40 protein-coding genes (2 of these 40 only partly in view) are annotated in these 57,671 nt (G+C 69.3%); 16 read left to right on the top strand and 24 right to left on the bottom strand.

The features are described from left to right. Window positions 1-1,789 carry the 3' portion of an AAA family ATPase gene (locus tag DN771_RS10715; protein WP_227462314.1) on the top strand. The gene continues 920 nt to the left of window position 1, outside the view, so only the last 1,789 of its 2,709 coding nucleotides appear in the window; its start codon lies off the left edge, out of view; it ends in the stop codon at window positions 1,787-1,789. Between the two features lie 50 nt (window positions 1,790-1,839). Here the strand turns inward: DN771_RS10715 and DN771_RS10710 are convergent, their stop codons facing one another. Together DN771_RS10710 and DN771_RS10705 are read right to left on the bottom strand one after the other, a co-directional pair. Then, window positions 1,840-3,690, bottom strand: coding sequence for a hypothetical protein (locus DN771_RS10710; RefSeq protein WP_116997362.1), 1,851 nt, complete (start codon window positions 3,688-3,690; stop codon window positions 1,840-1,842). Between the two features lie 57 nt (window positions 3,691-3,747). After that, window positions 3,748-5,532, bottom strand: a complete 1,785-nt coding sequence (locus tag DN771_RS10705) for an SWIM zinc finger family protein (RefSeq protein WP_116997361.1) — start codon at window positions 5,530-5,532, stop codon at window positions 3,748-3,750. Between the two features lie 137 nt (window positions 5,533-5,669). Between DN771_RS10705 and DN771_RS10700 the strand changes: the two genes are divergently transcribed. The 3 genes from DN771_RS10700 (at window position 5,670) to DN771_RS10690 (ending at window position 9,118) form a co-directional block, all read left to right on the top strand. Further along, window positions 5,670-6,737, top strand: coding sequence for an SEC-C metal-binding domain-containing protein (locus DN771_RS10700; RefSeq protein ID WP_116997360.1), 1,068 nt, complete (start codon window positions 5,670-5,672; stop codon window positions 6,735-6,737). Further along, window positions 6,730-8,112, top strand: a complete 1,383-nt coding sequence (locus tag DN771_RS10695; RefSeq protein WP_116997359.1) for a hypothetical protein — start codon at window positions 6,730-6,732, stop codon at window positions 8,110-8,112. The genes DN771_RS10700 and DN771_RS10695 overlap by 8 nt, the downstream gene beginning before the upstream one ends. Before the next feature lie 475 nt (window positions 8,113-8,587). Continuing rightward, window positions 8,588-9,118 (top strand): hypothetical protein, encoded by a 531-nt coding sequence (locus DN771_RS10690; protein ID WP_116997358.1) that lies wholly within the window; start codon window positions 8,588-8,590, stop codon window positions 9,116-9,118. 52 nt (window positions 9,119-9,170) lie between these two features. On the opposite strand, the gene DN771_RS10685 is transcribed toward DN771_RS10690, so the two are convergent. Together DN771_RS10685 and DN771_RS10680 are read right to left on the bottom strand one after the other, a co-directional pair. After that, window positions 9,171-9,563 (bottom strand): type II toxin-antitoxin system VapC family toxin, encoded by a 393-nt coding sequence (locus DN771_RS10685; RefSeq protein WP_116997357.1) that lies wholly within the window; start codon window positions 9,561-9,563, stop codon window positions 9,171-9,173. Window positions 9,564-9,566: 3 nt separating this feature from the next. Continuing rightward, a complete protein-coding gene (locus DN771_RS10680; protein WP_116997356.1) occupies window positions 9,567-9,830 on the bottom strand; it encodes a type II toxin-antitoxin system Phd/YefM family antitoxin in 264 nt (87 codons plus the stop codon). Window positions 9,831-10,009: 179 nt separating this feature from the next. Between DN771_RS10680 and DN771_RS10675 the strand changes: the two genes are divergently transcribed. The 3 genes from DN771_RS10675 (at window position 10,010) to DN771_RS29455 (ending at window position 12,065) form a co-directional block, all read left to right on the top strand. Beyond that, window positions 10,010-11,248 (top strand): Fic family protein, encoded by a 1,239-nt coding sequence (locus tag DN771_RS10675; protein WP_205528531.1) that lies wholly within the window; start codon window positions 10,010-10,012, stop codon window positions 11,246-11,248. A gap of 66 nt (window positions 11,249-11,314) precedes the next feature. Then, entirely contained in the window at window positions 11,315-11,656 is a 342-nt protein-coding gene (locus DN771_RS10670; RefSeq protein WP_162941798.1) for a hypothetical protein, read from the top strand. Between the two features lie 247 nt (window positions 11,657-11,903). Continuing rightward, window positions 11,904-12,065: a hypothetical protein gene (locus DN771_RS29455; RefSeq protein WP_162941797.1), complete on the top strand. Its 162-nt coding sequence runs from the start codon at window positions 11,904-11,906 to the stop codon at window positions 12,063-12,065. 76 nt (window positions 12,066-12,141) lie between these two features. Here DN771_RS29455 and DN771_RS10665 read toward each other — a convergent pair whose 3' ends face one another. The 6 genes from DN771_RS10665 to DN771_RS10635 all read right to left on the bottom strand — a co-directional run bounded on the left by DN771_RS10665 (window position 12,142) and on the right by DN771_RS10635 (window position 20,206). Continuing rightward, complete coding sequence (locus DN771_RS10665) at window positions 12,142-12,816, bottom strand: response regulator (protein WP_116997353.1); 675 nt, start codon at window positions 12,814-12,816, stop codon at window positions 12,142-12,144. After that, window positions 12,813-14,024, bottom strand: coding sequence for a sensor histidine kinase (locus tag DN771_RS10660; protein WP_116997352.1), 1,212 nt, complete (start codon window positions 14,022-14,024; stop codon window positions 12,813-12,815). The genes DN771_RS10665 and DN771_RS10660 overlap by 4 nt, the downstream gene beginning before the upstream one ends. Window positions 14,025-14,101: 77 nt before the next feature. Next, window positions 14,102-14,956, bottom strand: a complete 855-nt coding sequence (locus tag DN771_RS10655) for an ABC transporter permease (RefSeq protein ID WP_116997351.1) — start codon at window positions 14,954-14,956, stop codon at window positions 14,102-14,104. Then, window positions 14,953-15,897, bottom strand: a complete 945-nt coding sequence (locus DN771_RS10650) for an ATP-binding cassette domain-containing protein (RefSeq protein WP_116997482.1) — start codon at window positions 15,895-15,897, stop codon at window positions 14,953-14,955. Before DN771_RS10650 ends, DN771_RS10655 begins: the two co-directional genes overlap by 4 nt. A 342-nt stretch (window positions 15,898-16,239) precedes the next feature. Then, complete coding sequence (locus DN771_RS30025) at window positions 16,240-17,544, bottom strand: LPXTG cell wall anchor domain-containing protein (protein ID WP_193615361.1); 1,305 nt, start codon at window positions 17,542-17,544, stop codon at window positions 16,240-16,242. Window positions 17,545-17,710: 166 nt separating this feature from the next. Continuing rightward, window positions 17,711-20,206 carry a tetratricopeptide repeat protein gene (locus DN771_RS10635; protein ID WP_162941795.1) on the bottom strand — a complete coding sequence of 832 codons (2,496 nt, stop codon included), beginning with the start codon at window positions 20,204-20,206 and terminating at the stop codon, window positions 17,711-17,713. Window positions 20,207-20,553: 347 nt separating this feature from the next. Here DN771_RS10635 and DN771_RS10630 point away from each other — a divergent pair, with 347 nt between their 5' ends. Next, the gene (locus tag DN771_RS10630) at window positions 20,554-21,096 is read left to right on the top strand and encodes an acyl-CoA dehydrogenase family protein (protein WP_162941794.1); all 543 of its coding nucleotides are present in this window, start codon (window positions 20,554-20,556) and stop codon (window positions 21,094-21,096) included. Beyond that, window positions 21,065-21,418 carry a hypothetical protein gene (locus tag DN771_RS10625; RefSeq protein ID WP_116997347.1) on the top strand — a complete coding sequence of 118 codons (354 nt, stop codon included), beginning with the start codon at window positions 21,065-21,067 and terminating at the stop codon, window positions 21,416-21,418. The genes DN771_RS10630 and DN771_RS10625 overlap by 32 nt, the downstream gene beginning before the upstream one ends. Before the next feature lie 130 nt (window positions 21,419-21,548). Here the strand turns inward: DN771_RS10625 and DN771_RS10620 are convergent, their stop codons facing one another. Further along, window positions 21,549-22,784, bottom strand: coding sequence for an ATP-binding protein (locus DN771_RS10620; RefSeq protein ID WP_205528530.1), 1,236 nt, complete (start codon window positions 22,782-22,784; stop codon window positions 21,549-21,551). Between the two features lie 302 nt (window positions 22,785-23,086). Between DN771_RS10620 and DN771_RS10615 the strand changes: the two genes are divergently transcribed. The 3 genes from DN771_RS10615 (at window position 23,087) to DN771_RS10605 (ending at window position 28,840) form a co-directional block, all read left to right on the top strand. Next, on the top strand, window positions 23,087-23,764 hold the full coding sequence (locus DN771_RS10615) for a hypothetical protein (RefSeq protein WP_116997346.1): 678 nt from the start codon (window positions 23,087-23,089) through the stop codon (window positions 23,762-23,764). Between the two features lie 204 nt (window positions 23,765-23,968). Next, window positions 23,969-27,817, top strand: coding sequence for a NucA/NucB deoxyribonuclease domain-containing protein (locus DN771_RS10610; RefSeq protein WP_162941793.1), 3,849 nt, complete (start codon window positions 23,969-23,971; stop codon window positions 27,815-27,817). A 354-nt stretch (window positions 27,818-28,171) separates the two neighbouring features. Then, a complete protein-coding gene (locus DN771_RS10605) occupies window positions 28,172-28,840 on the top strand; it encodes a hypothetical protein (RefSeq protein ID WP_116997344.1) in 669 nt (222 codons plus the stop codon). 100 nt (window positions 28,841-28,940) lie between these two features. Here DN771_RS10605 and DN771_RS29450 read toward each other — a convergent pair whose 3' ends face one another. From DN771_RS29450 to DN771_RS10540, 13 genes are all read right to left on the bottom strand, one after another. Next, complete coding sequence (locus tag DN771_RS29450; protein WP_162941792.1) at window positions 28,941-29,438, bottom strand: hypothetical protein; 498 nt, start codon at window positions 29,436-29,438, stop codon at window positions 28,941-28,943. Between the two features lie 221 nt (window positions 29,439-29,659). Then, complete coding sequence (locus DN771_RS10595; protein WP_116997342.1) at window positions 29,660-30,280, bottom strand: hypothetical protein; 621 nt, start codon at window positions 30,278-30,280, stop codon at window positions 29,660-29,662. Between the two features lie 591 nt (window positions 30,281-30,871). Then, window positions 30,872-31,375, bottom strand: a complete 504-nt coding sequence (locus DN771_RS10590; protein ID WP_116997341.1) for a hypothetical protein — start codon at window positions 31,373-31,375, stop codon at window positions 30,872-30,874. Between the two features lie 17 nt (window positions 31,376-31,392). Continuing rightward, window positions 31,393-33,534, bottom strand: coding sequence for a DEAD/DEAH box helicase (locus DN771_RS10585; protein ID WP_205528529.1), 2,142 nt, complete (start codon window positions 33,532-33,534; stop codon window positions 31,393-31,395). Continuing rightward, window positions 33,531-34,850 carry a BREX system ATP-binding protein BrxD gene (gene brxD, locus DN771_RS10580; protein ID WP_116997340.1) on the bottom strand — a complete coding sequence of 440 codons (1,320 nt, stop codon included), beginning with the start codon at window positions 34,848-34,850 and terminating at the stop codon, window positions 33,531-33,533. The genes DN771_RS10585 and brxD overlap by 4 nt, the downstream gene beginning before the upstream one ends. After that, window positions 34,847-37,483 (bottom strand): BREX-2 system phosphatase PglZ, encoded by a 2,637-nt coding sequence (gene pglZ, locus DN771_RS10575; protein WP_116997339.1) that lies wholly within the window; start codon window positions 37,481-37,483, stop codon window positions 34,847-34,849. The genes brxD and pglZ overlap by 4 nt, the downstream gene beginning before the upstream one ends. Beyond that, entirely contained in the window at window positions 37,473-41,159 is a 3,687-nt protein-coding gene (locus DN771_RS10570; RefSeq protein ID WP_116997338.1) for a BREX-2 system ATPase PglY family protein, read from the bottom strand. The genes pglZ and DN771_RS10570 overlap by 11 nt, the downstream gene beginning before the upstream one ends. Further along, window positions 41,156-42,319 (bottom strand): ATP-binding protein, encoded by a 1,164-nt coding sequence (locus DN771_RS10565; RefSeq protein WP_116997337.1) that lies wholly within the window; start codon window positions 42,317-42,319, stop codon window positions 41,156-41,158. The genes DN771_RS10570 and DN771_RS10565 overlap by 4 nt, the downstream gene beginning before the upstream one ends. A 93-nt stretch (window positions 42,320-42,412) precedes the next feature. Further along, a complete protein-coding gene (gene pglX, locus DN771_RS10560) occupies window positions 42,413-45,931 on the bottom strand; it encodes a BREX-2 system adenine-specific DNA-methyltransferase PglX (RefSeq protein ID WP_116997336.1) in 3,519 nt (1,172 codons plus the stop codon). Further along, window positions 45,928-50,226 (bottom strand): BREX system serine/threonine kinase PglW, encoded by a 4,299-nt coding sequence (gene pglW, locus DN771_RS10555; RefSeq protein WP_116997335.1) that lies wholly within the window; start codon window positions 50,224-50,226, stop codon window positions 45,928-45,930. Before pglW ends, pglX begins: the two co-directional genes overlap by 4 nt. An 81-nt stretch (window positions 50,227-50,307) precedes the next feature. Beyond that, on the bottom strand, window positions 50,308-50,952 hold the full coding sequence (locus tag DN771_RS10550) for an AbiU2 domain-containing protein (RefSeq protein WP_162941791.1): 645 nt from the start codon (window positions 50,950-50,952) through the stop codon (window positions 50,308-50,310). Between the two features lie 241 nt (window positions 50,953-51,193). Then, window positions 51,194-52,894: a PDDEXK-like family protein gene (locus DN771_RS10545; RefSeq protein WP_116997333.1), complete on the bottom strand. Its 1,701-nt coding sequence runs from the start codon at window positions 52,892-52,894 to the stop codon at window positions 51,194-51,196. Window positions 52,895-52,984: 90 nt separating this feature from the next. Then, entirely contained in the window at window positions 52,985-53,752 is a 768-nt protein-coding gene (locus tag DN771_RS10540; RefSeq protein ID WP_162941790.1) for a hypothetical protein, read from the bottom strand. 378 nt (window positions 53,753-54,130) lie between these two features. Here DN771_RS10540 and DN771_RS10535 point away from each other — a divergent pair, with 378 nt between their 5' ends. The 4 genes in view from DN771_RS10535 to DN771_RS10520 are tightly spaced (at most 47 nt apart) and all read left to right on the top strand, a layout consistent with a single transcriptional unit that may run on beyond the window. After that, window positions 54,131-55,495 carry an extracellular solute-binding protein gene (locus tag DN771_RS10535; RefSeq protein WP_116997331.1) on the top strand — a complete coding sequence of 455 codons (1,365 nt, stop codon included), beginning with the start codon at window positions 54,131-54,133 and terminating at the stop codon, window positions 55,493-55,495. A gap of 47 nt (window positions 55,496-55,542) precedes the next feature. Beyond that, window positions 55,543-56,373 (top strand): carbohydrate ABC transporter permease, encoded by an 831-nt coding sequence (locus DN771_RS10530; RefSeq protein WP_162941789.1) that lies wholly within the window; start codon window positions 55,543-55,545, stop codon window positions 56,371-56,373. Further along, window positions 56,370-57,224: a carbohydrate ABC transporter permease gene (locus DN771_RS10525; RefSeq protein WP_116997329.1), complete on the top strand. Its 855-nt coding sequence runs from the start codon at window positions 56,370-56,372 to the stop codon at window positions 57,222-57,224. Before DN771_RS10530 ends, DN771_RS10525 begins: the two co-directional genes overlap by 4 nt. A 10-nt stretch (window positions 57,225-57,234) precedes the next feature. After that, window positions 57,235-57,671: the 5' portion of an ABC transporter ATP-binding protein gene (locus tag DN771_RS10520; RefSeq protein ID WP_116997328.1), read on the top strand. The gene runs 742 nt beyond the window's last position; only the first 437 of its 1,179 coding nucleotides appear in the window; its start codon is at window positions 57,235-57,237; the stop codon falls past the right edge of the window.

Raw genomic sequence — 57,671 nt, 5'->3', positions numbered from 1 at the left:
GTCCGACGCGACGACGGTCCGCTTCCTGCACCCGACGTTCGCTGCCGCGGCGCTGGCACCGCTGACCACGGTCGAGCGCCGGCGCGCTCATGCCCGGCTCGCCGAGCTGGTGGGCGACGTCGAGAGTCGTGGGGCACATCTGGCCGCGGCGGTTCCACCGCCGAGTGACGACACCGCCGCCGCGCTCGAGACGGCCGGAGAGCTGGCCGATCGGCGGGGTGCGCCGGCGGCCGCCGCCCGCCTCTACCGAGCGAGCGTGGATGCCACCCCGGCCGGCCGGGACGCCGACCGACACCGGCGGTTGCTGGCGCTGGCCAAGGCGCAGCACGTCGCCCTGCAGCACCGCGAGCTGCTCTCGACCCTCGGCGAGATCGACGTGCCGGCCGGAGCTGCCGATTCCGAGCACGTCGCGATCATGCGCGTACTGCCGCTGGTGTACACCGAAGGACTCGAGGCTGCCCGCCGCCATCTGGTCCAGGCCATCGAGTCGATGACGTCCGCGCAGTGGCGGCCGTGGGCGTTGGCCCAGCTCGTCCGGCTCGAACGGCTGGACGATCTGCGGCGCGGGCTGCAAGCGGCCGCACGGGCCGTGGAGGACGCCGCGCGCCGTGAGGACCGTGACGCGCTCGCTGCGGCGACCGTGACGCTGGCGACGTCTCGCGTGTTGCTCGGCGAGCCGGTCGACGTCGACGCCATCGTCGACGACGCCGCCGGCTGGGACGAGGCGAGCCACCTCCGCTACGAGGTGGACGAGCTCGTGCAGCTGTTGTGGTTCGCGGGCGACCCGCGCGGCGTCGAGTGGGCGGAGCGGATGTGCGCGACGGCGATCGCTCGGGGCCATTGGGCTCGCGAGGTGACGGCGCGCTACCTCCTCGGCGAGGTGCTCGTCCCGCGCGGCGAGTGGGCTCAAGCCGAGCGTTCCCTGCGCTTCTCCTTCAACGGTGCCAGCGATGCCGCCGAGCGGGCCACCCTCGGCTTCCTCATGGCGTCGACGGGACGGACCGCGGCCGCCCGCCGGGTCTTCGACGACATCGCGGTGGCCGAGACGACCCGTGGTCGGACGAACGTCTTCACGGTGCAGGCTCGGCGGGCGATGGCCGCCTTCGTCATCGGTGACGACGATGCGGTCGACCAGTTGGAGCTCGCCCACCAGCTCGCCGCCGAGTTCGGGGTGCGAGCTCCCCGGCTCGTGCCGTATCGGCGCGACTACGTGGAGGCGCTCGTCGCGGCCGGTCGCCTCGACGAGGCTCGACACGTTGCCGAGGAGATGAACGCCCTGGCCGAACGGACCGAGCTGGACAGCGCTCGGTCCGATGCCAACGCGGCGTGCGCCGTCGTCGCCTCCGCCTCGGGTGACGACGAGCGGGCACGCCGGCTGTTCGCCGACGCGGCCAAGATCCAGGACCGTGACGGCGATCGCTACGAGCTCGCTCGCACCTTGCTCGCCGCCGGGCGTGCGGCGCGCCGGGCGCTGCGGCGCACCGAGGCCCGGCGCCACCTCGACGAGGCCATGGCGCTCTTCGTCGGGATGGGCGCCGTGCCGTGGGTCGAGCGCTGCGCGGCCGAGGCTGCACGCATCGGTGGACGTCCGAAGCAGGCAGGCACGCTGACGCCGACCGAGCGTCAGATCGCGCAGCGGGCGGCGACGGGTGAGACCAACGCCGAGATCGCCGCGGCGATGTTCGTCAGCCTCCGCACCGTCGAGTCCAACCTGTCGCGCTGCTATCGCAAGCTGGCCATCCGCTCCCGAGTGGAGCTCGCCGGCGCACTCGCCCGTCTGGGCGAGTAGCACCGGCTGGCGATCAGCCCGGTGCTGGCTGATGCCGCGCAAGACGGCTGTCAGTTCGTCTTGTTCGCCATCCAGCTGCGATGGCGGAACAAGGTCTTGCGGGCTGCTTTGGCCAGGCGGCGGTCCTCGAGGTGATCGCCGAGTACTTCCAGCACCGCGGCCGTCTCGGGTGCGTCGTAACGCCACAGCTCGTCGAGCGTCTCTTGGGGGTCGTCGAGCTGGGCGAACATGTCGACGGTGACCTCGGGGACGGCGAGCGTGGCCGCCAGGGTGTCGACGAGCACACCGATGCCGACGAAATGCTCGAGCGCGTCGGGTGTCTCTAGCTCGTGCGAGATCAGCCACAGGGCGCCGTGCCCGGCCGTGGCCGGAGTGCCGAGGAGCGACCGGACGTGCGGTTCGGCCACCGCCGGGTCCATGTCGTTGAGCAGACCGATGCCGACCATGCGGTAGGCCCCGCGATCGGTGGCGGCCATGGCCTCGGCGATGAGGCGGGCGCGGTCATCGTCGTCGAGGGTGGGTTGCCACGCGGCGAGGGCGTCGTGGCCGTGCACGGCGGGGTCGAGGAGGAGCTCGAAGAGGTCCTCGATGGCTGCATCGGCGAGATCCGGGGCGATGGGGATGCGGAACCCGTAGGCGGGAGCGATGTGGCTGACGACGTGACGACCGAGCGGGGTCAGCGCGACGATGTCGCCGTCCTCCTGATCGGCGTCTGTGGCGATGATGCCGAGCTGGTGGAGCACGTGGAAGACGGTGGCGAAGTCGGCGCCACCTCGACCGCTTCCGCCGTCCAGCGCCATGTCGAGTGCGCCGGACAGGTCGTCGGTCAGCTCGGCGATCGACCCGTTGCCGTCGACGAACAGCTTGACGAGCAGGGCCACCGTGGCGGCGTCGGTGACCATGTCGGTCTCGTCGTCGTCCTCGTCGTCGACGCCGGAGCGGACGGCGAGGATGCCCTCGTCGAGCAGGGCGTCGGCCACTCCCTCCGCGCGTTCGAGGGCGTCCAGGTCCGTCCAGTCCTCGGCGGCGATCAGACGGCCGTTCTCCTCGAATATCGCTTCGGCGATGACGGCCACGTCGACGACGAAGCGGACCTGGTCGAAGAGCCCGTCGGGGTCCGCCGCACTTGGGTCGATGAGTGCGGCGAGCTCGTGTTCGTCTGCCGAGGCGAGGCGGAGGTGCTCGTCGACCGCTCGACCACCGGTACCGACGAACCCGTGGACGATGTCGACCTGGCGGACGAGGCTGCTGGCCGCGGCGGCGTCGACGAGCGTCTCACGCGGCAGAGGCACGTACACCGCAGGGACGTCGGTCATCGGCTCGGTGGGCATCGCGTGGTCGGTGAGCGCCCGGCGCTCAGCGAGCGGCAAGGCGTTGAACGCCTCCATGCGCTGGTTCAGCACGGCCTGCAACTCGTCGAGATCGTCGGTGTCGGGCAGGTCGCCGAACGCTCCCATGACCGACTTGCCGATGCCGAACTTGCTGGAATCACCCATCGCCCGTTCGGCCTGAGGCGCGAGGTCGACGGCGAGCGTGCCGAGCCTCGTCGCACGCTCGGCGCCACCGTCCAGGCGATCGGTGCCGGCGAGGAACTGCACGAACAGGCTGATGGCGATGGCCATGTCACGGCCGAACTCGGGCGGTGCGCTGACCTTGCGGGGGCACCACTCGAGGAGGAACTCGGCGATGTCGCCGTCCGCGTAGCGATCCAGTTCCCCGGTGGAGTAGCGGTAGCGCCAGTCGAGCAGGACGCCGGCGTCGCCGGCTATGCCCTCGGCGTCGTCCTCGTCGCCCTCGTCGCCATCGACGAGCCACTGCTCGAACTCCTCGAGCAGCGCCGCCCGGACGGTGTCGAAGGCTTCGTCGTCATCGCCGGTCGTGGCGTCGAATCGCAACTGCACCGTGCGAGTCTGCCATCAGCGCCCGGCGGGGTCTCTGGTGCAGGCCGGCGGCGGCCGTCAGTCCCAGTCCTGGCTGGCGAGGAGCTTCATCAGGTTGCGCTTGATCTTGTGGTCGGTGCGGACCTGGGACAGGAGCGCGTGGAAGCGGTCTGATGCGCCGGCCCGCTCGCAAAGGTGGCGGATGCGGCCCATCAGCTCGACGGCGTCGGCGTAGGCCTCGTTGTTCTTCAGATGGATCTGTCGGATCACCATCGACTCGTACACGCCGACGGCGTCGAGCGGATGCGTCGCCTCCCGGGCTTCGGCCAGCTTCGGAATGAGCGGACCGACGTATTCGAGCCGGCGGGCGGTCTCCCAGGCCTCGTCGATTCGACCGTCGGTCAGCAACGCCTCGATCAGCGTGTGCACCGGCTTCGGGCTGGAGCCCAGGTTGGCGAGGAGCACGTTGCCGGTCGGGGCCGTGGCCGCAGCTTCGGCCACCGGCCGGAGCCACTCGAGGGCCCGATCGGCGGCGGCCTGTCGGTCGGGCCCGGCTGCCTCCAGCCAGCGCCGGTAGGCCTCGACGGTCTGATCGGCGGCGAAGACGTCCCAGAACAGCTCGCGGGCGCGGTCGTCATCGCCCCGCTCGATGAGCAGCGCGGCGAGGTGTTCGCGGATCTCGGAGCGAGGGGTCCACCGGCCGGGCTCGGCGAGGGCGCGCTCGGCCCAGTCGATCGCCTCGTCGTTGCGTCCGGCCGCGCGCAGCGCCACGATGATGTCGGGGTACGCGCGTGCCTTGGACAGATCACGACTGTGCACGGCGATCACTTCGTCGGCGTCGCCCGACGTGCGGGCCGTGGCGATCATCCGGCGGTGCACGTGGTCCCACTCCGACGAAATGCCACCCTCCGGAGGCGCCATCGACTCCCACGCGGCACGCGTCAAGCGCTGCATCTCGGCGACCCCCTGCGGCCCGAGCAGCGGGCCGTGGGTCTGGGCCGCGCCGAAGAACGGCGCGAAGTCCGGGTAGCGGGACTCGAGATCGACGAGGCGGTGGGCGAGGTCGATCGGGTCGAAGCGGGCAACCGCACAAGCGTCGAAATGGAGTGCGGTCAGCACGCTGAGGAGTCCGGCGATGTCACCGTCGTCGTCGACGAACTGTGTGGCGTCGACGAGGCGCCCGACGGCGTGCTCCACGACGTCGGCGACGTCGCGACCGCTGCGCTCGTCCTTGCCGAGGAGGTTGCGCGTGGCGTCGACCACGTCGCCCACGCCGGCGGCCCACGCGTGCGCGTGGTGGTAGTCGACGAACCCCTTCCGGTCGGTGTTGTCGATCGCCCGGTCGAAGCGGCGCTTCCAGTCCCGCACGTCCATCGGCTCGCCGGAGGCCAGGACCATCTCGGTGGTGAGACGTGCCTGCAGCGCGAGGTCGTCGGCCACCGCCGCCATCACGATCTCGACGAGGCGTTCGTGCGGCAGCGCGGCGACGTAGGTGCCGAGGTCCAACTTGGCCGGTCGGCCGTCAGCAGGGGGATTCTCGTCGGCCCACCTGCCGTCGATCACACCGACGCTCACGGCCACGGCGTGCTTGCAGAAGGCGCCGTCGTCGGCCGCGGGGCAGGTGCACCGCCAGTACAGCTCACCGTCGTCCACCCAGACGGCGACGCCGTAGCGGCTGGACCCGCGGACTTGGGCCTCGACGCACTCAACCGAATCGTGCGACACGCTGACCCGGCCGTCGCGTCCGTAGGCCGAGCCCCGATCGAACGTGCGCGTGCCCGCCAACGCCTTCACGGTCCGCATGTCGAGCAACGCCCGCAGCGTCGGTGCTGGTGTGCTCGCCGGCCGCCGTCCAGTGGTCATCGCTTCCCCACCGTAGATGGGGCGGTCCGCCGCACGATCGGCGGGACGGCCGCTCGTCGTCCTGTGCCCGTCGGTGTCGTCGCGGCAGACAGCGCCGATCGAGCGCCCGGTACGGCCGTTGGTGCGATGCTGGGGCGGTGAGCGACACCGGCCGGACCCATGAGATCGATGACCTGATCGGCCGGGTCGAGCAACTCGATCGGGGTGATCATGCCGGCCGCATCGCCGGCTGGACCGAGGTCCTCGCGCGTCCAGCCGCGACCGACGGCGGGTTCGTCGATGTGGCGGGGGTGTGGGACGAGATCCACCGACACCGTCGTGCACTCGGCCAGTTCGACGAAGCGATCGACGCTAAACGCGAAGCGATCGCGGCGGGTTACGCGTCGACGCCGGATCCTGAGGCCGACATCGCGGAGATCTATGTCGAGCAGGGCCGGTTGGAGGAAGGCGCGACGCTGTTCGCAACATTGCGTGACCGGGCGCCCGATGACGTGTGGCTGTACAACTCGGCGGCCTGGGTGTATCGGTCGGTGGATCCGGCCGAGTCGTTGCGGTGGGCGCTGGCGGGAATCGACAAGGCGTTCGAGACCGGTGACCCCGATCAGGTCATCGGCCAGCTCCGCGATCTGGCGGTCGAGGCGTGGAACGAGACCGGCACGGCACCCGACGTCGCGTTGCTGGAACGGATCGGCACGTTCATCGACGAGTGGACACGACCACCGCGCCGCTGGCCCGTGCCGGCCTCAGGCGCGCCGGCGCCGACACCGCTGCGGCCGCGGGTGGACCCGGTTCGTGAGCCGTCGCGGGCGGCGGCGCTCGGGTTCGCGTGGTTCCCGCCCGAGGAGTGGCCGGTCGCGATGCAGCGGTGGCCGCATCTGCTCGACGGACTGCCGCCGGAGTACGAGGACTACAGCCGCAAGCTCGAATCGAAGCTGAAGGCGTTCCACAAGTTGGCGGGCGGGATCTCGTTGCATGTCAGTCCGATCACCGTCGACGAGCTCGTTGCCGATGCTGCCGCGGAAGGGCACGATCCTGGCTCGTCCGAGGCCCGTTCGCGGCTGGCTGCGGAGGTCGCCCGCACGGGCAGGGCGGTGCCATGGCCGCCGGGACGCAACGATCGTTGTTGGTGCCGATCGGGGCGAAAGTACAAGCACTGCTGCGGCCCCACGCCGCCGGAGCTCATCGAGGAGAGCGGCGATGAATGAGCCCCAGTCGCACGGCGCCGCCGAGCACGGGTTGTCGCCGGCCGACGTCGAGCGAGCCTTCGACCGGATGACTGCCCGTGACGCAGAGCGCGGTCGCGATGCCCGGCACATCTACGACACGTTGACGTGGGGCGAAGGCCCCGGCGTCCTCTCGCAGGCGGGTGTGCAGGATTGGCTGTGGTACCGGCTGCCGACGAAGTACATGACCGACGAGGCCGACTACAAGCAGCGTCTCGCCGGCATCGCCGGTGAGCTGTTCGACGAGCTCGGCCTCGGCCGCTACGCCGCGATCTGCCGCTCCGACACCACGGCCCGGGTGCATGCGGCGTTCGACCGATCCAACAGTGCCGGCTACTCGGCGATGCGGAAGGCGCTGTCGGCGTCGGGTATCGACCCGCCGGACATCGACGGGTTCGCCTGGAGCTCGGTGATGGGGAGCGAAGAAGCCGCCGTTCGCTCCGACGCGGAGCGAGCTCTCGAAGCCGCCATCGACGACGGACGCCTCCGCGTCGGGGCGCGAGCGTGGCGCGACACCCAAGCGGCGGTTGTGGCCGGTGTCCTCGACGCCGACCATCCGACGCTCCCGGGCCAATCGTTGCGCACTGCGGTGCACACCGAACGGGCAGAGAGCTGGCGTGACCTGTTCGCCAGACGCTCACCGACGTTCGTGCCGGTCGTCGACCAGGCCCTCAAACAGTCGCTGGCCACCCCCGACCCACCCTCTGCAGACGCGATCGCCGCAGCGTTGCATCCATTGCTGTGGCTGCTCGAACGCGTCGGCGACACCGGGCAGGCGATGACCCAGGCCGGCTATCTGAACCGACCGTTCGTCGTCGAGGTCTGGAAGCAACGTCCGTGGACCGACGAGCTCTTGCCGCTCGACAAGCCGCCGCGCAGCGAGTCCGACGACTTCATCCTGCATTCACTGCGCACATTCGCTCAGCACGCCGGTCTCGTGCGGATCACGAAGCGCGTCCTGCGCCGAACCAAACTGGGCGACCGCGCGCTCGCCGATCCGTTGGCTGCCTGGCAGGCCGTCGTCGCCCGACTCGGCGGTACTGGCTGGGAACGATTCATCGCGGAGACCGCCGCGACGCTCTTCGTCGCCAGCCGAGGGACCATCGCATCCCGACCACTCGTCGACACGATCAGCCAGGTCGCCGGAGAGCTCGGCTGGCGCACCGACGGGCGCCCTCCGAGCGACCACGATGTCTCCTTCGGCTTCAGCGAGACCCGCCGCCTCCTCCTCGTCCTCGGCATGCTCACCGAGCATGGCGACTGGCGCGATCGCACCTACGTCCTCACCAGCCTCGGTACCCAACTCGTCACCAGCATCGTCCACAGCGTCGCCACCGGCCCCCGCACACATCCGTAGCCCGCATTCCGACTGGGAAGAGCCACCGGCGCGCCGAGCCCGGTTGTCGCCATCGAACGACGAGTCCGCCGACGCCTCCGGCGCGCCACGCGTGAGGGCCACTCGCCGCCGCGAGAGGCAGGTGGATCGAAGGTTGCGTTCGAGGCGCGTCCTGTCGCATTGGTGCCCAAGTCGGGTCCTCCTGCCGCTTCCGTGGGTTCTGAACGATGGAAGTGCGTGCGGGATGGGCCTGTGGGGAGGCGCGCTGGGTCGGCACTTCGGCTCACCTCGATGCGCTCGCCCAGCGGAACGGGGCGCCGTCGGTGCCGGGGAACGTCGCGAGTCGCGTGCGCGGCGTGGGAGATGTCCGGGCGCCGGTAACGTCGTCGGTGCGGTCGGGGCGATTCCGGCTCACCGGGTTCGGCGCCGTTGGAGCGACGCCGACAGGTTCGGAGCAAGCGGCTCCCAGTGATGCATCACGCACCGGGAGAATCCGATGTCCTCGTTCCGTTCGTTCAAGACCGTCTTCACCGAGCTCGAGCCCGACTGGCGCCCGCTGGGCGCGGTGTCCAGGGTGGTGCGGGCCTCGCCCGACCTGCCGCCGTTCCATCCGGGCGAGTTCATGTGCATGGCCACGCTCGAGAACCGTCGCAAGGGCATCGTCCTGCGGCTCTACAAGCATTACGACACGCGGCGCTACATCAACATCGACCAGGCTGGACACACCTACGAGTACTGGCCCGGCAGCGACGAGCAGTGGGAGCGCGACAAGGCGGCCACCCCGGACTTCGGCGGGCGCTACCGACTGCACCGGTCGCTCCGCCACGCCGTGGATCGGCTCGGGCTCTGGGAGTTCGAGGGCGCCCAGCTGATGCGCAGCTTCCCGCCCGAGAAGTGGCCGGCCGATCCGAACGACCTGGCGATCGGCGCCTACATGGACGGCGACCGCTTCGCCTGGATCCAGGCGTGCAGCACCGTTCCTGACGACCTGCCCGTCGACGAGTCCGACGACTGCACGCCCGGCTGACTCGGCGCATGCAGCCCGGCGGCTCACCCCCATCGAGCCGCAGCGTCGCCCGTCAGCGGGGAGCTACGACGACGATCCCGTTGTCTTCGGCCGCGGCGGCCAGGCGATCGTCGTAGGTGACGAGGCCGTGCAGGTCGTCGCCGAGTTCGAGGGCCGAGGCGATGTGAAGTGCGTCCAGAGTGCGGAGGAGCGATGGATCGAGCCGCGCGGCGGCCTCGAACGTCGAGGTGGCGACGGTCAGAAGGGTCACGCCGTCGAGGACCGTGCGAGCAGCCACCACGCGGTCTGGCGCGGCGCGGCGCACGGCACGAAGCAGCTCGGTCCGCGCCAGGTCGCTCGACACCAGTTGTGGTTGCTCGGTCTGGAGCCATGAGCGAAGTGCGTGCGAGTCGGCCTCCTCGACAACGAGCTTCACCAATGCCGACGTGTCGACGTAATGGGCCACAGGTCAGTAGCGCTCGGCGTCGCGCATCTCGGCGAGTGCGCTCGAGACGTCGCCGCCGGGGAGCGGTGCCGGGAGCTGCCGTGGATCACGCCGGGCCGGACGCGCCCGGCCGGCATCGATCAACCGCTGCAACGGCGAACTCGGCAGCGGGGTGATCTGGGCGACCGGCCGACCGCGATCGGTGACGGTGACGACTTCGCCGTTGGCTACCTCGGCGATCACCGCCGATGCGTTCTGCTTCAGCTCTCGGATCCCGACCCGCGTCATGTTCTACAGTGTAGCACTCTCGTAGATTATCGAAATCCCGGGCGGATCGTTGGGTCGACGCAACTGTTCGATCACCGAGGCTCTAAGTAACGCTTATGATATAAGCGTTACTAGTGTCGCGTCGGAGGTGACGGTTGGGACGGTTGGTCAGGAGGCGATGGACGGCGGCGTTCGAAGGCATGAGCCGCCGCGATCGGCAGGGCTGCAGTTATGACGCGTACGTTCCCGATCCACTCGACGGGTGGGAACTCGGACTGCCCGCCGATCTGGTGGCGGACCTGAGCGATGCCGAAGCGGCGGTCCGCCGGCTCAACGACACCGGCACGCGCCACGTGAGTCTGGAGGGTCTGGCCCGCTTCCTGTTGCGTGCCGAGTCCGTGGCGTCGTCGAAGATCGAAGGGCTCGACGCCGGACCGCGCCGCCTGCTCGATGCCGAAGTGGTGCTCGCCCAAGGCGGTGACGCTGCCGACCGGCTTGCGTTCGAGGTGCTCGCCAACGTCGCGGCGATGGAGGCGGCCGTCCACGTGGGCTCCTCGGCGGAGACGATCACGCTCGAAGACCTCCTGGAGGTCCACAGATTGCTGCTGAGCGCGACCGCCCCGGCGACCGGCGGTGCGGTGCGCGACGTGCAGAACTGGATCGGCGGCAGCAACTACAACCCGTGCGTGGCGTCGTTCGTTCCTCCGCCGCCCGAAGCCGTCGGCGCGTTGCTCGACGACCTCCTCGCCTACGTCAACGCTGAGCATCACCCGCCCCTGGTTCAGGCGGCGGTGGCTCATGCCCAGTTCGAGACGATCCACCCGTTTGCCGATGGGAACGGACGAACCGGCCGAGCGTTGATCCACATCGTGCTGCGCCGCCGCGGGGTCGTCGAGCAGTTCGTTCCGCCGATCAGTCTCGTCCTGGCGACGTGGGCGAGTGACTACGTCGCCGGCCTCACGGCGTATCGATTCGTCGGCCCGCCAAAGCGTTCGGCGCGCTCGGTGGCGGCCGCGACGTGGCTGCGCACCTTCGCTGCCGCGGTTCATCGATCGTGCATCGATGCCGAGCGCTACGCAGCTTGGATCGACGCACTGGAGGTTCGATGGCGGGAGCAGCTCGGTCGGGTGCGCGCCAACTCGGCGGCGGACCTACTCCTGCGTGCTCTGCCTGGTGCCCCTGTGGTCACGGTCGAGAGCGCAGCGCGGTTGATCGGGCGATCGACGATGCGCACGGGCCAGGCGGTCGGCCGCCTCGCGGAGGCCGGCATCTTGGTGCAGCGCAACGTCGGACGCCAGCGGTACCGGGTGTTCGAGGCGACCGCGGTTGTCGATCTGTTCACCGGGCTCGAGCGGACCCTGGCCGGTCCATCCGGAGACACAGCCGTCGCGCCACCGATTCGGCGCGTCCCGCGTCGGCCGAACGCCAACAGATCGTGACCCGACACAGCCGCTCGCCGAATGGGCACATCGGTCCCAGTCGGTCGCGATCGCCGCGAAGGCGAGATGGTCGACGTCGTCGGCTCGGCCGTCGTGCACGCTCTGCGTCGGTTACCCGCCTCGGTCGCGGCAAGCCAAGCCGTCGGTTCCTTCGACGCTTCTACGTCGAGGCCGCTCATGATGGTGTCGCGGGTGCCGGTCGCTCCGCCACGCCGTTGGTCGGCTCGGGCTGTGGGAGTTCGAGGGCGCCCAGCTGATGCGCAGCTCCCGCCGGAGAAGTGGCCGGCCGATCCGGACGACCTGGCGATCGGCGCCTACATGGACGGCGACCGCTACGCCTGGATTGTGGCCAGCAGCAGGACGCCTGCCGACGTAGAACCCGACGAGATCGGCGACGCACCCGGCTGACTCGGCACTCGCCGCTCGACGGCCTTTCTCGAGCCGCAGCATCGAGCAAGACCACTATCCGTCGATCAGTGTGATGACAGCCAATCGACGCCGCCGTGCGGTCCGGCGACCGGATCGAGTCTCGTCGCCCACCTCAACGTCGACGGGAGGCTCGAATCGCCGACCATCGTGTCGACAATTTGCGGAATAGACCGTCGACAAAATGCGGAGTACGAGACGTCGGTCCGTCTCCACCATCTCCGCGAGCGTGGCCCGCCCGGCCGACGCGAAGGGAATGATGATCCTGCGCGACCGGCTCGATCGGGTCGGCAACGACTTCGTCGGCGGCATCGTGTTCCACACCGGCCGGCACCGGTTCCCGCTTGGTGATCGCCTGGTGGCGCTGCCTATCGCCGACCTCTGGACGTAGCGACTGTCACCGAATGTCCGCGCTGGGCGGACGTTCGGTGACACGAAGAAGCCTTCCGACGCGGTCAGCGGATGGGTCAGATGGTTCTGCCGGGCTGGATGAGCCCGCCTTCGTAGGCGGCGACGACGAGTTGGGCGCGGTCGCGCACCCCGAGCTTCATCATGGCGCGGTTGATATGGGTCTTGACGGTGAGCGGCGACAGGTAGAGACGTTCGGCGATGTCGTCGTTGCTGAGTCCGGTGGCAACGAGCGTCGTCAGCTCGCGTTCGCGTGCGGTGAGGGCGTCGAACCGCTCGGATTCGGTGGTCGGGAGGGGCCGCTCGTGGTGGCGGAGCTGGGCCAGCAGACCGCTCGTCGCTCGCGGTGAGAGCAGCGCCTCACCGGAGGCGACGATGCGGATCGCGTCGAGAAGTTCAGCGGGTTCGACGCCTTTGCCGAGGAAACCACTGGCTCCGGCCTGGACGGCGCGGATCACGAGGTCGTCGATCTCGAAGGTGGTGAGGATGACGACACGGACGCCGGCCATGTCGTCGTCTGTCGTGATCGCCCGCGTCGCCTCGATGCCGTCCATGTCGGGCATACGAATGTCCATCAGCACGATGTCGGCTCGGCTCGTGCGGGCGAGCGTCACCGCCTCGGCGCCGGTCGCCGCCTCTGCGACGACGGTGAGATCGGGGGCGGAGTCGATCAGGGCCTTGAAGCCCGCCCGGATGAGCGCTTGGTCGTCGGCGAGCAGCACACGGATCGTCATGGTTCGGCCCGTTCGGTGGGGAGGGTGGCATGGACGCGGAACTGGCCGCCGGCGGTCGGTCCGATCTCGATCGTGCCACCTGCGGCGGCGACCCGCTCTCGCATGCCGACGGTGCCGTGTCCTCGTCGCGCGTCAGCAGGGCGCTCGGCATCGACGTCGTTGAGGACCTCGATGCGCAGGGCATCGCGCTCGTAGGTGAGTCGCAGGGTGGCTGTTTGATCGGAACCGTGGCGATGGGCGTTGGTCAGAGATTCCTGGATGATCCGGTAGGCGGCGAGGCCGATCGCCGGCGCCACCGGTCGGGGCGCGCCGGCGGTGTGCCATTCGATGTCGAGGCCGACGATGGCGAAGTCGGCGACGAGGCGTTCCAGGTCGACGAGGGTGGGGAGCGGGTCCGTCGTGGAGGTCTCCTCGTCGGACTGGCGGATCACGCTGAGGATGCCGCTCAGCTCGTCGAGCACGCTCGCGGCCCCACGACGGACGTGCGTGAGCGCTTCGTCCGCACCGGTCGGATCGTCCCGGAGCAGGTGTGCGGCCACGCCGGCCTGGACGTTGATCACCGCCAGGTGGTGGGCGACCACGTCGTGCAGCTCGCGAGCGATGCGCATGCGCTCCTCCATCGCTCGCCGCCTGCCCTCCTCCTCGAGGGCATGTTCTGCTCGTTCGGCGCGCTCCTCGAGGGCCGTCGCTCGCTCCTGCCGTGCCAGGTTGTAGGCCCGCCTGCTGCGCACGGCGTCGCCTGCTGCGGTGGCAAGGCCGGCCCAGGCGACGAGCTCGAAGTTCTCGCCGTCGTACCACGGGCCCGCCGACGTGATCGCCGCCGTGACGTACAGCGCAGCTGCCGTCGCCGCGCCGGCCATCCAGGCGGTCCTGCGGCCCGACGTCGACGCCACGGTGTAGAGCGCGACCATCGCGGCCACCGGAAGCACTCCTTGGTCGTCGCCAGGGATCAGCGACCACACGGCGGCGATCACCGCGACCACCAACACCGGCAGGGGGGCACGCCGGCGTAGCAGGATCAGCGCCGCGGCGCCGACACACGCCGCGACGTCGACGGCATCGAGGCTGGCGCCGACGTCGCCCGCGTCGAACACTTCGAAGAGCAGGGCTCCGGCGCAGACGGTCGCGGCGATCGCCAGATCGACGACGACATTGCGCAGTGCTGGCCACGAGCGATCGATGGCCGAGACGTTAGACAAGGCAGACACCTGGACGAGCGTGCCGTGGCGCGATGTGGCTCCGACCGGCGCGAGCCGGTCGGAGCCACATCGCAGGTCGGCGATGCTCAGGCGTCACGGCGCTTGAGGGCGATCGTGCCGGCGGCGAACAGGACCCCGATCCAGCCGATGAGCACGAGCAGAGCAACGGCCGGTGACATCTCGCCCGACTCCCTGACGACAGCGATCATCGTCTGTCCCGCTTCGCCCGGTAGGTACTCGGTGGCACGGCCCCACACGCCGCCCAGCGTCTCGAACAGCACCGGGACGACGAACAGGATCGCGACGAGGAGCCCGATCGCTGTGGCGGTGTGCCGCATCAACGCGCCGAAGCCGACACCCATCACGGCGATCGCGGTCGGGAACAACGCCGCCGCAAGCAGCGCTCGGAGCACACCGGGGTCCGACAGCGACGCCGACGGTCCGCCACCGCCATAGACGGCCTGCCCGACGAAGAAGGCCACCAGCAGCGACGCCACCATCGTGGCGAACGCCGCCGCGGCGACGACGATCCCCTTGGCCCACAACACCGGCAACCGCCGGGGCACTGCGGTGAGCGTCGTGCGGATCAGACCCGTCGAGTACTCCGAGGTGATGACCAGGGCGCCCACGACGCCGAGCACGAGCTGGGCGAGCGTCGCCCCGAACAGGCTGTTGCCTGCGGGGTCGTAGATCCCCTCGCCCTCGGCAGCAACGGGGGCGCCGTCGCTGAGCATCGACACCAGCACACCGGTGGCGATCACGGCGGCGGCGGTGAGGCCCAGCGTGACGATCGTCGAGCGCACCGATCGCAGCTTGATCCACTCCGAGCGGATGACCCGGGCCAGGGTGACGTCGTGGGTCGACTCGTCGTGGGCAGGCGGCGATCCGGCACGTGACGCGGAGGTTGTCGCGGTGGCGGTGGTGGTGGTGGTGGTGCTCATCGCGAGATCTCCATGTCGTGCGTGTTCTTCCTGGACTCGGTGACGCCGTGGTACTCCACGGCGTCCTTGGTGAGATCGATGAAGATGTCCTCCAACGAGGCTGATGCGGGGGTCAGCTCCTGGAGCCGCAAGCTCGCCGACCACGCTCGGGCACCGATCTCGTCGGCATCCAGACCGACGACGTCGAACACATCGTGGCCGCGGGTCACGATGTCGATCGCGTCACCGGCGAGCAGATCACGGAGTTGACTGGCGTGCGGCGAACGGACACGGACGCTGGCCGGCTCGGTCATCGCCGTGAGCTGGGAACCCGACATGTCGGCGATCAAGCGCCCCTGGCCGACGATGATGAAGTGCTCGGCCGTGAGCGCCATCTCGCTCATCAGGTGCGAGGACACGAAGACCGTGCGTCCCTCGGCGGCCAGCGACTTGAGCAGGTTGCGGATCCACAAGATCCCCTCCGGATCGAGACCGTTGACCGGCTCGTCCAGCATCACCGTGTGCGGATCGCCGAGGAGGGCCGACGCGATGCCGAGGCGTTGCGCCATGCCGAGCGAGAAGTCGCCGCTGCGGCGATCGGCCACCTCGCTCAGACCCACGATGTCGAGGACCTCGGCGACGCGGCGCGTCGAGATGCCCGTGGTGGCGGCGAGCGCCGAGAGATGAGCGTGGGCAGGGCGGCCCGGGTGGATGCCCTTGGCGTCGAGCAGCGCCCCGATCTCGCGCAGCGGCGCTCGGTGCTCCTCGAACGGTCTGCCGTTCACCAGCGCACGACCCACGGTGGGCCGGTCGAGCCCGAGGATCATGCGCATCGTCGTCGACTTCCCCGCGCCGTTGGGTCCGAGGAAGCCGGTGACCACACCGGGCTTGACGGTGAAGCTCAGGTCGTCGACCGCGGCGTGTCTGCCGTAGTGCTTCGTCAGGTTGGTGACTTCGATCATCGTTCGTGCTCCTTGCAGGGGGTTGCGGTGCACGTCCCATCATCGGCATCACGTCTGCGCCCGTCGTCGTCTGTGCGCAGGCATCGCGGCTACTGCGGCCGCAGTAGCCGCGAGCCGTCTCGGCTCAGGTGACCGACATGCCGAGGCGGCCGGCGCGCTCGAGCAGGGTCGCGGCGATGCGCTCGGCGTCGTCGTCCAGCAGGCGTGTCGAGGGGCCGGACACCGACAGCGCGCGCCGGGCCAGCCCGTGGCGATCACCGACGGCTACGGCGATGGCTGGACGCCCTGCTCACTCTCGGCGAAGTCGACGGCGTACCCCCGCTCGCCCATCCTGCCCCGTGGTCAGGCGGTGCGGCGGCGGCCGACGAGGATCAGCGATCCGCCGGTCAGGAACACTCCTGCGGCCAAGATGGCCAGGCCGGCGCTGGTGCTGCCCGTGGCGGGGAGGTCTGCGGTCGCGCTCACCGTGATGGCGAGCGCGGCGGTTCCGGATTGCGCTCCCGTGAGCGTCACGGTGTGTGCTCCGGCGGGGAAGGTCGTCGGGACCGCAACGGTGAATCGGACGTCGCCGGCGGCGTCGGCGACCTGGGTGCCGAGCTGGATCGGGTCGGAGTTGAGCACACCGGTCACCTGCTCCCCGGGGAGGAACCCGCGCCCGACGACCACGAAGCTCGACCCCTGGACGAAGGTGGTTCGCCCGTCGGTAGTCACCGCGGACACGCCACTGCTCGGCGTCGACGTCGGCGGCGCCGAGGTCGGCGGTGTGGAGGTCGGCGGTGTGGATGTCGGCGCTGTCGAGGTCGGCGGTGTCGAGGTCGGCGGTGTCGAGGTCGGCGGTGTGGATGTCGGCGGTGTCGATGTCGTCGTGGTCGTCTCGGGGACCGTCGTCGATGTCGTCGTGTCGGGGAGGGTGGTCGAGGTCGTCGTGGTCGCGGGGGTCGAGGTCGTCGTGGTCGCCGGCAACGTCGTGGTGGTCGAGGTCGTGGTCGTCGTCTCGGGGACGGTCGTCGACGTCGTCGACGAGGTCGTCGTCGGGGGAATCGTCGTGGAGGTGGTCGTCGTCGGGGGATTCGTCGTGGACGTGGTCGTCGACGAGGTCGTCGGAGGAATCGTCGTGGTCGTCGGAGGAATCGTCGTGGTCGTCGCGGGGATGGTCGTCGTCGTGGTCGTGGAGGTTGTGGTGGAGGTTGTCGGAGGCGGCGTGGTGGTCGTCGGCGGCGGCGCGTCCGTCTCGGCCGACCAGGAGATGTCGCCGGAGGTGCAGTACAGGCCGCTGCCGTCCTCGTAGACGAGGCTCAACTGGCCCGACGCCTGGCCGTCGTCGCCGATCGTGCCGGTGACGGTCTGGGTGACGTAGTCGGCGGTCGACGAGTAGTTGAGCGTGTTCCCCGACAGCGTGACCGGGCCGTCGAAGCCGACGACGCCGTAGGCGGGGAAGCCTCCGCAGGTGTAGGCGACCTCGCCCACGAAGTTGGTGACCGACGAACCCGACACGGTGAACGTGACGGAGTAGCCCGAGCCCTGGGACGTGGAACCCTCGTAGTGGCCGGGCGCGGCGGCGGACGCCGACGTCGAGGAGATCACCGCCGCCGTGGTCATCAACGCGAGACCAGTGCCGAAGATCGCGCGCGTGCGGGGCCTCGTCATGTCGTCTGTCCTCCTTGCCGACGCAGTGGATCGCCGGCGAGCGTGCTTGCGACGGCATTGTCAGGGCCCCCCAGCCAGAACTGGCGAAGCCCGAACGATCCCGAACGACCACTCGCAGGCCCAGCCGCACACTGTGGAGTCGCCGGACGAGCCGTATCGGCGACGGTTACGGCGTCGTGTCGATGCTCAGCTCGGCGAGGGCATCGCGCACGGCAGCGGTCTCGGGCAGGGCAGCGTCGAGATAGTCGAGTGCTGCCTCCCAACACGCGCGCGCATCGGCGAGATCGCCGCGGGCGCGAGCGACGGTTCCCGACCCGTGCAGGGCCCGGCCGCAATTGAAGCGATCGTCGAGCTCCTCGCACAACCGACGGGCGGCGACCAGCTCGGCCTCGGCGTCATCGAGGTCACCGGCGGCCGTGAGCATGTCACCGAGGTTCACCCGGGCCTCCGCCTCGGCGTAGCGGTCGCCCTGCTCACGCGCGTCGGCGAGGGCGCGACGTCCTTGCTCGATCGCTTCGTCATGACGCCCCAGCTCGACCAGCGCAGCGGCGGCGTTGTTGCGCGCGAGGGCGATCACCGAGAGCACGCCGTGCTCCTCGCACAGCGCGATCGAACGTTCGGCCGCCTCGAGGGCGGCGGCGTGATCGCCCCGTCGCTGGTGCGTGCCCGAGGTGTTCATCAACGTGTGCGCGGCGACCTGAGCGTCGCCGGCACCGAGCGCTGCCTCGGCGGCCATCGTGTGGTATTCGACGGCGATGTCGAACTCTCCGAGGCGGCTGTTGAGCACACCGAGGTTGTCGTAGATCCGCGCGAGGTCGCTCCCCGGTGCGTCGAGCGTCTGGTAGTGCTCGGCCGCTGCCCGCAGATTGCTGGCGGCGGCATCCCAGTCGCCCGTCTGGAAGGCGAGCATCGCCAGCACGTTCGTGACGCGGCCGAGCGTCCGCGCGTCGCCGGCGGCCAGGTGCTCGGCGCGCCGGGCCGCCTCGGATGCCTGGTCGATGTCGGCCAGCCGCGTCAGGCACTGGGCCCGGCCCAGCTCGGCGAGGCCCTCGCCGGCTGTGTCTCGGAGCGACCGCGTGGCGGCGAGGGCGTGGTCGTAGAGCATCAGTGCGTCGTGGTAGCGGGAGGTGCGGTCGAGGTACCACCACGCCGCCTCGGCGAGGTCGAGGGCGATCGACGGACGAACGGCCCGACACTCGTCGCCCACGGCGCTGAGGATGGTGACGAGCTCGGCGTCCGCCCAGGCGAGAGCGGTCGGGGCATCGAACTCGACCGGTTCGCCGAGCTCGGCACGCGAGGGCGGCAGCGGGCGTGGGGAGACGGCGGCTGCTGCGGAGCGGCACATCAGAGCCAGGTGGTCGAGCATCCGGCCCAAGGCATCCGCTCGTTCGGCGGGCCGGTCGGCGTCGAGGGAGCGCTCGCGGGCATGAGCACGCACGAGCGCGTGCAGCGTGACGCGGCCAGCCTCCGGTCGGCTCGCCATGCTCGCCGCCACGAGGTCGCTGACCTGCCGCTCGGCGGTGTCGACATCGGTGCCGACGGTCGCCGCCACGCCATCGACGGCCACGTCGTCGAAGGGCAAGGAGGCGACGAGGCGCAGCGTCCGGGCCGTCTCGGGGTCGAGCGCATCGTGGGAACAGTCGAGCACGCCAGTCGTCAGGTCGTCGAGTCGCAGCTCGCCGTGGCGGCCGACCAGGGACGTGAGGTGGTCGCGCGCCGTCCAGTCCGGCCGCGATGCGACGCGCGCGGCGATCACGCTCAGCGCCAGCGGGAGATCGCCGACGGCCGCAGCCAGCTCGCCGAGCTCGTGGTCGTCCCACACGGCAGAGACACCGCTGGCGTCTCGGAGGAACCCGACGGCCGCCGACCGGGCGAGGGGTCCGAGCTCCAAGGACGACGTGCCGAGCTCCTCGCCCAGCGCGTGCCGGCTGGTCACGAGCACGGGAAGCGTCGGATCGAGCGGGAGCACCGGTTCGACCTGCGCCGCCGTCGCGGCGTCGTCGAGCACGAGCGCCACTCGACGATCAGCGAGCAGCGTGGTGAACGCGCGACGCCGTTCGTCGGACGCCGAGGGGAGACGGAGGGGGTCGCTGTCCAGTGCACGCACGATCGCATCCACGACCGCTGCCGGATCGGCGGGCGGCCGATCGGGCGCGAACCCTCGTAGATCGGCGATCACGACTCGCTCGAACAGGGCGCTGTCGAGCATCAATCGCGCCGCCTGGTGCACCAGCTCGGTCTTCCCCGCTCCGGCCATGCCGTGAACGACCGTGACCCCTCGCGCGGCGACGAGCTGCTCGAGCTCCGCACTGCGGCCGAGGAACCGCAACGGTGGGGCGGGGAGCTCCGTGCGAACCTGCACGACACGCGCAGCGTCGATCCCGTGGCGCACCGACCAGCACTGCTCCTCCCACTCGCGGATCGCGACCTCGTCCACACCGAGAGCACGGGCCACGTCGAGCACCAGCTCGATGTCGAAGCGGCGGCGGTCGGACTTGAAGCAGTCGTACACGGTGACCCGCCCCGGGCGTTGCTGCGCGTCCGGCACGCCGCGTGCCGCCCGGACGGCGCCCACCCGGCGGACGATCTCGGTGTACGACGGGCTCCCCGCGGCACGGCGCAGGTCTCCGAGGCGCGCTGCGATCACTGCGTACGTTGGCATCGGGTTCATCGGCGACCCCAAGGTTGTCACGCCAGCTCGCCGACTCGGCGGCGCCCGCGTGGAGCGAGCGCCATCGCGCCGCCGAGCTCTAGCCCGTCAGCCAGTGGTTGCCGACTCGTCGGGAGCTGCACGCGCAGCCAGCGACCGGTCCGCCGACGGGCCTGGTGCCGACGGCCGGCAGGCGACCGCCGGTCGCTCAACTGAGCAACGAGGGCCGTTACGTTCAGCGGTTGCGGTCGATGTGACGCCAGCCAGCATCAATCCCGGCGCGGCCAAACACGCCGGGATGACGGCACTCCTGATCGACATGTCCGACCCCTGCCGCGGTGGTCAGGCCGCTCCGGCAGATGACCGGAGGCGCCGACTTCAACCAGGTGTTCCTCGACGGAGTCCGCGTACCCGACGACCACCGCCTCGGCGACGTCGACGACGGCTGGCGGGTGGCGATCTCAACGTTGTCGAACGAGCGGGTGATGATCGGTGACGGGACAGCGACAGCGACGAGTCTGGTCGACCGTAGCCTGAGTCTGATGCGTGCGATGGGAAGGCAGCACGACCCGTTCACGCGACAGCGTGCTGCCTATCTCGTGGCCCACCAGATGATCATGGCGCTCACGAACCGGCGTTTCGCACGGCGGCCGGCGATCGTTCGCCGGGCCCCGAGGCGAGCGCAGAGAAGCTTGCCGGGGCGTCACATGCGCCGCATCTCGGCGTTCGTGTCGTCCCTGCTGGGATGCCGGCTCACAGCCGACACCGGCGAATGGGGAACCTTCGCGTGGAGCCAGGTGACGCTCGGGGAGCCCGCCCTGCACCTGGCGGGCGGCACGGACGAGGTCATTCGCAACGTGCTCGCGGAACGTGCCCTTGGCCTGCCGCGCGATCCGCGCTGACGTCGGCGGATCGGCCCGCCAACGGTCGCGGGCCAACAAGTCGTTCCCGACCAGCGAGACGCTCGTCGCGGTCGACGCCTCGAGTGGTCCGAGGCCCGCGCTCGGACTCGCCGGCGCCTGGGCCGACCGCCTCGAGCTGCGGCAGGCCGGCATCTTGGCGCAGCGCAACGTTGGCCGCCAGCGGTACCGGGTGTTCGAAGCCACCGCGGTCGTCGATCTGTTCACCGGGCTCGAGCGGACCCTCGCCAGTCTGGCCGGCGACACAGCGGTCGCACCACCGACTCGGCACGTCCCGTGCCGACCGATCGCCAACAGCTCGTGACCCACCCAGCCGTTCGCCGAACGGTCAGGTGCGTCCCAAGTCGGTCGTGACCGTCGCGCGCGGCGGTACGGAGGCGTGAGTTCAACGGCGCCAACGTCGCGCCATAGTCAAACCGCACGTGAACGGCGGCCTACGCCGGAGTTCCCCAGAGCGAGCAGATCGGCAGTGCGACGACGTCGGGGCCGAGGCGGATCGAGTCGGGCCCGGTGTGGAACACGACGCCGCCGGCGAACCGATCGCCGAGTTCGTCGGCCAACCAGCGGAGGTGCCTGGCGTCGTCCGGTCGCGGTGCTGAGCTGGCCTTGATCTCGATCCCGTAGACCCGGCCCCCGTCGTACTCGACCACGAGGTCGACCTCGTTTCTGCCCCCGGCGGTGCGAACGTGCGCCAAGGTTGGTCCGCCGGGTTCGATCGCCAGCTGGGCGCGGAGCTCGGAGACGACGAACGTGTCGATCACCCGTCCGAGCAGATCAGCATCGTCGGCGATGTCGGAACGCCCGACCCTCGCCGCGGCCGCCATCAACGCCGCGTCGACCACGTAGCGCTTGGGGGACAGGACCAGCCTCTTGAGACGGTTGCTTGTCCACGCCGGCACGAGTTCGAGGATGAACGTGTTGCGGAGCACTTGCTCGTAGGCGACGTGGGTGCGCCGGTCGATTCCGACCGCGCCGTAGATCGTGAGGTCGTCGGCAAGCCCTGCCGAGTTCAACGCCCACGCCTGCAGATAGCGGCGCAGCCGCTCCGGATCGCGACCGCCACTGACTCGAGCGACGTCGCGGGTGACGAGCTGGTCGACGTAGCTGTCCAACCACTCCCGCCGGTCTGTCGGATCACGTAGTCGGCTCGCTTCGGGGAAGCCGCTCTCCAGCGCCAGGTCGAGATACTCGATGAGGTTGGGCCGACCGTCGGGCAGCGTCACCTCGCCGCGAAGCAGCGCGGCGATGGAAGGACGGTGCTGCGGTCGTCCGAGGCGCTCACGCACCGTCAGCCCGAACATCGGCGTGCGGACGAGACGACCGGTCCCCGGCCAGATCGCGGTGTCGAGCTCGGCGCTCACCGAGCCCGTCAGGATGAACCTGCCGGGGCGCGGATCGTCATCGACCGCGCGCTTCACGGCGCCGAGAACGTCGACCACGTCCTGCCACTCGTCGAGCACGACAGGTTCGGGCCGATCGGCGAGCGCGGCGTCCGGATCGGCTTGGAACACGGCCGCCGTGGCCGGGCGATCGAGACGGACGAGCGACTCCGCGAGCCGGGACGCGGTGGTCGTCTTTCCGCAGGCCCGCGGGCCGACCACCATCAGCGCCGGAAATACTCGCAGGCGGCGCTGCAACTCGGCGTCGATCAACCGATCGAGGTACTCCACGATGTAGAGACTACCGATCTCACGCGTCGACCGATACCGATCTAGCGCGCCATTGAGTGTCGATTTGGTGCAGCCGGTTCGCCCGCGCGCGAACGCTGTCGGGCCGCCCGATGTCCCGTCCCTCTCAACCCGCAGCGTTGGCGGGCGGCCGGCAAACGATTTGGCGCGACCGTTCGTCCGCCGACCCGAACGCCGAGCTCCCTCACACGGTCGGGTACATTGCCCGGTGAACCTGGGGAGGGAACATGAGGTGGAGGATCGCTGTTGCCGGCGTTGGGTCAGCGCTGTCGGGTCTCGGTCTTGTGGTTGGGGGTGCGGCCGCCGCGCCGCCAGATCCAGTCGGCGAGTTCGTCGCGTGGGCGGCGGCGTCAGGACAAACCCTGACCAGCGTCGCCTGCAGCGCCGATGCGCCGCCCGTCTGCTACGGCCTCGATCCGGAGTTCAACACGGTCGCCGCGACACGCAACGACGACGGGAGTTTCACCGTCGTCGCGCCCATGGCAACCGCCCCCGCGCTAGCGACCGCCGCGCCGGTCGATCCGTCCTCCGGCGTCGGGACGCGGGCGAACCCCGTCCCCATCGGCACGCCGGCCGACATCGGCGACGGCTGGACCCTCGTAGTGAACTCGGTGAACCTCGACGGCACGGCAGCGGTGACCGGCGAGAACATGTTCAACGATCCACCGCCTGAGGGCTCGGTCTACGTGCTCATCAACATCACCGCGACCTACAACGGCACGGAGGAGAAGGCGATGCCGATGTTCTGGGTCTCCGGGGTCACAAGCGCGAACGTCGAGATCGACGGACTGGACTCGTTCGTGATGCCGCCCGACGCATTCGACTCGTTGGGAGAGGTCTTCGCTGGCGGCAGTGCCAGTGGCAACGTGGTCCTTCCCGTGCCGTCGGCCGAGCTCCCCACTTTGGTGCTCTACACGAGTGCCGGGTTCATGGGCGACGACGTGTACTTCGCATCGGCCTGAGCCCTGACCGTTGGCGTGGCACTCGTAAGGACGTCTCGTCACCGGTTCCGGACTGGGCTGGCCGTTGCCGTCGCCGCATCGCTGCTGGTGACCTCCTGCACGAGTGGTGGTGATGCCGACGAGGCACCGCGGCTTGGCGAGCTCGTCGAACTCGCGGAAGGAGTGCCGAACCCACTCACGGTCGCGTGCCGGATGGGTGCTTGCGTGGCCGACCAGGTGGTACTACCGGCCGGGATGTTCATGGACTCGTCGCTGGACATCCCGATGCCCGAGCCGCTGTCGCTGCTGAGTCTCGAACGGGTGTGGCTCGGGGCCTCGCATGCGGAGGCCGACGATGACGGAACCGGGGTCTTCGGTCCCGGCTGGTGGTCGTGGATCGATCTGCGTATCGTCGACGGCGAGCTGGTCCGGCCGGCTCCGGCGCTCCCGGTCTCCGAGCTGAGGGCCAACGGTCAGGTCTCGTTCGCCGACGGCTCGAAGATCTCGTGGGAGGACGGGACCGTCGTCGGCGCCTGTCCCGCACAAGGATTCTGTGTCGATGTGGAGCGCGCCGACGACGCGGTCGTCCTGTCGGCGGTCGGCTCGGACCGCACGGTGCGGCTGAACCTGGCCGACGGCGCGGTCGTTGCCGCAACCTCGAGCGACGGTCGCTCGGTCGAGTACCGGTACGCCGACGGGATGCTCTCCGCTGTCGAGGGGTTGCCATCGTCGGCGGCCGAGTACGGCTACGAGGGGGGTGCACTCGTGTCGGTCGCCGACCGTCTCGGCGAGCGCCACGTCTCCTACCAAGACGGGCGCGTGAGCCGCCTCGTCGATCGGGATGGCGACACCTGGACGTTCGAGTTCGCCGACGGTGGCGATTCCGCCGCCGTCACCGTGGATCGAGCCTCCGCTGCGTCGATCGTGCACGAGTTCAGCGGAAGGTGGTTGCAGCGCTCCGTCGATGCCGACGGCACGGTGCTCCTCGAGCGCACGTTCTCGCCGGACGGAGCCTTGGCCGTCGAACGACTCCCCGTCGAGGGCGTTACGACGACGTGGCAACCCGATGGATCGAGCGAGGTCCGCCGAACGCGGCCCGAGGGCGGACCCGACGAAGTGGTGCGGTATGGCGTCGACGAGCTTGGGCGGCTCAGCACGATCGAAGGAGCCGACGGAGTCGTGCGCTACGGGTATGACGGCTCGACCACTCGCGTCGCATCGATCGACAACGCCGGCGCCGTCACCGCCTATGACTACGACGGGCAGGGGCTACTCGAGCGCGTCGTCGACCCCGACGGCTACCGGGTGTCGTTCTCCCGGGACAGCTCGGGACTGCCGACCGAAGTCGACGACGGTGTGCAGTGGCAGACGTTCATCTATGGGGTGGCCGGAGAGGTCCTCGAGCGGTCGTCGGGATCCGTCGTCACGACGTACACCTACTCTCCCGCCGGGGAGCTCGACCGAGAGCAGACTGGTGCGGCCGAGCGCACCTTCGACTACGACGACCGCGGCCGCCTGCAGGAAGTCGCTGACGCCTTCGGCTCGGAACGAGTGCGCTACGACGGGCTGGGCCGTGTCGTCGCCCCCGGTGCCACCCAGTCCGTCGACGACGCAACACCAGCCGCCCGCCCGCTCGAGCCGACGGACCAGACCATCGCAGGTGTCCAAGCGAGTGGCGGGACCTACATCGACGACACCGGCAACCTCGTCGCATTCGACGACGCTGGGCGAATCGTCGCCGTCGAGTCGCCGGCCGGGGTAGCGACTCGCGAGTACGACGAGCGCGGCAACCTAATCCGGCTCTCGTTTCCCGACGGTCGCACCTATGTGGTCGAGCGCTCGGACGCAGGCCGTCCACTCGCGGTCACCGATCGGGATGGCGATCGACTGGAACTGACCTGGCATGGAGGTCGCCTGACCGGACTGGTCACGTTCGCCGGTGTCGACGTCAGATATCGATGGAACGACGGTGGCCAGCTCGCCGGCGTGGACGTCGGGCCGATGTCGTGGTCCTACACGTACGACCGCCACGGCCACGTCGAGCGGGTGATGACCCCGCATGGTGAGGTGCGGTTCGAGTGGACGCCCGAAGGCCTGCCGCTCACCCGGACGGCGCCGAGCGGTGCCGCCACCGTCTACGAGTGGGCCGAGGACCTGCTGCAGCGAGTGATGACCGACGGCGACGAGCTGCTCGCGATCGAGTGGGACGAGGCCGGCCGCATCACGCACGTGGACACTGACGACGTCGACGAGACGTTCGAGTATGACGATGCCGGGCGGCTGGCCCGGCATCGCTACGACGGCTCCGACACCAGCTACACGTACGACGAGGAGGGCCGGGTCATCGGCGTCGAGCAGGGCTCGGTGTCGGAGTCGTGGACGTGGTCGGACGGCACCGTCGCCGAGGTGCGTACCGGCGACGATGACGACGACGCCTACGCGTTGTCGTGGCTGTTACCCGGGCAGCTACAGGTCATCGAGCGCGCCGGCGTCCCGATCGCCGATTTCGACTTCGCGGCTGGCGGGCGACTGGTCGCCGCGTCGGTTCGCGACGACGGCGCGATGTTGCCGGTCGGTGCAATGGAGTGGTCGCCGGACGGTCAGCCGGAGTCGGTCGAGATCGGCGACGACCGGGCCGAGCTGGCTTACGACGCGGATGGCAACATTGTGGCGGTCGACATCGGGGACTCCACCTTCGCGGCGACGTTCGAAGACGGTGCTCCCACCGAGATCGCCGTCGGTGAGAGAACGCTCGGCTTCGCGTACTCCGGCGGTGTGGTCTCGACGTCCACCTACAGCAACGGCGATCACACCACCGAACTCGCTTGGGACGGCGGTGACCGAGTCGCGAGCTTCGAGTCGTCGGAGGGGGCTGGGTCGTTCAGCTACTTCGCCGACGGCCGAGTCGACGAGATCGCTTACGACGACCGTGTCCGACCTGTCTCGTATGACGACGACGGCACGGCCCACGCCGATGGGACCGGCGGCGAGCTCTTGTCCGACCTCTTCGGAACCGATGGTCGGTTCGCGGCTCTGCCCGACGACGCGCTCGTCGAGCCGTCGCTCGCTGCGTTGGCGTCGCTGCCGCCGGACCTCGGCATCGAGATCCCGCGCGTGACCGATCCGGCTGAGTACCTCGATGCGTTCCTGTCAGCGCATCTGCCCATGGCGCCCGAACCCCTCATCGGTGACCGCAGTGCCGACGAGCTTGCTCGGCAGACACTTCTGTCGGCCGCTGGGCTGACGTCGCTGGCGGTCGTCACCGGCCCGGCGACCGCCGCCCAGATCAACGTGCGTCCCGACGACCCGGACGTGCTCGAGGAACTGGTCGATGGAACGGTCGCGGTTCGAGTGGCCGAACGAGTCCTCGACCGACTTGGGCCCGACGCAAGAGTTCTGGATCGGGTAACGGGAGCCGGACAGTCCGCGGTGGGCGAGCTCGGGTCGACGTTCCACACGGCGTGGCGGTTCATCCGCGACAACCCAGTCACGGCGGCGGTGTTGACGCTGACGTTCCTCGTGTCGACCTTCCTTGCCGTGCCAGCGGTGGCAACGTCGGCGCTTTCGGCATTCGCCTTTGTCGATCCCACCGATCTCATCGGCAGCGTCACCGCACTGGTGCTCGAGCCGATCGTCGCAGTTCGTCACTTCTTCCAGGATCCCAACCTGGCTGACGCTCTGATCGTCGGCGCCACTGCCGTTTCGCTCGTGCCGTGGGTCAGGGCGGCCTGGGGCCGGTCCAGCTGCTCGTTCTCCCGCGTCGTGTGCGTCTCTCGATCGCGCTTCGGCGAGGCGGCGCAACACATCGACGACGCGATCGAGTCCGGCCGGCCCCGCTTCCTCGTCGCCGAGGCGTCAGCCGCAGCCGCTCGGCGCAGCGACGCCCTGCGCGGTTGGTCTCGCGTTCCCGGCTTCGACCTCGACGAGTATCCACCTGCGTTCACGCGCCAGGGCGGGACGGGAGCATCCGTCCGCGCCATCGACCCCTCCGCCAACCGCGCTCTCGGTGCCTACATGCGCAGCCAACTCCCACGCGTCGACGGCTATCGCTTCCTCGTTCGAGTGGTTGCCTGAGTGGATTGCATCGGTTGTCGGCACCGGTCTCGAACTTTCCGCGACTGGCAGGTGGGCACAGGGGTCTTCGTTCTCCCCGCAGAGAGGGTGCCGCCCGGCCGCTGCTGATCGGATGGCCGCGCGGCTCGACCGCCTCAGTGTGCGGCGACCAGTGCGCGGCGTGCGCTGGAGAAGAGGAGGAGAACGGACGCTCGGGGCTCGGACTGTCGATGGAGTAAGCGGCGTTGACCTCGACTCGCGGGCGCCTTGTAACATCGTTCGGTAGCGGGGAGGGGCAGTTTGGCGTGCAGGCGGTGCAGTGAATGCGGCGAGACGATGGGAGCCGCCGACCGATATTCGACCTGCAACGCATGCGTGGAGCGCATCGTCGCCGCCGCGTCGGGACCGCCGATCCCTCGCGACGAGCCCTCACAGCGAACGGACGCGCGAAATTCCGGCGGGCGGACCGGGACGCGGAAGCCGACGGCCGTCGAGCTCAAGCAGTTCCTCTCATGGCTGGCTGGCCAGGCTGTTTGGGCTGATCTCGACCTGGATCGCTATGGCGACGTCGTGCTCGACGCGCTCGGTGACATCTTGCACGGTGAGCCATTCCCGTACCGCGACACGGTGGTCGAAGATCTTCACGACTACCTCAACGGGCTCGCCGTGCTCGAGGAAGAGATCCCCGACGAAGAGGACGACGAGCTGATGCCGGCGGACGGCTACCAACTTCCCGACATGTTGAAGGAGACACACAGGCGGGGTGGCTACGTCGAGTCGCTGGAGTGGAAACGCACCATCGCGGAGCGCTCCACAGCGGATGGCCAAACGAACCACGACCGGCATTACGTGGGCTTCGTCAAGCAACCGACCTACTTCTACGACACGCCCGAGACCTGTCATCTGTTGAGCCGCCAGGGTGGGGAGTACAAAGCCGTCTGTGGCGTGTTCCCAGGATGGATCTACGAGAGCGGCAGGACTCTGAGTGAGGTGACCTGCTTGCGCTGCCACCGCTGGATCGACGCACACCGCCCGCGGCCATAGGGCTCAAGGGGCACGGGTCCCGTGACCCCGGAGACGTGCCGGCTTCGACGCGATCGACTGCCCGATGAGGAGATCAGCCGTGTGCAAAGGTCGTGATCGATCAAATGCAGGTGTCACAGACACCAGAAGCCGGGAGCTGCAGATGGCAGGTCGGGCAAACCATTCGCGGCTTGGTCGGACGCGCACTCGCCCGTCTAGTAGCCACGGCTTTGGTGAAGACGGGTCTGCCTCCGTCCAGCGGGAGGTCAGCACCGTAGTGGCGGTAGCAGCGAAGGCGCTCCGCCGCGGCGTGGAGCTCGAGGTCATCGGGGTCGGGCTCGCCTCGTTCGCGGATCGGGATGATGTAGCCATCGCCGATCGTCCCGTCGGCGTGGACCACGAGCGAGGTAAGTATCGGTTCTCCAGGGCGCTCCTGACGAGCTATCTCGCCCAGGACCTTTCCGATCCAGTGCCGGAACGGCACACCCGTAGTGACACCTGCCTCGTTCTGGACGAGCAGAGCCATCTCCTGGTACGTGACGTATGAACCGTACGTCCGAGCAACGCGCTCCAGCGCGGGTCGCCCGACCCGCGCCCACTCTGCGATGGCCTCGCTCATCGAGACCAGTGATCCGTCTGCCGATCGACGGGTTGTATCTGTCGCCACATGCCCAGCCTCGCGCGTGGACTTCACGAGCTGCGGTAGCCGTCGACAGCCCGAGACGCCTGAACATCTCACGGGCGTGTCGAAAATGTTGGTCCGTCTCGACCGTTCGGCTTCAGCGGCACGGCCCGCCGCGGCTCGTGTGGGTTGCCGCCCGCCGCGACCTGTCGACGCGGCTAGTGCGAACGGCCGAACGAGCGAACCGCTTTTCGGCTGGGCGCGAGAATGCTCGCAGTGAACGGGCAGGGCGCGTCGACGATCTCCTGATAGCCCTTGATCGCTCGTTCGGCAGCGCGCATCCCGCGTTCGGTGGGTGTCAGGCCACGTCCCCGATTTCGGAAATAGGCGGCGTAGAAGGCCGAGGCGAAGGTGGTCGACTCACGCCAGTCCACGCTCTTCCTGGCCCCGATGTAGACCGCTGGTGCTTCGATGCAGTCTCTGATTGCTCGCACGAAGCGACCCTGAGCCGAAGCGCAACAGTCAGCGAGGATCACGGGCGCCTCGATGCCGTCGCCCTCGTCGGAGAACGTCTCGGCCAAGTCGCTCAAGTAGAACGTTGTCCGTTCGTCGTCCGACCAGAAGCCGAGACTGTCCGGTCCGTTGTCCCCGTGTGCGGTGATGTGAAGCACGTGAGCGGGTGATCGGAAGGCAGCTTTGACGGTCTCGGAGTCCCGGGTACGTATGAACTCGACTTCGGCGATCGGGGAATCGCCTGCGCGGGTTCCGAGCGACTGGATCAGCGACTCGGCGAACGCGAGCATCGTGCCGAAGTCCCGCTCCAAGCCGAGATCGACCAACCTGACTCGCGCTGGACGCATCGGAGAAACCTACACGCAGCTAACTGACCGCCGCGGCCCCAGGACCAGGTAGTCCAAGTGGTCTCTGGCGAATCCGTTCAACTCCGTCACACCCCCTCTGCGTAGATGGTTCGAAGACGTGGTTGCGCGATCTCGACCACGACGGGGAGGACGTTGCTTGCTGTAACGCGCCACGGCGTACTCGTCGACACCGCTTTGCGGTGGCAGCGATGAAGCCCGCTAAGTCGGCACCGGGCGAGACTCCGGACATGCGCGAGCACGTTCGTCTACTGATGCCGCGTGCCTGACGATGTGGTGCGTTGGGCTTGAAGGACGGCAGGAGCCGAGCAGCACGGTCGGCGGCCGACTGCCAACGACCGATACAAACGCGTCGTCGGAGTCCGTTCGATTGCTGGACGCCGGCCATATCGGGGTCATCGAGGTCTGGGACATGAAGCAAGACGTACGACCGGGTAGCCGACCGGCGGTGTGCGAGCGCCTCGTAGACGGCCGTGACGTCGATGGCAGTCGATGGCTTCACCTCGAATGTGATGACCTCGAGCGTCCTGGCCGGGATGTAGCGACAGCTCTTCAGTTCGACGAGAACGAGGTCCGGTCTCGTGGACGGCCGCCCGTGTCGCGTCGCCCTTGTAGGTCCGCTACTTCGACGGCTATCGGCTCGATGCGTTGATCCCGCGCCCAGTCGGTAGCGATCACCTTTCGCAGTGGTTCGTAGAGGTCGCGTTCCCGCGCCGTGACGATCTCCACCGTCGCGTGAACCACCGGCTCGTCGTCAGCAGCATCGGTGCCAGCGTCGACGACGCGGCGCACGGTTCCGCCGCGCCCAGGTCCGAGTGTGACGTGTCCGAGATCGAGCAGCCGGTCACGAACCGGCCGGTATTCACTTGCGTCCCAGCGCAGTGCTGCGATGAGACGCGGGTTCGTCACGGACGACCCGTCCGCAGGCAGGCAACTCAGCAGTGCTCGCTCGTCGTCACTCAGCCCGTTCACATCCATTGTCCCTACCGAGTACGACCCGGTCGCGCTGAAGTAGATGGACCGCGCTCCGAAGGTCGGGTTCTCTCCCACGATCATGCCCGGCCGAGACCGCGTCATCGTCCGACATACGTCGTCACGGCGTCGCGGCATGCGGCACGAACGCTCGTCGGGTCGCTCCAGCGATGTGTGACGACAGATTGCACCAGGTCGGGCGGGAGGCAGTCGGCGAATTTGAGATTTGTTGCGGCCGCCTCGCTGACGGCAGCACTGAGGCTCACGTCGTCCGGATCGATCGCGAGCAGCGCCGCCTTCAGGGTGGCCGCATCGACGCCGTCGTCTAGGGCGATCGATAGAGCGTCGAAGGACCTCGAACCCCGCCGCAGGTCCGAGAGCGCACTTGCCAGCGTCGTGTTGGCGCGCTGGCCGGCGAACGTCCACCACCTCACCTTGTCGCCGTCGCGCACCAGTGTGGTACCGGTGGGTCGCACCCAGCGGGACGCGTCGCGTGCAGAGCCCAGCGCATCTCGAGCACGGGCGCTGAGCGTCACGGCCACGGGGTCGGCCCCGCCCAGCACGTCGCGCACTCCTCCCGCTAGATCCGCACTCAACGGAGCCGAGCCGCCGGTCCAGCGGGCGGTGCCTCGCTCGTCGGAGGGTTCGACGTGGATCACCCGTCGGCGCCAGTCGATGCTCGTCACCCGCCAGCTGCGCCCGCCGAGCAACAGCACTCGTTGACTGCGGTCGCCTCCCGGGGGAGCGACGAGCAGCACTTCGTCCGGCACGTGGCCGAGCTCCAGGCGTCCGTGCAAGACAGCAAACAACGGTGGAGCGCTGAACACGGCGAGCAGCTCCATGAAGTGACGGCGGCCGAACTCCTCCTCGGTCCGGCGCCCGATCGACAGCATCCCGCCGCCGGTGTCGACCAGGTAGCCGCGCTGGACGAGGAATGCCACGACCGCGTCGGTGTGTTGGTCAACGGCCGACCCGAACACGAGGGGTGCGCCGAGCCACTCCCGCCACGTATGGGTCCCGATCTCTCCCTCCTGCAGGGCGAGTGCGAGAAGTTGCTGGCCGAAGATGTGTAACGGCAACGGTGGGGCGATCGTCGGCTCGACGAAGCCTTGCTCCCAGCGCAGTAGCACGGCGGCGGCAAGAGTCAGCGCGTCCTCAGACGTCGTGAGCACCGTCATGTTGCGCGTGGTGCCCGGGCGCCGGCCAGAGCGGCCGAGGCGTTGGAGGAACGCCGCGACCGTTGGCGGGGCGTCGATCTGCAGCACGTGGTCGAGGTCGCCGACGTCGATCCCCAACTCCAGTGTGGACGTGGCGACGATGACGCAATCGCGCGCTTCGGCGAAGGCCTGCTCCGACCGTCGCCGTTCGTCGAGACCGAGGGAGCCGTGCGATACGAAGGTCTCGACTTCCCGCTGCCGCAATTCGGCGGCGAGCTTTTCGGCGCGGGCGCGGCTGTCGACGAACACGAGCCGCTTGGCGCCGCGATGCAGTCGGGAGATCACCGTCGCCGCGTTGGACAGGTTGCCGACATAGTCGAGTGTGACGTCGGGCGCGCTCGCATCCGGCGCAGGTGGGTTGATCACATGGCGGGGCGAACGGCACGCGGTCGTCAACCAATCGAGCACGTCGTCGGGGTTCCCGATCGTCGCCGACAGAGCGATTCGCTGGACCTCACGCCCGGCCACGCGGGCCAAGCGAGTCAACAACGCGAGTAGGTGCCAGCCGCGATCGTCGCCAACGAAGGCGTGGGCCTCGTCGACGACGACGGTCTGCAGCCGGCCGAACCACGCTGTGTTGTCGACCTTCGGGGACACGAGCATCGCTTCCAAGGACTCGGGCGTCGTGAGCAACAGGTCAGGTGGTTCGCGGAGCAACCGGCCGCGAGCGGTCTGACCGACGTCGCCGTGCCACAGACCGACGCTGCGGCCGACGAGCGACGCATAGCCCTCGAGCCGGACGTGGAGATTGTTGAGGAGCGCGCGCAGCGGGCAGAGATAGAGCACGGTCAGGCCGCGCCAGTCCTCGGTGAGCATCCGCGACAACACGGGGAACACGGCCGCCTCGGTCTTGCCGCCGGCGGTGGGAGCCATGGCGAGTACGTGATCGCCGGCGAGGATCGGCGCGATCGTCTCCGCCTGGAGCGGGCGCAGGCCCCGCCAGCCGAGGCTGTTGACGATGTGATGCTGCAGCGCCGGGTCGAGTCGGCCGAATGCCGCCAGGGCGTCGTCGGCCCCGTCGGTCACAGGTCGAGGTCGATCTCGTCGACCGACGCTGCGGCACGCGCGTTTCGCTCGACGTCGCTGAGCTCACCGTCGACGACGGTCAGTTCGTAGTCGGCGCGGGGGTCGAACTCGGCGAACTGATCGACGCGGTCGAGCACGTCTCCGACGAGCTTCTTGAGGAACAGCCTCGGCGCCACACCGACGCGCCCGCCGAGATCGCCGGTCACCGCTTGGGCGAGGATTCTGACGTACTCGTCGTCACACACGCGTCGGATCCGTTCCGGGTCGGACGCCCCGGCCGCATACAGGTCGCGCACTCGCCCGCCGACCTCGACGAGGGCGCTGAGGTCGAACCCCGGCAGGCGGAGCTGCACCGCCCGCGGGTTGTCGAATCGGGCCTCGGTGGTGAAGTCGGTGTGCAGGCGCTGAGCCAGGGGCGGCAACCGGGACGCGCCCTGCGGACCGTCGAAGAACGCCGGCGTTCCGGTGATCATGAGGTAGAGGCCAGGGAACCGTCCCTGGTCGACCTCGTCGATCAGCTGCCGCATCGCGTTGAGGGCGCGGTCACGGGTGTCGCGCCGGACCCGCTGCAACGTCTCCACCTCGTCGAGCACGAGGACGAGGCCGCTGTAGCCGGCGCCGCGGAGGATGGTGAGCAGGCCGCCGAGGAAGGCCAGGGCGCCGTCGTGGTCGAGGTCCCCGCGTATGCCGGCGGTGCGCTTGATGGACGCGGCGACGTGCGGTTGGCCGCCGAGCCACGCGAGCAGGCCCTGGGCGTCGGCGACGCGGTTGTCGGCGAGCGCTTGACGGTAGGCGCGCAACACTGCGGCCAGGGCGGGCGCCCGTCGGGCGACGTCGCCGAGGCGCTGCTCGGCCAGCGTCGTGCTCGCGTCGAGCAGCGAGGCGGAGTCGTCCGTCGCGACCGAGCCCGACGACACGACGTCGTCGTGGAGGGCATAGAACCACGAGTCGACGACCGTCTGCAGCGCCGTACCGCTCGGCGAGTCGGACGTCGTCAGCCGCTCGCAGAGCCGGCGGTACACGGTCTCGAGGTGGTGCAGCGGGGTTTCGCCTTCGCTGATCTGCACCTCGGCGGTCGCGAATCCTCGTGACCGCGCCAACTCGGCGATCCATCGAACGGTGAACGTCTTGCCCGAGCCCCACTCTCCCCGAACCGCCTTGAAGCCGGCACCGCCGGCGGCCACGCCGTCCAGCTCGTCGCCGATCGCCGTGGCGTAGCGCTCGGTCCCCACGGCGAGGGCGTCCAAGCCCTGCTGGGGCACGGTCCCCCGGCGGAGGGCGTCGATGATCTCTCGCCGGCGGTGCGGAGAGATCACGGACCGTCGACCCCGAACTGGGTGGCGAGCAGTGCCGCGTTGAGCACGACGGTCTGAACGGATCCGTCGGCACGGACAGCGAGGACTTCGGCGCCGTCGATGTTGACGAGCCGCTGGACGAGCGTCAACGCCATCCGCAGCTGGTCGCGCGGCTCGTTGACGATTCGGGCCAACACTTCGAGGGGGATCGATCCCCCGTTGGTGACGATGGCGGCGAGGTATCTGGCGATCCGCTCGGTCGGCATCGGACGAGGCTTCATCCCGTCGACGCGAGAGGTGAACGCGGACGACGACACGAGCACATCGAGCCACGTTCGAGGGGCGTCCGCGGGGGTGCTGGGACTGGCTTCCTCGAACAAGGTCGGCGCGGCGCTGTCCGACCGGGACGGTACCGGCACCGCGGATGGCGGGGGAGCGTCGGGCGAATCGCTCGTGCCGGTCCACCAATCTGGGGCTCGGACGGGAAGGTAGTGCCACCCGTCGGGGAGCGTTCGGGCCAGCACGGCAATCGGCACGAGCACCTCTTGGGGGGTCGCTCCGCCGTGGTAGCCGTGCTTGTGGCCTCCGTAGCGGACGCGCTCGTCGACGGGCAGGACGACCCGGCCGCCCTTGAGGACTCTCGGCCCCGTGAACTCGAGCTCGTCGTCTGCGGGAGCCGGCGGCGAGGTCCGCCACCGTTCGCCCTGGCCCGCCCCCGCCGGCCGTGAGACCGCTCCTGCGCCATGGATGACGTGGCCGTGATCGGCCGTCATGATGACGACCCGCCCGCCTTCGTGGGCGGCGTCGAGGAGCGCCCCGAGCGGACGAAACGTCTCGAGCCCCCACTCGATCTGAAGCTGCTGGCCGCGACTGAGATGGTCGTCGACGGCGTTGAGGACCACGCCGACGATGCGCTGTTCGGGATCGGCGATCTGGCGCTGCACGTCCTCGGCGAGCGTCCATCCGCTCGCCCCCACGAGCTGACCCTTGTGGAACAGAACCGGCGGTCGGGTGGCCGGCGATGCCGCCCGCAGTGCGGCGTGGCGGGTGAACCCATCGCGCTCGACCTGCTGGGCCCCGTCGACGCGTCGGCCCGAGAGCAGCGAGGCGCGGCTGACTTCGGTGATCGTCGGCAGCATGGCGACGCCCGTCGGCCACGCCGTTCGATCGGCGGGGGCGGCGAGCAGCCACTGCTCGTTGCGCAGCTCGCGCAGCAGCTCGTTGGCCACGGCAAGGCTGGTGCCGTCGGAGACGATGAGCAGGACGGGTGCGTCGCGAGCGACGGGAGCCACGATCTCATCGAGGATTCTCTCCACGGGCACGACATCGTCGCTGGCGACCGGTTCGATGCGGGCCCACGCTTCCAACGCCGTGGCAAACGCCATGTCGCCCGCCCGGCGTTCGTCGTCGAGGCGGCGGCAGACCCGTTCGTACGCCGTCGCCACGGTGGCGAGCTGGTCGCCGTCGGCGAGGAGTCGTCGCACCTCGTCGACCCATGCGCCGTCGACGGTGTAGTCGCGAGCGAGATCGGCAAATCGAGAACCGCTACGACTTCGCTGCCCGCGACGAACCGCCCGAACGGCCGCGGCTGCTGTCAACGTCCGCCGGCGCCGCGTCGAACCGAGACGGTGGCCCGACAGCCACTCCAACCCTTCCGTCGCAGCGACCGCGTCGTCCGCGGCGACCGCCGCGGCGACGCGTCCGAGGCGGAGGTCGAATCCTGCCGGCAGAGCGTCGGAGAGCACGGCCAGATCACCTGCGGCGTGCTCATCCAGCAACGCCTGTGCTCGGTCGCAGAATGCCAGTCGCGTCTCGTCGTCGCCGACGTACGCCGTTGCCGCCTTCGCCCAGGCCGCCGCCGACGCGGCCGCGAGTCGGTCGCGCCCGAGCAGCGGCTCGAATCGGATTCGAGCGTCTCGCTGCTGGCGAGCCAGGCCGGGGTCGGTGGTTGCGGCGTGCAACGCGCCAGCGACGAAGCCGAGGGCGATGACGTCGGTGCTGCGGCCGGTCGCAGCCAGCTCGACGAGCACATCCGTTGGCGCCACGCCGCCCGCCCAGCGAGCGGCGACCTTCTGTCGTTGCTCCACGGGTAGCCCTGCGAGCGCCGATCCGATCATCGGCGTGGCCGCCGCGACCAGCACGTCGTCGAGCGTCTCGGGCTGCGCGAGGCCACCAAAGCGCGCCTCGTGCCACACCTCCCAGGCCGTGTCCCGATCGAGTACTCCGCCGACGAGCCCGTCGAACGGCCAGCCGCCAGGCGGCGCGACGGAGATCAGCTCGTCGACGAGCCAGCGGTCCTCGCGTGCGAGTGCCGGATCGAGCACCTCGGCGCGAAAGAGTCCGAGGACTGCCGCGAACGGGTCGACAGGAAGGACGCGGTGCTTGGCCAGCCGGGCGAGCAGGTCGTGTCCGAGCTCGTGGTCGCCGCAGGGCGTGATCACCGCCAGCAGTTCGCCACTGCCGGCCGACTCGGCGTCGGCGACCGCGGCGCGAACGGCGAGCGGTGAGGCGCAGGCCTTCACCCGGATCGGCCGCCGGCCCGTGTCGATGATCTCCGGCCCCGTCCACGTCGGCTCGGCGCGGACGGCCAGGGCGACACTGTCGGGCGAGACGGTCGCTGCCAGCGCCTGGATCTGCTGGACGTCAGGCGTCATCGCCGTTCGGGGGGGAGTCGGTGATCGTCCACGTCAGTGCCTGGCCCGTCTCGTCGCGCAGGCGAGTCGCCTGCCGGGTCAGTTCGGCCTCGACCTCGCTCCGGACGCGCACGCGTCGTTGATCGGCCGTTTCACCCACCGGGGGCGCCGGAGGCGTCGAGGTCGTGGCACTGGTGGGAGCGGGCGACGGCGAACGCTCCGTTGCCGCGCCGACGAGGCGTCGACGGATGAGGTCGGTGGCTGCCGCCTGCGCCTGCCGCAACGCCTCGACGAGTCCGGTGGTGAGCTCCTCGGCGGTGATGGCGGTGGCGATGCGGGCCTGCAACGCGGCAGCGTCTGACGCGAGGTCGCCGTCGAGCGTCGTGGCCTGGCGAACGAGGTCGACGTTGTAGCCTCGAAGCGCCGCGCCGACCGCCGCCGCCTGCTTGATCGACGTGCCCAGTGCGGCGACGGTGCCCGGCACGGCCAGGTCGGCGAGCAGTTCGATCGCCTGTTCCGGGTGTCGGGTCACGTCGGCAACGAGTCGTTCGGCGGCTCTTGCCGTGGCGAGCCGGGCGCTGCCTTCGACGTCGGCGAGCGGCGACAGCGTCAGCAGAAGGGTCGGCAGCTCGTGGACGGCGGGGCCGTGCTCGGCGATGAGGTCGCGCAGGATCCGGTCGTTGAGGTCGGCGGCGGCCGTGGCGGTGCGCAGGGTCGCTGCCGGGACGATGCCCAAGTCGCGGGCTCGCGCCAGCGCCGCGGTCCACACGCCATCGGTCGGGAGCTGTTGTTGGTGCAGTTCCCACTCGGGACGGAGCTGGCCGATCTGTGGCTTGGTGACCGGGCGCCCACCGTCGACGAGCGAGCGGTCCGTCTTGGCGGCGTAGCACAGCAGCACGAGATCGGCGGTGTCCCAGTTCAGGCCGCGTCGGTCGGACGGGGTCTCGGCGCCGTCGAGCCAGGCTCGTACGGTCGCCACCGTCGGCGTGAGGGTCGACGTCTCGGCTCGTCGCCGATCGATGAGGTCGATCCACGGCTGTGGATCGGCGACGAAGTGGGCGGCGTACATCGTCCCGAGGTCGAGCGGGCCGGCGACCCGCGTGAGCACGCGGCGCATCGCGGCATCGACGTTCTCCAAGCGTCCGCCCGGCTCCCCGAAGGCGGCGACCATCTGGGCGTACGTGTTGCGCAGGTCAGCCCCACTCACCTTCTCGGTGAACTTCGGGTGCTTGGGGAAGCGGTGTTCGAAGAGTCGGTCGGAAATCTCCTCGGCCCATCCCCGCAGGCTGGTGGCGGCCGGGGGTCGGATCGCCAGGCCGGCGTCGAGCGAGTAGATGTGCTCGCCGGTCGTCAGTTGCTCGTCGACGGTGCCGGCCTGGGTGGGCGCAACCCCATAGGCCTGGTCGATGATGCTGAGCAGGCGGCTGCGCACGGCGTTCTGCTCGTTGGCCAGTTGGCTCCGCGCGAGCGGGCGGTCGCTGGCGCTGAGGTGGCCGGCCAAACGATCGAAGTTGTCGCCGCGCAGCACGTGGTCGAGGCGAACGAGCTTGCCGAGGAGTTGCGACGTCTGATCGGTGAAGAAGTTCGGCAGCCACACCGCCGTCCACTCGGGCGGTCGTTCGCGCCGGTAGTCGTCGACGCGGGCGCGGTCGTCGGCCGGCCCGTAGCCGTCATCCCACGGAAAGTCGACGATGAGCTTCGGGTGCTGTCCGGCTCGCAGTACTTCGTCGGGGACGTCGGATGTGTCACGCACGTTGGCGAACAGCACGTCGACACGCCGCACGAACCCGCGCCACTCAACCTCGAAGTAGGGCTCGAGCTGATCGGCCCCCTTGACCGCGAGCGCCTCGGAGAGCAACTCGCGGACACGGCGCGCGCGCTCGCCGGGACTGTCGACGGCTTTCGCGGCATCGAGGATCGGCGCGGTGTCGATGCCCTGGAGCACCACGGTCACGGTGGGATCCTGCTCGTCACCGTCGAGACGCAGCTCGCCGACCTCTGACTGCCAGGCGCGCAGCTTGTCGAGAACTTGCTGGCGTTCGGTGCCGGGGATGAACGCCCGGACGATGCCCGCGTTGAGTGCGGTCAGTCGGCTGACGGTGAGGTTGCGCAGTGGCCCGACTTCGGGCACGAGAGCTGCGATCAACAACGACTTGACCAGCCGGCTGTCGGTGACGAACCCGTGGGTCGCAGCGAGCCCGTCGACCTCGTCGGCACGGAGATCGTGGTTGCGCAGGAGCATCGGCTCGAAGCGCTGGGTCCACAGCCGCCGGGCCTGGGCGAACTGCGCCCGCATCACCTCGGTGAGTGGTTCGTCACCGGAGTTGATGGCGTCGAAGAGGTCACCGAGGGGGATGAGCTGGCCGACCTCGAGACGGTCGCGGTTGTCGACGAGTAGCTGCAGCATCACCTTGAGGGCGGTGCGCTCTCGTTGCATGGCGCTGGACAGGGCGACGAGCGCGTCGACGAGCGCCGGTGAGAACGGGTACAGCTTGCGGAAGGCAATGAGATCGCCGCTATCGGTGAGCAGGACGTCGCGCTCTCCGCGCTCGTCGAGCTGCTGACGCAGCGCCGCGAACGTGTCGTCGAGCTGTTGCTCCGCGGCCGTCGACCGAGGCCGCAGCAAGCGCTTCGACGCGATCTCGGGGAGGTTGCGGTCTTCCAGCGTGATCGTGTCGAAGCGCCCCTCCGAATGGCGCAGCACCTCGGCCGCCACGTCGGACTGCAGACCGGGCACGTTGTCGCCGACAAGTTCCCGCAACGCTCGCTGGCGGGCGATGATGCCCACGATCGGTGCCGGCCGCTGGGCGTCATCACCCTCGACGAGCTTGACGAACTTGGCGCCCTCGCGACTGACGAAGGCGACGTCGCCCATGCGCGAGGCCAGCCACAGCACGAGTTCGTCGAGAAACATGACCACGGTGTCGTAGCCGAGGCTCTTGGCGTGGCGGCTGATCGCCTCCAGCCCGTCGTCGATCGGCACGAACCCCTCGCCCGATGCGGCCGCCTGACCGGGAACCGGGCGGTAGTGCGTGGCCAGGAGGGCGCCGACGAGCGCGTCGCGCTCGGAGGAGCCGGGGGCGGCGTCGAGGGCTGCCTCGAACCGGGCGGCATCCCAGCCGGCGCCATAGTCGCCCCACTCGTCGTCGCCGGCGCCGGCCGAGAGCACGCGGAAGAAGGCGTCGTCGCCGAGGTCGGCGCGCTTGACGACGGCGTCGGCAAGGATGCCGTCGGCGACGTAGACCGCCGGGAGGACGGCCTCGGGGTGCAGCTCGCGGACGTACTCCACGTAGCCGCCGAGGACGATCTGTTCGAGCGAGTTGGACCCGATCGCCTGGTAGGGCACGAGGAGGAACGTGCGTCCCTCGACACGAGGCGCGTACTTGGCGACGAGCGGGGCCAGTTCGGGCTTGGCGCGTGCGGCCGGGTGCCCCTGCAGGAGCAGGTGCAGGACGGCCATGAACGCCGACTTGCCCGCACCGAAGCTGGCGTGCAGGTAGCTGCTCTTGCTCTTCGTCTCGGCCGTGGCCGTGGTGACGAGCGACAGCGCTTTGTCGAACGACTCGACGAGTTGGTCGGTGACCACGTAGTCGGCGATCGTGCGGTCGGGGTCTTCGATCGCCGAGCGCAAGCTGATGACGAAGTCGGACTTGTGGACCCGTTCGGGGATGTCGATGAGCTCGCGGATCAGCGTCATGGCAGGGTCCTCGTCAAGAACTCGTCGAAGAGCGGCACTGTGAAGGCGGTGTCTCCGTGGGCTGGACTGTAGATCATCCCCTTGGCGATCAATCCCGAGCGGCGGGGGGCGACCGACTCGACGCGGACGCCGAGGCGCGCGGCGACGTCGCCCGAACGGTGGGGTCCGGGGCCGAGCTGCGCCATGGCCCGCAGGTAGTCCTTTTCCTTGGGCGTCAGACGGTCGAGGCGGACGAGGAAGAAGTTGCGATCGAGCTGGTCGATGACCGACGGCTTCGCCGCGAGCACGTCGTCGCGTGTGATCGGGGTGCCGACGGCGAGGTTCCACACGTGGTAGCCCCACTCCTGGAGGAAGTATGGGTAGCCGTGCGACTCGGCGATGATCGCTTCGATGGCGCCGTCGGCGAACTCCACGTCGAGCTCGTTGGCGGGGATCTGCACGGCGGCCGCGGCGTCGTCGGCGCTGAGCGACCCGATCGCCGGAAAGTCGAAGAGCCGCTCCGCGTATGACTTGGCGTCGCCGGCCAGGCCCGGCAGCTGGGGAAGGCCGGCACCGACGAGCACCACCGGCAGGTCGAGTTGACTCGTGCGGTGGATCGCGGTGATGAGTCCGGCCAGCTCGTCGCCGCTGAGGTACTGCACCTCGTCGATGGCGAGAAGTGCCCCGCTGCCAGCTTCGGCGACGGCGTCGCCCACGGCGACCAGCAGATCGGTGAGGTCCTCGGACAGGATTCCGGAGTCTGCCGTTCCCACGAGGGGATCGACGTTCACCGCGATCGAGCTGCCGTCGGGAAGCTGGTAGGTGAACGACCGCAGCGCGCGCAGCGCCTTCGTGATCGAACGCCTCGCTGGCCCTCCCGCGCTGAGCTCCAAGAGGATTTTGCGCAGCCGGCTCGCGAGCAACGTCCGGAAGTCGCCCGTTTCGGGCGCCTCGATGTAGGCGACCTGCATGCCTTCGTGGGTGGCGATCTCGGTGAACCGGTTGAGCAGCACGGTCTTGCCCACACCTCGCAGCCCGATCGGCATGTAGCTCTTGCCGGGTCGGCCGTCGAGCGCTCTCCGCACGGTCACACCGAAGCCGTCGATCAAACCGTCGCGGCCGATCAGCGCCGGCGGACGGGTCCCGGCGCCCGGCCGGTAGGGGTTGTCGAGCTCATCCATCTCAACGGACCTTACTGCGGCTTATGCGTCTTATCTCTCCCGGGATAAGTACTGTCAACTCGGCGTGCTGGCCCGCTTGGAGCCGAGAGCGCATCATGTCGACCGGCGCCGGCCGCGAGCAGGAGCGGCCGGACGCCACGCCAGGAGATCGGTCGCGGTGAGCTGGAGCGTGCGCAGCTCGCTGTCGACGAGGGCCTTGATCTGGCTGCCGGGGCGGTCGAGGGCTGGGTCGGCGTTCGGCTCGTCGTACCACTGGAGCAGCCAGGGCACCAGCTCGGCCAGGCCGGCGAGCAACGGCGTGAGCTGCTCGGCGTCGCGGCCGGCACCCTTGGCCGCGAGGTAGTGCGTCGCCAAGGCGCGAGCACGCTGCAGGTGATCCCAGCCCGCCCAGCCGACGACAAGCGACGGGTCGTTGGTGCGCTCGGCACCGGGATACGACACGAAGCGCTCCTTGGGCACGTCGAGCTTGCCGCGATGAGTCCACGCCACGCCCGTGAAGTCCGCCTTGGTGTACTTCGGCGGCACCGGGATGTCACCGACGTCCTCGCCGGCGTCCTCGCGTCGCTGCAACGCCCAGGTGTGTTCCCATTCGGCCCGCTTTCGCAACCCCGACTCGGTGTGGCGCAACGCAGCGAGATATGGAACCGCCTCGGCCTTGACGAGCTCGGCGACGAGCGGCCCGACGTCGACGTCGTCACGGCCCGCAAACAACCGGGCCACGGTCATGAAGTCGCCGTCACTGCGCACCCGGTCGGCGAGCTGCGCCGTCGAGAGCACCTGCCCCGACGACCAGTACTCGGCCGACTCCAACCGGTCGAGCAGCCAGTCCTTGAGCGCCGCGGCCTGCTGCTCCTCCCACGGCACCGTGTTCCACCGCCGCTTGTACTCCGGCCGCTCGATCAGGGCGATCTCGGGGTTCGACTCGATCACCGCGATGCGACGCTCGACGAGCGCCCGGTACTCCGGCGACCAGTGGGCAGGAAGCTCGGTGATCGGCGTCGAGCGGTGGCGGGCGAACCACGTCGTCGACTCCTCGCCCGCAGCCACCTTGCGGGCCAACACGATCTCAAAGGCCCGCTCGCCGAGCGCCAGCGGAGGCTCACCACCGGGCAACGTGAGGTCGTCGTCGACGAGCCCGTAGAGCCGGTACACCTCCCAATCGAGCTGCTCCTGCAACCCGATCATTCGAGCGAGCGTGTGGTGGTACTGCTCGCCGGCGTCCGCCAGCCGGGCGGGCGTCGGCACCTCATCGCGTGCGACCGTCGCCGGACTGGCTGCGCTCAGCTTCTGGGCGTCGTGATCGAGTGCCGCGGCCGTGTGGAGTGGAAGCGACCGTGGGAGTGGAAAAGCTTGCAGTTTGGTGCCGTCGAACTCGTAGAAGTTCTCGAATGCGTCAGTCGTCTGTCGTGCGCCCTGTGTATCGACCGTGCTGCCCTTGTTATGGAAGACCTGCTTCATCCAGAAGCAGGCCGTCGAACTGTTGAGCACGCCGAGCAGCTCGAGGTGCGCCGCCTCCGACGCCCCCTCGGGCAGCTTGATCACCGGCGCCGAACGGTTGAACACCTTCCCGCCACGATCGAGCACAAAGTGGTTGTGCGTCGCCACAAACGCAAACGCAATCGACAACGGCGTGCGCAACTTTCCGGTGGTCAACCGGCCGAACTCGGTCCAGTGCAGACCAGAGTCGACCTTGGTGACGCCACCGAACATCTTGTTGTTCTCGAGCAAAGTCTTTCGAGGCCAGAGGTGCCTAGCCGTCGGAGGAGCAAGAGCGTCACCGATTGGCCGCAAGTCTGCGTCGTACGGGAAAGTAGCTAGCGCGCAGGCTCCGAGACCCCAGTCACGAATTCGCTCACCTTCGACCATGGGGCGGGTCGGGCTCACGCCATCTCTGGCGGCACCTCGTGCGTCGAGCAGAAACGCATCGTCTTCCAAAGTAAACGAGGTGATGCCGATACTGTCAGCACGGGTTCCGAGCTTCGCGGCACCAGCCCCATCCAGCCGCTCCTTCAATTCGGCAGCGCCGCCGCCGCCGATGCTCCAGGGGTGGTGGTGGAGACGTTGGCGTTCCATGTCGACGACGCTGACGAACTCGGTCTGGCTCCCGGTTTGGTCGAGCTGCTCGGTGATGCTCGTCCACACCAATCCTTTGGCCGGTTCGGCTGGCGTGGACGGCTCGCCGCGAATGCCGAGGACCGCACGGATGTCAGCGCTCACGGGCGATCGACTGCGGCCGAAGAGAATGACCGTCGGCGTGCCGTGGCCTGGGATGTAGGCGCCGCTCGTGTCGATCATGTGGGTGAGGTCATGCTGGGGCAGCCACTTCTCGATGAGGTTCTTGCCCGACTCGCGCTTCATGAACGCGTTGGTCGTGATCAGGCCGATGTAGCCGGCCCGTTCGCGATCTGTGGGTGACGAGCGAGCGAGCTGCCAGAAGCGCTCGGTGAACGGGATGCCGAGCGAGTACTTGCCGCGGCACGACTTGTAGCGGGTGCGGTAGAGCTGGTTGAGCGCCGGGTCCTGGGCGACGATGTAGGGCGGGTTGCCGACGACCGCCGCGTACTCCTGCGAGAGCAGATCGCTCGCCAGTTCGAGGTCTTCGGTGGCGTAGCCGTGGCGAGCGGCAGAGATCTCGTTGTGGACATCGAGTTCACCGGTGGTGGCGCCGTGGAGGAGGGAGTCGCCGACGGCGACGTTGAGGGGGTAGGTCGGCGCGTCCCTGAGACGCTGGTCGCCAGCGGCTTTCATGGCGGCGACGAGGAGACGGAAGCGGGCGATGGCCACGGCGAAGGGGTTGACGTCGACGCCGGCGACGGCGGCGAGTGCACGGCGCACGCGCTCGCGTGGGTTGGTGGACGGTTCGGCGTCGGCCCACCTGGCGACGAGGCGGTGGAAGGCGCCGAGGAGGAAGTGGCCCGAGCCGCAGGTGGGGTCGATCAGGGTCGTGTCGGCGAGACCGAAGGTGGCGATGGCCGGTTCGAGGGTGCGGTCGAGGATGAACTCCTCCACGAACTCGGGCGTCTGGAGCAGGGCGAACTGCTTCTTGGCGTGGTCGGAGAGGTCCTGGTAGAGGTCGCCGAGGAAGCGGGTCGACCACGCAGGGTCGGTGAAGTCGTGGGTGATCTCACCGGTGTCGGGATCGATGCGTTGGAACAGGCCGAGCAGTTCGCGGGCGCCGTCGGCAGATGGCTCGAGGAGCCACAGCGGGTTGTGATCGCCGAACACGTCGCCCGTCGCCGGCAGTTCGCGGTAGTGGCTGAACACGTGACGCAGCCAGTCGCGGTCGTCCTGCGCCGGGTGATCATGGAGGTAGGCCGCCCGCTGATCGCGGGCGAGCTGGCGGCGGTTGCCAGGACCGGAGATCAGGGCGTCGGCGACGAGTCCGTTGTCCTCGCAGAAGCGCACGAACACGACGCCGAGCACCCACGACACGGCGACCTGGGCGTAGAGCCCCTCGGCCCACTGTGGCTGCGGGAGTGCCGTGCGACCGGCGGCCTTCGCCGCGGCGTACTCCTCCTTGACCGTTTCGGCGTCAGCGTTGGTGCGCAGGTCGTCGACGAGCGCTCGCACGAGCGATCGCGTGTCGGCGAGCAGGCGGCCACTGTCGATCATCGTCCCTCCCCGGCACCGACCGGCTCGGTGCGATGCAGATTCTCCAGCCACGGCGTCGGCAGCGACATGTGTTCAGCCAGCGTGGTGATCGGCACGGCCCGGCCGTCGACGGTGGGCGGCGCGTCCGGGTCGGTCGTGGCGACGAGCACCCACATCGTCCGCAGCCGCTGCTCCGCCGCCGGTCGGCGCAGCCGTTCGCGAAGCACGTCGAGCACGCCGAGCTGGTCGTAGCGTCCGAGCAGCCCCGGATGCGTCAAGAGCACGTGCTCGTGCTCGGCGAGCAGCTGGTCGGTCAACGGCGCCAGAGCGTCGCGCACGAGCAGCGTGAGATTGGTCCATCGTGGGCCGTCGGGCCCACCTGCGTCGGCGGCGTCGACCGCCGCCCATCCCACTCGTTTCGCCTCAGCCGTGGCGCGAAGGGAGTCGACGAGCCAGCGGTCGAGATCGACGATGGTGGGGTCGTAGTGGTCGAGTTGTTCGATCGCCCGCCGTTGTAGGCGCGGAGCGACGGTGAGCACCAGGTAGCCGCCGTGTTCGGCGTGCCGGGCGAGGCGATCGTCGGCCGCCTCGGCAGCAGCGCGGGCTTCGTCGGGCGCGGTGGCGACGGTTCCGGTGCGGTGCCGGAGACCGGAGTGGCCGAACGCCGTCGACGCCACCGCAGCCGAAGGCGGTGGGATGCGATAGCCCGGCGGCAGCGTCGCACCGCCGGCGGCCGCGCCGCCGTCGAACCATTCCAGTCCGAGCACGTCGAGGAGCAGTCGGTCGAGCTCGGGTCGCGGCGGAAGGGGTGCTGCCTCGGGCAGACGCGTACGCACCCGAGAGCGGACCTCGTCCTCGCTGAGCGTCCCGGCTCCCAGGAGCGCGGCCCGGGCGAGACGCAGGGCCCGTTCGGGGGCGAGCCCGCGTGTGTAGATCTCGAAGCGGCTCGACACCGCGGCCGTTGCCGACGCGGCCCCCGCCAGTCGGGCGAGTCGGGCATCAGGAAGCGCGGCCAGGCCAGCCGGCGGGGGAACGGCGCGGAGCCGGTCGAGCACGGCGGTGGGCGTGGGGAGTGGTTCGCTTGCGGCCAGCTGGTCGGCAAGTGCGCCGAGGCTCCCGGCGTAGTCGGCCAGCTCCTCGGCGACGAGCTCGTCGGTTCGCAAGGCGACGACCACCGAGCCACCGCCGAGGCGGCGCCACGTGAAGCGCTGCTTGCGCTCGGACTCCGTCTCCAGGGCGGCCCGCACGACCGCACGGGCCCGAGCCAGGCGGTCGGCGCCGGTGGCGGTCGACCCGCGGCGAGCCAGCAGTGCTTCGGCGATCTCGTCACCGGGAAGCACGCCGCCCGAGCGTTCGAGCAGCGCGCCGATGTCGTTGCGCACGGGCGTGAGCAGCTTCTCTCGCGCCCAGCGCTCGCGCGCCCGACGGAGCAGTTCGTCGAAGGCCTCGCGATCCAGTTCGAACAGTGCTCGTACTTCGGCGGCGCTGGGCCAGGGCGAACTGGACGCGTCACGTTCGAGTTGATCGGGCGCGCCGAGCCCGAGCAGGTACGTGAGGCGAGGTCCGTCGGCGACGGCCTGGGGTGTGGTCGGCTTGGGCACAAGCGTCCCGGCGATGCGGTCGATGCTGGCGTTGGCGTCCGACGCATCGGGCTCGACCTCGACGTGACTCCGGAGCAGGCCGGTGACCTCGAGCACCTCGCGCCGCACGCGAAGTCCGACGCCGGTCGCCCGGTTCCAGTCGAGTGCCGACATGGAGAGGAGCTGGTCGACCGTGCCGATGCCGCGCTGGTCGAGAACACTGAGTGCGATGCCCGACAGGCCCAGCTCGGCGACGGGTGTCGACGGTGTCGCGGCAGCGGTGAGGTGGGCCAGCGTTTCGGGGTCGGCACCGGTCGCATCGGCGGACGTGACGCCGCGAGCGGCGTCGGCGAAGGCGGCCCGCCACGCCTTGCGCATGTCGCCGGCGGTGTCGTATCGATGCCCGGGTCTGCGGTGCAGCGAACGCTCGAAGAAGGCGACGAGCCGCTCCCGCACCGACGGGTCGAAGAGCTCGGGGTCGACGTGGGGAACCTCGTCGGCGAGCTGGAGCGGATCGGTGCGGCCGTCACCCCAGCGCGGGCGAGTGCCGGTGGCCATCTCGTACAGCGTGACCGCGGCTGCGTAGCGCTCGGCGGCGGGATCCCACCGTTTGCCCGGCCGCTCGGCGAGAAACGGGTCGAGATAGCCGCGCGTGCCGGCGCCGATGCTGGTGTCGGGCGTCTGGGTCAGCGAGAAGTCGAACAGCACGAGGTGCAGACTGCGATCGCCACGCCGGGGCCGCACGCCCAGGTTGTCGGGCTTGATGTCGCGATGGGCGACCCCCATCGTGCCGAGGTAGTCGACAGCGTCGAGCAGGTCCTCGCCGAAGCGCTCGAGGAGGTCGAGACCGATCCGGCCCTGAGCGTTGAGGCGGTCGGCGAGCGTGAGGCCGGCGACGCCGTCGGGGTCACCGGCGGGCTCCATGCGCAGCGTGGTCCGGCCGCCGATGCGCTCGACGGCGTGAACCTTCACGATGCCAGGGTGGTGGAGGCGCTCGAGCGCTCGCGCCTCGTCGCGGAGCCGCTCGGCGAAGTCCTCGTCCTTGGCGACCTTGAGCACCTCGGGCTCGGTGCTCCCCGGCCGCTCACACAACAGGGCGACGGCGGTCGAGCCGGAGCCCAGCCGCTGCTTGACTTCCCAGCCGCCCTCGAGCCGGTCGCCCTTGTTGGCGGCGACAGGGTCGGTGCCGCGGTCGTCCTCGTCGACTTCCTCGACGTCGTCGGGCGCCGTGAGCGTCTCCAGCGTGTCGTCGAGCAACGACAACAGCTCGCTCACGGGAGCGCGGTTGGCGGGCTGGGGGTCGGTGGCGACCGAGACGAACATGCGCAGCTCGTCGGGCAGGCCGTCGATCGCGGCGTCGATGGCGAGTCCGCCGTGGTCGGCGAGCGCCGCGTCGCGCGCGGCGACATCGGCGGCCGGAGGCGAGCCCGTGAGGAGCAGGTGGGCGAGCGAGCCGAGTGAGAAGACGTCGAGCGCCACCGGGTCAGGGTCATCGGCCGTGAACGTCTCGGGGGCCAGATAGATCTGCTCGTCGCTGACCAGGCGTTCGGCGAGCTCGCCACCCAGCTCGGTCGCGGTCGTGTCGTGGGTCGTGAGGTGCGTCGCCAGCTCGCGAGCGCCGGCCTGCCAATGGCCGACGAGCAGCATCGGCTCGTCGAACGCCGTGCCGCTGGGGCGGACGAGGATGCTGCGGGCGGTGAGCAAGCGATGCGTGATCCGTCGCGAGTGTGCGTAGGCGAGCGCTTCGGCAACCTGACGGATCAGGGCGACTCGCGCGTCGAGGGGGAGACTTCGCACGTGCTCGGGCGCCCACAAGTCGAGCCGCTGCTCGCCCTCGACGCGGTCGAAGAGCACAGCGGGCCCGCGATCGGCCTGGACGAAGTCCCGCGCGCCGGCGATGTGCTGATGATCGAGCTGTTCGAGCAGCTTGAACTCGCGCTCGGCCTCGCGGCGCAGCCGAGCCTCCTCGTCCGCTGTGGTAGCTGCCCCAGCGAGGTAGACGCGCGCTCGGCGAGTGGCGCCCAGCTTGGGACGCCGGGCATCGAAGTCCTGCCAACCCGGCCCCTCGTCGAGCAGATCGCGCAGTTCCCAGTCGCCCGCCGTGCGCCCCCGATTCGCCGGCTTGATGCCGGCTTGCTCGATGGCCTCAGCGATCCGCTTGGACATCGGCTTGTTGATCGCGCCAGCCCGAAGCCCGGCGGCCGACGGATCCTTGAGCGCCTGGATGATGCCAGGCAAGACGCCAAACCCCCGATCGACAGGAGGCGGCGCGCCCGGGTCGGCGTCGCGCACGGCGACGCCCGTCCGGCCGACGTTGTGGAGGTTGCACTCGAGGTCAGCCGACGACAGGAACACGAGCGCCGTTACGAACGGGACGCGTTCCTTGGCGAACGGCCGCTGTCGGGAGAGCAGCGACTTCAGCCGCTTCGCCTTCGTGTTGGCCAGGATCAGCGGGTGATCGAGGAATCGTTCCCCCCCGTCTGGCCAGCGGTGACGCCAACGTTGGCCGTCGCCCGTGAGCACGCCGGGGAACGACTTGATCTCGACGAGGAGGAAGCCACGTGGGGTGATCGCCAGCAGGTCGACCTCGTTGACACTGCCGTCCTCGGCGATGAACTCGACGTTGGACCACGCCCGATACGGTTCGAAGTCGGGCAGTCGCGTGCGAACGAACGCCAACGCCTCGCGCTCGTGCGGCCACGGCGACGCCCCTTCGCTCCACAACGGAGGTTCCACTCCCTCAGCCCACCAGCTCTCGACCGCTCACGACGACGCCACTGTAGGGCGGATCGGCAGCGCAACCGTCAACGCGGCCCGTCACTCGTCCGCACCGAAGACTGCCGCCCGGAACGGTGCCTTCCAGTCGCCCTGCACGACTGGCTCCAAGTGGACGATCGATGACCCGTCGATGAGCTCGTGGTACTTGACGAAGATCCGGCCGATCTCGTCGATGGCCGCGTCGAGCTGGGCGAACGTGGGCCGTTCGTCGCCGATGCCGCGTCGATCGAGGTGAGCGATCGTGCGGTCGGCGACCAGCTTTACAGCCTCGGCCAGGCGTTCGAGGGACGCGAGATCCGACTCGACTCGGTCGACAGCGAGATGCCCGTGGCCGTCACCCCATTCGGCCTCGAAGCGCTTCTCGCCGTAGTCGGGCCCCATCGCGACATCCTCGAACAGCTGGCGGTGGCGGGCGGCAGTGAGGTGGCCGGGATCATCTGCAAGCTCGCGGAGTAGGCGCACGAGCGAGATCGACTTCGAGTCGGTGCCTGAGAAGACCAGACGGCGTACGCACATCGCGGCCGACGCCACGTAGAGCCGCATGTAGTGGCGGCGGAAGAACTCTGACTCGTCGCGACGGCTCAGTGCGGCGTCGAGCGTACGCCACAGCACCCGATCGTGATGCAGCGCGATTACGTCCAACTCGATTTCCCTCAGCCATCGCTTCCACTTCTCAACTCGCATGACGGCACCTTCCTCCGTCGCACATCGTGATGGGGCCTGTGAGGAAGTTCGTCATCGATGTCGAGGTGGCGGGCTGGAGGCCCTCGGCCGTCATGCCGGCCGTCATCGGCTCCGGGGATTGCCCTCAGGCCCGTTCACCACGGGCCGGGAGTCCGGCCGAGGTCGCAGAGTGTGACCGGTGGTACACGGCACGTGTCAGCAACCGAGCGGTCTGATGTCGTGATCCCTGTCTGAGCGGATGTCACGAGCGGTCGTCGTCGGCATCCTGGAGGGCTCCACCGCAGTATTCGCACTCCTCGGTCGGCTGCGGGATGTGAGCACCCATGCAGGCTGGGTCGCCGCACTTCCGGCCGGCCGGGCGTGGGTTCCGCTGCCGAGCGGTCCGATCGCGAAGTCCTCGCGTCGTCCAGACGCTGAGGCCGTCGTTCCAGGTGGGGTCCGTCGGCAGCCGCGCCTCCTGGAAGACCTCCAGCGGGTCCAGCCCGTCACTTCGCATCAGCTCCACCGCTGGGTTCGTGATCCACAGGTAGCCCCAGTTGGCGGCCATTGCCATCGACCTCAACCGTTCGAACCGGAAGCCGACGTAGGCCGACGACGGCGGGACCCAGCACTCGGTCAGTGGCCCGAGATGGGACTCCAGCAGCTCGATTACACGATGCGTCAGGGCACGCCCCTCGGTGAACCCGTCGTAGCCGCCCCACTGCGCCAGGGCGGCGTCGACATCAGTCGCAGGCTGTCCGTCCCGAGGTTTGTCGGCCTCGGGCGACTGTGGCGTGGCGCCGACCGTTCCAATGACATGCGCTGGTCTGTCGGAGTCCGTCGGGAGCTCCCACCGCGCCGCAGCGACGAGGTAGTGGTGGGAGAGTGCCGTCAACTCGTTGAGCGTCAGATCGTGGGCCTGGCGGTAGCGGTACACGAAGTCGGGGTTGTAGCCGAGATATTCGCCCTCGGCTTCGGTCCTCGGAACGTCATCGATCGGCCGACCGGTGAGTTCGAGAAGCGGCTCGAAGTCGAACCACTTCGCATAGCGGTCGGCGACGTACGCGTGGCGACTCGCTCGATCGTCCGGATCGGTGCCGTAGAAGCGATTGGTGATCACGACGACGCGCCATTGCCCGCCCTGGTACTGCCAGCCGAGCCAATCGCCATCGCCCTTGTCGAGGAACGCAGCGTTCAACGGCGCAGCGTTCGTGTAGAGGGCCTCCCACCTGATCGGGAGATCGCCCAGCAGGGCGCGGCTGTGCGCACGGGCAGAGGCGATCGCTGATCGGGCTCGGAGCTTGCTGATCGCATCGTGCATGCGGATCGAACGGAGAAGGCGGCCGGACTCGCCGTACAGCGCGACCGGCTCGTCGCCGGACACCTCACCGACGGTCGACGCGAGACGGTGCAGGTCTCGAATGAACGTCACGTAGTAGCGAACGAGCTCGCCATCGAAACCGCCGATCGCGTGTGGGACTCGCGCCAGGGCACCGGCGAGGTCGAGATACGAGACGAACTTCCACTCGTGAGGATCGTCGCCGCGGGTTGTGTGCGTGCCACTTGGCCAGTCCGGAGAGCCGAGGCTCAGCAGGATGAGCGTCGGGTCGACGAGCCCCGCGAGGGCGCCCGAGGTGTACCTGTCGAGTTGCTCTTCGTCAGGTGGGGAGAACACCTTGTTCTCGATGACGAACGGAGCGCGACCGGGGAGTTCGACGGCGAGGTCGAGGTGGTTCTTCTCACGTTGCACTCGTGGCTCGGTCACCGGGCCGGCCGGCACCAGCCCGGCCAGAGCCTCCGCGGCCGCTGCGGGGTGAGTCTCGAACAGCCAGGCGAGCAGGTTCGAGTGGAACAGTTCCTTCGAGTTGAGCGATAGGTGGAAGAGCGGGTTGGCCTGCAGAGCGTCGCAGATCGCCGCGACCTCGGTCGTCGCACCATCTGAAGGATCGTCGTGCACCGTCATACCTCTACGTTGCGTTCGTGGCGACGAGGTCTGCGCACTGTCGGCGGCTCGCTGCCGTGGCGTGCTTGGAGCGGACCTGGGTAAGCGCGATCACGTCGCGCCCGCTTCGACGCGATCGACCACGATCCCTGTCAGGCGGGCCGCCTCGTCAATGTCGAACGGTGTGAGCACGGACTGGAATCCGGTCGTCACCCCGACGCGTCCGACACGCACGTTGACGACATCGAAGTAATAGTCGGCGCTCAAGCCGTCGACCTCGAAGGGAACCGTGATCCGGACGGCGAGGGTTTCGTCGCCGAGCGCCTCAAATGACATCTCGTTGACGGTCGGCTCGCCGATGTCAACGTCGTCGGGCAACTCCTCGCCGTCGTCGGGGTTGGCAAGGTTCTCCACGAGCAGCATCCGAATGGCCGCTGCGTAGCACTCTGTTGCGCCCTCCTGACGGCGCACGGCGAGCGCAGCCGTCGCGTCTGCAACGGTCGGTGCGAATGCGACCGTCGACGAAACCACCTCGCCGGTGGATGATGCAAAGTCAGGAGACTGAGCGTCGGGGTTGCTCGGGGCCAGTTCCGAGACGTCGACGCCGAGGCACTCGGCAAGTTGCTCGTCAAGACGATCGTCGGGCTCGGACTCTTCGACCGGCGTCGACTCCCAGCCTGGAGGGAAGTCGGCGAGCGTGAGCACCATCGTTTCCGCAGCGGCTTGGTCGGCGGCCCACTCGGCGTCAGTGCGGGGATCGTCGTCGGCCGGTCCGTCGTGGTCGCTATCCTCCGCCGCCAAAGCCTGGACAGTGGGCTGATAGCCGACCAACACCGCTAAGGCGATGACTATCGAGCGTGCACGCCACCTTCGTTTCATATTCCCTCCCCGATTGCACCCTGCCGATGGCGACGTCAGACACCGACCGCTCCACTCGCCGCACGACAGCTGGATCAGCGAGCGTACCCCGAGGCCACCCTTTGGCCGCCGTGGCACCGGGGGGATTGAGGCACGGCCCGCCCCAATTCCCCGGTGAGGTACCGAGACCGCGCCCGCGGCCGGCCGCCGTCGCGGCCGCCGGCCGGGCCGCCCATGTGTGACGAGCGACGGGCTCGTCATAGGCCGAACCTAGCGACGAGGCCGCCGGGGATTGTGGCGCGGGCGGCCCGGAGGGCGCCTGACATCTTGTCTTGACATCTTCTCCGGTTTGATGGAACACTGCGACGCATTGTCTGGCGCGACACAACAGGGGGAACCATGGCTGGCGCTGATCCGAACCGAATCGCTCGACGTACGTTCCTCGGGGGCCTGGCGCTCGGTGCCTCGGCCTCCGTGCTTGCCGGTGGCCCGGCCGGGGCTGCCCGTGCGCTGTCGCCACGCCGCCGGCCGTGGTCGACGCCGTCGGGCTACACGCCGTCGGGCTCGCTCGACGTGTGGGTGCACGAGTCGCCGCCGACCAACGCGTTGCTCGAGACGTTGATCGCCGAGTACCAGTCGGCCAACCCGGACGTCACCGTCAACCTGCTGGCGATCCCGTACGCCGACTTCGAGACCAAGGCGCTGACGTCGACGGCGGCCGACGACGGTCCCGATCTCGTCAAGCTGCCGAGCTGGTCGCTGGCCGACTGGGCCGACAAGGGTCTGCTGGTGCCGATGGACGGTGCGGCACTCGGCGAGGGAGCCGATGCGATCCTCAGTCGCTTCCCGGGAGCCGTGCTTCCCGGGGTCTCGTTCGAGGACACGCTGTACGCGCTGCCCGTCGACTACCAGAACCTCATGCTCTTCTACAACAAGGAGCACTTCAGCGAGGCGGGGCTCGACCCCGATGCCCCGCCGACCACGTGGGAAGAGGTCATCGAGGCCGGCGAGGCGCTGAGTCAGCGCGACGGCGACACCGTCACTCGCGCCGGGTACCTGTGGTGGTACACGACGCCGATCTGGGTGTACCTCGAGGTCGACACGCTCGTCAGCCAGCTCGGCGGGACGATCCTCAACGAGGACGGCACCGAGGGCAACCTCTCCAGCGACGCCGGGATCCAGGCGTTGAACTACTACGTCGACATGTCGAACACGCACAACATCGCCTCGTTCGACCTCGTGGCGCCGTCGGTGCTCGACGCCTTCGCCGGGGGCACGGCGTCGATGTTGATCAGCGGATCGTTCACCGGCCCGAGCATCGCCGCCCGCACCGAGGACGCCCTGTCCTACGACGCAGGGACGCTGGGCGTCGCGACGATCCCGACGTGGACCGACAACACGGCCGACGTCACCGCGGCCTACAGCTGGGGTTGGGGCGTCACCAACAACGCCGACGACCCGCTGCTGGCCGGGCACTTCGCCGACTTCCTCACCCAGCCCGAACAGGCCGACCGCTTCTTCACCGACGCCGGCGTGGCCACACCGTACGAGGGATGGGACACGTCACCCGCCGCCACAGCCAACCCGGGCAACCAGTTGCTCGTGGAGCAGGTCGACATGTCGACGTACCCGGTGCAGACGCCGAAGTTCGCCAACGTGATGACCGAGCTCACCAACCAGATCGGCACGGCCGTGACCGGTGGAGGAACGGGGGAGCAGGTCGCCGAGGCCTTCGACCAGGCGATGCGGAGGGCGTTGCGCTGAGCACGCGCGGCGCCGTCGAGACCGCCCAGCGCCGCTGGGGGCTCGTCTTGAGCCTCCCGGCGGCGATCTACTTCGCGGTCTTCTGGATCTACCCGTTCCTGTCGGCGGGCTACTACAGCTTCACCGACTACGACTTCGTGAAGTCGCCCGAGTGGACCGGGCTCGACAACTACCGCTTCCTGTTCAGCGACCCCGACTTCACCCACTCGCTGCGGGTGACGCTGCTGTTCGCCCTGGGCACGATCATCCCGACGATCGTCCTCGCCCTCGCGCTGGCGGTGCCGCTGGCGCGGCCGGGGCGGACGTCGACGGTGCTGCGCACGATGGTGTTCATCCCGGCGATCGTCCCGCTCGTCGCCGCCTCGTTCCTCTGGCAGGGCATCTACGCCCCCAACGGGTTGGCCAACAAGATGCTCGGCTGGATCGGTATCGACGGCCACAGCTGGCTCAACGACCCCGACTGGGCCATGCGGGCGCTGATCGTGATGGTGATCTGGAAGAACCTCGGGCTGTACATGCTGCTGCTCATTGCCGGGCTGCAGACGCTGCCGCAGAACGTCTACGAGGCCGCTGCCCTCGACGGCTCCCGTCCGCTGCGGACGTTCTTCCAAGTCACCCTGCCGATGATGCGCAAGCCGCTCGCCTTCGTCGTCGTCATCGCCAGCGTCGCCGCCATGCAGTCGTTCGTGCCGGCATTCCTCCTCACGCGCGGCGGTGGGCCGGGCGTCGCCACGCTGACGCTGCCGATGTACGTGTACCGCAACGCCTTCGGCTACACCGACGTCGGGCTGGCGTCAGCCGCCTCGGTCATCCTGTTCGTCATCCTGCTCCTCCTGTCGGTCGCGCAGTTCCGGGTGTTCGCGAGGGGCGAGCGATGAGGGGCGGACCGGTCGTCGCCGAGATGACGTCATCGCGGCTGCAGCGCTCGGGGCGCGTCCTGACGCGAGTGGTGATCGGCGTGCTCGGCCTGCTGATGCTGGTGCCGCTGCTCTACCTCGTGGTCATCGCGTCGCAGGGCCACGACGGTCTGCTCGACACGCTGTGGTTCGAGGAGTTCGCGCTCTTCTCCAACATCTCCGAGGTGATGCACCGGCCGCGGTTCATCCGCTACATCCTCAACAGCGTGATCGTCAGCACGATCGCCGGACTCGGCGAGTGCTTGCTCGCCGGCAGCGCCGGCTACGCGCTGGCCAAGATGCAGTTCCCCGGCCGGCGGCTGCTGTTCACCGTGGTCGTCGCCACGCTGGCGCTGTCGCCCGTCGTCACCGTCATCCCCATCTACGCCATGGTGCAGAACGCCGGGTTCACCTCGACGTACCTCGGCCTCATCGTGCCGCTGTTGTTGTCGGGCTTCGGCGTGTTCCTCATCCGCCAGTTCGCCAGTGGCATCCCCGACAGCGTGCTCCACGCCGCCCGCATCGACGGGGCCAGCGAGATGCGCATCTTCTTCACGATCGCCGTGCCCCTGCTGCGGCCGGCGCTGCTGACGCTGTTCCTCATCGTCTTCGTGGCGCAATGGGACAACCTGCTGTGGCCGCTGCGGGTGTCGAACGACCCCAACCTGTGGACGCTCCCGGTCGCCCTGTCGAGCTTCCAGACGGAGATCGGCGTCAGCTACCGACTGGTGATGGCCGGCTCGCTGATCAGCCTCGTGCCGCCGCTGATCCTGTTCGCCTCGATGCAGCGGTACTACGTGCGCGGCCTGTCGATGGGCAGCCTGAAGGGATGATGAGACTGGCATGGCCGACGTCCTACTGACCGGGATCTCCAAGTCGTTCGGGGAGACCAGCGTGCTCGAGGAGCTCGACCTCGCCATTCCCGACGGTGAGTTCGTCGTCATCGTCGGCCCGTCGGGCTGCGGCAAGTCGACGCTGCTGCGGATCGTGGCCGGCATCGAGACGCCGACGTCGGGGTCGATCTCCATCGGCGGCCGTGACGTCGGCCGGGTCCACCCGGGCCAGCGCGACGTGGCGATGGTCTTCCAGGACTACGCCCTCTACCCGCACATGACGGTCGCCAAGAACCTGTCCTACGGCATGCGCGCCCGTCGCGAGGGCACGAAGGCGGAGATCGACGCACGCGTCCGCACCGTCGCCGAGTCGCTGCAGATCGCCAACCTGCTCGGCCGCAAGCCGGCCCAACTGTCGGGCGGCCAGCGCCAACGCGTGGCGCTCGG

Origin of the sequence: Desertimonas flava (assembly GCF_003426815.1) — a bacterium.
In the GTDB taxonomy this organism is placed as follows: domain Bacteria; phylum Actinomycetota; class Acidimicrobiia; order Acidimicrobiales; family Ilumatobacteraceae; genus Desertimonas; species Desertimonas flava.
This window is presented reverse-complemented; position numbering and strand designations above follow the sequence as displayed.

Coding starts and splice junctions, on each gene's coding strand:
- DN771_RS10525 (WP_116997329.1), top strand. CDS start 56,370: ATGAGGGGCGGACCGGTCGTCGCCGAGATGACGTCATCGCGGCTGCAG.
- DN771_RS10675 (WP_205528531.1), top strand. CDS start 10,010: ATGAGCCGCCGCGATCGGCAGGGCTGCAGTTATGACGCGTACGTTCCC.
- DN771_RS10705 (WP_116997361.1), bottom strand. CDS start 5,532: ATGACCACTGGACGGCGGCCGGCGAGCACACCAGCACCGACGCTGCGG.
- DN771_RS10550 (WP_162941791.1), bottom strand. CDS start 50,952: ATGCGAGTTGAGAAGTGGAAGCGATGGCTGAGGGAAATCGAGTTGGAC.
- DN771_RS10630 (WP_162941794.1), top strand. CDS start 20,554: ATGACCGGAGGCGCCGACTTCAACCAGGTGTTCCTCGACGGAGTCCGC.
- DN771_RS29450 (WP_162941792.1), bottom strand. CDS start 29,438: ATGAGCGAGGCCATCGCAGAGTGGGCGCGGGTCGGGCGACCCGCGCTG.
- DN771_RS10680 (WP_116997356.1), bottom strand. CDS start 9,830: ATGACGCGGGTCGGGATCCGAGAGCTGAAGCAGAACGCATCGGCGGTG.
- DN771_RS10635 (WP_162941795.1), bottom strand. CDS start 20,206: ATGCCAACGTACGCAGTGATCGCAGCGCGCCTCGGAGACCTGCGCCGT.
- DN771_RS10570 (WP_116997338.1), bottom strand. CDS start 41,159: ATGACGCTGATCCGCGAGCTCATCGACATCCCCGAACGGGTCCACAAG.
- DN771_RS10565 (WP_116997337.1), bottom strand. CDS start 42,319: ATGGATGAGCTCGACAACCCCTACCGGCCGGGCGCCGGGACCCGTCCG.
- DN771_RS10545 (WP_116997333.1), bottom strand. CDS start 52,894: ATGACGGTGCACGACGATCCTTCAGATGGTGCGACGACCGAGGTCGCG.
- DN771_RS10695 (WP_116997359.1), top strand. CDS start 6,730: ATGAATGAGCCCCAGTCGCACGGCGCCGCCGAGCACGGGTTGTCGCCG.
- DN771_RS30025 (WP_193615361.1), bottom strand. CDS start 17,544: ATGACGAGGCCCCGCACGCGCGCGATCTTCGGCACTGGTCTCGCGTTG.
- DN771_RS10655 (WP_116997351.1), bottom strand. CDS start 14,956: ATGAGCACCACCACCACCACCACCGCCACCGCGACAACCTCCGCGTCA.
- DN771_RS10590 (WP_116997341.1), bottom strand. CDS start 31,375: ATGATCGTGGGAGAGAACCCGACCTTCGGAGCGCGGTCCATCTACTTC.
- pglX (WP_116997336.1), bottom strand. CDS start 45,931: ATGATCGACAGTGGCCGCCTGCTCGCCGACACGCGATCGCTCGTGCGA.
- DN771_RS10540 (WP_162941790.1), bottom strand. CDS start 53,752: ATGAAACGAAGGTGGCGTGCACGCTCGATAGTCATCGCCTTAGCGGTG.
- DN771_RS10650 (WP_116997482.1), bottom strand. CDS start 15,897: ATGATCGAAGTCACCAACCTGACGAAGCACTACGGCAGACACGCCGCG.
- DN771_RS10690 (WP_116997358.1), top strand. CDS start 8,588: ATGTCCTCGTTCCGTTCGTTCAAGACCGTCTTCACCGAGCTCGAGCCC.
- DN771_RS10670 (WP_162941798.1), top strand. CDS start 11,315: ATGGTCGACGTCGTCGGCTCGGCCGTCGTGCACGCTCTGCGTCGGTTA.
- DN771_RS10535 (WP_116997331.1), top strand. CDS start 54,131: ATGGCTGGCGCTGATCCGAACCGAATCGCTCGACGTACGTTCCTCGGG.
- pglZ (WP_116997339.1), bottom strand. CDS start 37,483: ATGACGCCTGACGTCCAGCAGATCCAGGCGCTGGCAGCGACCGTCTCG.
- DN771_RS10665 (WP_116997353.1), bottom strand. CDS start 12,816: ATGACGATCCGTGTGCTGCTCGCCGACGACCAAGCGCTCATCCGGGCG.